Genomic DNA, 57,671 nt, shown 5'->3' with positions numbered 1-57,671 from the left:
GAACTTCTTATTTCTACGAAGCAGTTACCTATTCGCAAGCGATGATGAGCAAGACACCAAATTTGGGTCAGGCGTATTTAGGAGCTTATTTTGATAAGGAAGGAAACTGGTTAGATGGAGGTAAAAATTATACTCTAAATGTTCCTGCAAATCCACCAGCGGTTAATTTCTGGTCAATAACAGTTTACGACTCGGCGACACGATGTTTGATTGATAATCCGCAGAAAAATGCTGATTTATCTTCTCGTAAAGATTTAATAAAAAATGCTGACGGATCAGTCGATTTATATTTTGGACCAAAAGCTCCAGCAGGAAAAGAGAAAAATTGGGTTCAGACTTTGCCAGGAAAACATTGGTTTACTTATATGCGTTTTTATGGCCCAACAACAGCCTATTTTGACAAAAGCTGGAAAATGGATGATATAAAAGAAGTGAAATAGAAAGTTTATTTACTAAGATTAAAACATTCAAGATGAAAAAAATTCTGTTTATAATGTTCGTTTTTATTGCTATTTTTTCTTGTAAAAAGAAAGAGACCGTAACTGCTGAAAAAGAAGGAGGAACAAATACAGCTATTACAAAATCAGCAGATTCTGCCAAAGCTATTGCAAAAGAAGCTTGGATATATATATTTCCGTTGGCAATGAATTACCGAACAATGCATTTATATGCGTTAGATAAAACTTATCCAGATTACGCGGGAGGCTTTAATAAATTTAAACATTACGATAAAATTTTTACACCAGCAGATACAGCAGTTGTCACACCAAATAATGACACACCTTATTCTTGGGCGATTTTAAATCTTTCAGATGAACCAATTGTCTTAGAATTGCCAGAGATTACAAATAGGTATTATTCATTTCAATTTGTTGATTTATATACATTCAATTTTGCATATGTCGGAAGTCGTGCAACAGGAGACAAAACAGGAAAATATCTAATCGCAGGACCTGATTGGAAAGGTGAAAAACCGAATGGAATTGATAAAGTAATTCAGTCAGAAACAAATCTAATTACTTTATTAGGAAGAACAGAATTAAAAATGGCATCAGGAGATATTGAAAACGTAAAAAAAATACAATCTCAATATAAACTAACTCCGTGGCATGAGTTTTCAAAAACTACTGCGCCTGCTCATAAGGAATATGCCTTGCCATTTCCAGCATTTAAACAAGCTGATTTAACTTCTGCAGAATTTATAGGTTTGGGAAGTAATTTACTTCAATATACATCTCCTAATAATGCAGAAACAGATTTGAGAGTAAAATTAGCCAAAATCGGACTTGTTCCAGGAAAAGAATTTGATGCTAAAAATTATTCGCCAGAAGTTTTAAAGGCAATTAATGAAGGCGTTGCAGAAGCAGGAAAAGAATTGGAAGATGGCGCAAACAAGCTCACAAATGCAACCGACTTATTTGGAACAAGAGAGGAACTAAATGGCGACTTTACCAAAAGAGCTCTAGGTGCCGCAGCAGGATTATATGGAAACACAAAACAAGAAGCCATTTATATTGGAACAAGAACAGACAAAGAGAATGCTATTTTATCTGGAAAAAATAAATATGTTATTCGATTCCCTAAAGGACAAACGCCGCCGGCAAAATATTTCTGGAGTATTACATTGTACGAATTGCCTAGCCGTTATCTGGTTAATAATCCAATAAATAGATATTCTATTGGAGACAGAACTACAGGTTTGAAATATGAGCCAAATGGAGACTTAAATATTTACATTCAAAATGAGGTGCCTAAGGGAAAAGAATCCAATTGGCTTCCTGCTCCTAAAAATGCTTTTTATTATTTAATTCGAATTTATGGACCTGATGAGTCTATATTAAAAGGGACATGGAAAGCGCCACAACCTGAATTGGTTAAATAAATTATTCTGATGATCGAAAAAGCAACAAATAGTAGCGATAGTCTCTTTGATCCTCTGGCATCAAAATCAGAACGTTACGACAAAGGTGCGGCGATTAGAAAAACAGTGCCTCGTTCTTCTCATCAAGAATGGGTGGCCGCAGAAGACCGTGAAGATCCTATTGCTATTTTGATAAGAACAAGTATAGGACGAATTGAAGATTTATTGCCAATTCGATATCGAAGAATGATCGAATCGCCTTTTGCATTTTATAGAGGAGCAGCAGCAATTATGGCCGCAGACTTAGCAAATACGCCAAACACAGGAATGCAATTACAGGTTTGCGGAGATTGTCATTTGATGAATTTTGGAGGATTTGCAACTCCCGAACGTAAACTGGTTTTTGATATTAATGATTTTGATGAAACTTTTCAAGGTCCTTGGGAATGGGATGTTAAAAGACTTGCTGTAAGTTTTGCCATTGCAGGAAAATGGAGAAAATTTTCTAATAAAGATTGTAAAGAATTTGCTTGGCATGCAGCAGATAGTTACAAAAGACATATGCTAGAATACAGCAAATTATCGGCTCTTCAAATTTGGTACGCAGATATTGATCTGGCTGAACTTATCGAATTGGGGAAAGATGAGGAATTAAAAGATTTTCAGCAAAAACGAATAAAAAAAGCCGCCGAATCTACTGCGCATGAAAAAGAGTTTGCAAAAATGACGTACCTGGATGGAGTTCGAGCCAAAATAAAAGACGATCCGCCTTTGATTTATCATCCTTCTGGAACCGATGAAAATTATACACTAAAAGAAGCAAAGCTCATTCATAAACGCTATGTAGAATCACTGCCAGAAGACAAACAGGTTTTGTTGAGCCGTTATAGCATACATGACTTTGCCATAAAAGTGGTAGGTGTGGGAAGTGTGGGAACATTGTGTGGCATTAGTTTGTTAATGTCGGCAACTGGCGAACCTATTTTTTTACAGTTTAAAGAAGCAAGAAAAAGTGTTTTAGAGTCCAATATAAAAAACAAACCCAAATACAGTCATCAAGGCGAGCGTATTGTAATGGGGCAAAAGTTAATGCAATCGGCTTCGGATATATTCTTAGGATGGACAAACGATGACAGAGGAAGGTTCTTTTATATCCGTCAGCTTCGAGATGCTAAAATAAAGCCGGTTATCGAAATAATGAAAGCAGATAATATGGCAGATTACGCCAAAGCTTGCGGCTGGGCACTTGCAAGAGCACATGCACGGTCTGGAGATCCCTCGATGTTGTCTGGTTATATTGGAAATAGTAATGAATTTGCAAATGCAATTTCTAAATTCTCAATTTCCTATGCACACCAAAATGAGCTGGATTATAATAAACTCGTTGAAGCAGTAAAAGAAGGAAGATTGCCCATTTCGGCAGAAATATAATTTGGTAATGATGAAAATATAATAAATATGAGTATAAAATCTAGGTATAAATCTTTATAATTGATGAAGAGTTAAAAATACAACTAAGTAAGATTTTATTTATTTTTTTACGTTAATTAAATAAAATCATTTATCTTTGATACTCACTTAAATAGTTGTTTGTTAGTAATTTATGTTAATTAAACAATTGTTAATACATTCTTCGCCTTTCAACCAAGATTTTCTAGATTTTAATACATTCGAGTTCAATAGATTTAATTATTAATTTAAATTTTAAAAGATGAATATTAAAAGAACAAATCTTCGAATAATCCCAATGTTATTTTTGGGTTTTCTTTACAGTTGTTCTCCAACTGTAAAAGTTACAAGTGATTATGATCATGCAGCAAATTTCGGTGAATACAAAACTTTTGCGGTTTACGATTTAAAAGCGCAAGAAGGTCAGGTTAATCAATTAAACGTTGATCGTGTAACAAAAGCAATTCGAAATGAAATGCTTGCAAAAGGGTTTACAGAATCTGATAATCCAGACTTAAAAGTTAATGCCGTTTCCATCTTAAAAAATAAAACTTCAGTAAGTTCCAATACCAATTTTTATGGTTATGGAGGAATGTATCGCCCTTATGGATATTGGGGAGGTGGTGCAATGATGGGCGGTGCCAATACCACATTCGACACTTATAATTATGTAGACGGATCTCTTGTAATTGATATTGTGTCTGCTAAAACAACAAAACTACTTTGGCAGGGAGTTGGTAATGCCGAAATTGACACCAAACCAGATAATCCGGAAGAATTTATTAATGAAGCCATAAAAAAAATCTTAGCCAATTTTCCTCCAGGATCAGAAAAGAAATAATCTGATAACAGTACAAACAAATGTGCTTGGTCTAATTAGCCTATAAGCACATTTGTTTTCTAGACGAAAGCCCCACTTTCGGAGTATTTTTTTAGAAAGTATAATAAACAAATTAAGCTAAAAAAAATGATCGATATTTTACTTTCGCTATTCTTCTTTATAGCTACAATTGCTGGTTTTGCCACCGCTTTAATGGTTCTTTTGTCTAGAAAAAACTATTCTAAAAGTTTCTTCTTGGGGATTTTCTTGCTGAGTTTGGCAGTAGTAAGTATTTATAATTTTTATTTATCTGCGAATATATTTAAGAACTTTCCAGATTTGATTACTATTACAAAAGCGTTTATTTTTCTAACGGCTCCTTGTTCTTTTCTTTATGTTAGAAATATTTTGTCTCTTAAAAAAAGTTTCAGAAAATATGACTGGATTCATTTTATGCCATTTGTCATCTATTTTGCATTGACTATAATTGTATATATTGGAAGTTATACTAATATAAAAGCGATTGATTACCTTGCTAGTGTAATCAAAAATCCCTTTTCGATTCTGACACTGACACTTTGGTTGTTTTATGTTTTTTTTCAAACCATGTTGATTTTAAACTATGATTTGAAAAAATTTAAAGGAAATCAATTCCATAGAAGCAAAGTAATCAATTGGATTAAGGTGTATAACCTGATGATTTTATTTCTGTTCTCGGCATTATTTGTTCATCATTTTCTTCTCAGAAAAGTCGTTGCTGTAGATATATCTTGTTACGTTTTAATTTCATCTGTTCTGTTTTTTACGGTCGGGTGGCTTTATTTTAGGCCGAATATTTTTCATGATGAAGAAGAAACTTTCGATTTTGTTGTTGATAATAGCACTATTGTAAAATCAAAAGAAACAAAAAATGTAATCACGATAACAAACGAATTAACTTCTGAAAAGAGAGAAGATTATCTCTTAAAACTGGATCATGTCTTGAATTCTAAAAACCTCTTTCTGAAAAAAGATTTCGTAATTCGAGATTTATCAGACGAAACAGGAATCTCTGTTCATCATTTATCTAATTTAATCAATTCAGAATTCGGACTTCATTTTCAGGATTATATAAACCTCAAAAGAATTGAATATTTTAAAGATAAAATAAATGATCCAGAATGGAAAGATCTATCGCTGGAAGGAATGGCTTGGGGTTCTGGTTTTAAATCGCGAACAACTTGCTTTAGAGCATTTATAAAACATACTGGAAAATCTCCTTCAGAATACTTCAAAACCATTAGAATAAATCCAGATCGTACAAACGCTTATTATTTTAAGTAGAAGTTGATACTTCAAAAATGAAGTGATGGGTTGCGATTGTAATGTCTTATTCATTTTAAAAATTTCAGCATGAAAGCAAAAAATACGAATTCGAAAAAAGTATTGCAATCCGCTTTAACAATGATAGTGCTATTCGTTTCTTTTATAGGAAATGCACAATTAAAAGGCGGTCATATTTTAGGCGCAATGGGATTACAATCAGGAACTCAAGCACCTGAAAATACTCTAAGTGTATATATTCCAGCATATATTTACACGGCAAATTGCCTGCGGAATGGAGATGGAGATAAAATTGGAAATCCTGACTTAACCATGTTTATAACAGGTGTTGGAGCCAATTATGTAAGCGATTTTAAAATTCTTGGAGCCAATTACGGAGCTACTATTTTATTGGCTGGAGCTTCAAATACTATTCAAGGAAGTTATATCGATTCTAAAAGCAATTTCGCCTTTACAGATATGTATGTGCAGCCCATCCAATTAGGCTGGCACAATAAAAAAGCCGATTTTGTTTTCAGTTACCAAATGTACATTCCCACCGGGAAATATGAATTGGGAGGAAGCGAAAACAGCGGTTTAGGAATGTTTATGAATGAAATTTCGGCAGGAACAACCTTGTTTTTTAACGACAAAAAAACATTCCATTTTTCAGCTTTAGCTGCCTATGAAATCAATGGAAAGAAAAAAGACACCGATATAAAAACGGGCGATATTTTTAGTCTTGAAGGTGGTTTAGGGAAAACATTCTATTGCATGAACGCTGAAAAAACGGCTCCAAAAGGAATATTGAACGCAGGATTAATTTATTACTTACAGTATAAAGTATCGGATGATAAAATTCCGGTGGGTAGCATTATAATTGAGCCAGACAAAGATCATGTAACGGCGCTTGGTGCTGAGGTTAATTATTTTCATATCGGAAGTATGACTCAGGCTGGTTTTAGATGGGTTTCAGAATTAGGAGCAGTCAATAGATTTCAGGGAAATACTTTTTTTATCACTTTAGCGCATGTTTTCAGTTTGAAGAAAAAGTGATTGGAGAGATTTAAGGGTTTAGAATAAGGTTAATTTTTAATGTAAAACGACTCAGATTCTCTTATATGGAAAATAAAAAAACAACTCAAAAAATTATCCTATTCTCACTTTGGTTTCTGTTATCATTTCAGGTAATAAATGCGCAGAAAAAGCATATAAGCGTAAAAGATTCGCTTGATGGTGCTCTCGATTTAAGCGACTACATTATTTATGCACACGGTTTTATTGTTGTCCCAACGGTTATTACAGAACCTGCATTAGGAGGAATTGGAGGAGCAATAGTGCCTGTTTTTCTTAAAAAACACGCACCCGTTGTAGATGAAAATGGAAAAAAACGTTTTATAAACCCAGATATAACAGGGGGAATTGGAATGTATACTGGAAATAAGAGCTGGATGGTAGGTGCTTTTCGTTCGGGCACATTGATAAAACCCAAAATATTGTACCGTGTCATGGCGGGTTACGGAGATATGAATTTATCATTTTATGCTAATAATCGTCCAAACCTTCCAGATCAGGAATTCAAACTCAACTTTAAGTCTACTATTTTTTATACGCAGTGGCTTAAACAATTTAATAATCCGAAATGGAGCGCAGGACCGCAATACCTTTTTTTAAACTCAAAAATAAACCTGCCCGATGTAAATCTTCCGCCACCTTTTGTACAGCCAAAAGATATCAAAAGCACCATAAGTCAGTTGGGAGCGGCGATACAGTTTGATGGACGCGACAATATATTTACACCAGATAAAGGAATTAGGCTTCAATCAGATTTTTTCTGGTCTGATAATATATTAGGAAGCGATTATGATGCCTGGCGCGTCAATTTATCTGCAATTGGATTTTATCCCTTAACTAAAAAATTAATTGGCGGGCTGAGGATTGAAGGGGAACAGGCGTTTGGGAACCCGCCTTTTTATCTTTTACCAGGAATCAATTTACGTGGAGTTCCAGCGGCGAGATATCAGGGAAAAACCAGTATTGTAACCGAAGCCGAATTAAGATGGGATTTTTACCGACGCTGGAGTATTATGGGTTATGGAGGTCTAGCTAGTGCCTTTAACGATTGGGATCAAGCTTTTGAAAAACCAGTTGTTTATAGTTACGGCACAGGTTTTAGATATTTGTTAGCCAGAAAGTTTAAACTCCGAATGGGTGTTGATGTTGCCAAAGGACCCGAAGATTGGGCTTATTATATCGTTTTTGGAAGCAATTGGCTTAGATAAAATGTTTATAAAAAAGTCAATTCCCGATAGTACTACCGGGAATTCTAAATGGTTTTTTTATAGTTGTTTTTTGGTTATAAGTTTTATCTCTTCCAATAAGGTTTGGTAATCCTATTTTTTTTATGGCACAACACCAACAATATTAACGTTGCTAGAGCACAAAAGACAATTGCTTGTATTGATCCTTCTGGCCCAAATGCTCCACCTGTAATAAATTCAGGCCCTTGTATTTGAGCTTCTACTAAGTTATTTGTTTTTTCATTTCCAGATGTAATCGCTCCATAAATTCCAGATTGAGTAAAATTCCAAGCAAAATGTATAGCAATTGGCAACCATAAACTACGACTGTACATAAACGCAGCTCCAAATAAAAAACCTGCAGTTGTAATACAAATTCCAGAAATCAAAGTACCATGAGGATTTGCCAAATGTAGAACTCCAAATAATACTGAAGAAATAGCTAGAGAAATGTAGCTTCCTAGTTTTTCTTCCATTAATCTAAAGATAATACCGCGAACCAAAATTTCTTCGATAATGGCAACGGTAAACATAATTGCAAACGGAATCAGGATAAATGAAACAGGATTGATTTTTACAATACTATAATTTCCGTTAAGGTACATGACCAAAATAGTTAAGGATTGTAAAACAAAACCAATCGAAATACCAATAAATAGATTTTTAGAAAGCCCTTTTACCGCAAATTCTGTTATGATTCTTTTATCATATTTTTTAAAGAAAAAGATATAACTAAAGATGCATGATGCCGAAACAAAAAGTCCTTTTAATAGATTTCTGTAATCTCTATCGAGTGCAGTCAAACCGAGTAATTTTGAAGCAATTTGTTGTCCGATAATAACAACGGCCATAAAAGTAAGTAAGGCAAGAATAATTTTGGTTATTGGAGAATTGAATGTTTTTTGTTTTAAAGTAAGCGTTTCCATTGGTTTGGTTTTAATGATTTGATTAAGCAAATGTATGTGTCATCAAAATCAAAAAATAGAATGAAATTTGCCTTTTTATAATTTTTGAAATTCTTTTGGAAGAAAGCCTGTTTGGGTTTTAAAAGTTCTGATAAAGTGACTTTGATCCGAAAATCCGCATTGAAGAGCTATTTCAGTCAAATTAGCTGGGCTGGATTGTATCAGCGAAAGCGAACGATTAATTTTAATTCGGCGCATATATTCGCCTAAAGTACAGCCAAAATATTTCGGAAAATGTTTAGAAATGGTAATTGGATTTAAATGTAAAAGCTGTGCCAGATCATTTAAATTTGGATTTTCATTCCAGCAATCATTTAATAATTCATTTAAGCTTTTTACCCAAAAAGGACTTTTTTCGAATCGTTCCAAATGATTATTAGAATTAAAAAGTTGCGAAAATAACATTCGAATAGTATCATTAGAAAAAGAATCAGCAGTTTGTGTTTCCTTAAAAATCTTTAGAATCAAAAATTTGGTAAGAGCTGTATTTTGAACCGATTTTTCTATAATGGTTTCATTAATTTCAAGTTCTTTAAGAAAATGTTCTTCAATCTCGATATTAATATTTCTTGAAGGAAAAAGAGTATTTTGGTTCAGATGCAGCTCATCACTATGATAAAAAAGTAGGGAACCTGGACCAACAGTTTCGCTAAAATTCTTGCGTTTTTCTGTTGTGCCTCCATTTAAAAAAAGTGTAATATGAGCATTATTATGCGAATGCCATCCCTCATAGACCTTATTTTGGTATTCGGTTTCTACCACCGCAAGTCCTTCATGGGTATTGAAGATGTTTTTGGTATTACCTAGATATTTCTCTTTTTCCAGTTCGTACATTTCCTATTATGGCGTGGTATTTACAGAGAACCAAAATACTACTTATTTGAGAATCATAAAATACAATTTAAATTTGATTATAAAACGGCTGCTGCTTTTGCATATTTTGTAATCTTTTACACCTTAACGGAAAGATTGTGAAAAAATTAACCCCTACATAGCAATAAATTACAAAAAAATTAATTGTTTTGTAACAAATTAGAAACATTGCAGACTAATTTTGTTAAATCTTAAACATAACTTATGAATACATTTTCATTCAAATCAGTGTTTGCAGCTTCAGTATTTTTGGCTGGAACAGCAGGCTGTTTTGCGCAAGACGTTTTAGTAAATTCACTTAAACTAAACGCTAGCGACAAAAGTAAAGAGAACTTCAAATTTACAGAAGTAATTAACTTAGGAACAACATCGGTAAAAACTCAAGGTTCATCTGGAACTTGCTGGAGTTATTCAACAAACTCATTCTTAGAGTCAGAAATGATTCGTTTAGGAAAACAGCCAGTTGAGTTATCTCAAATTTATTCTGCAAGAAATGTATATGTTGACAAAGGTGTAAACTACGTTCGTATGCACGGAGCAATTACTTTAGGTGATGGTGGAGCTTTGCATGATGTAATCAATATGTATAAAAAATACGGCACTGTTCCGAGAGAAGTTTACACAGGTTTAAACTACGGAACAGACAAAAATAAATTTGCTGAAATGGCAGCGCTTATTGAAGGTGTTTTGTCAGCGGTAGTTAAAAATCCAAACGGAGAATTAACACCAAACTGGCAAAAAGCTTATGCAGCGGTTATTGATTCTTATTTAGGAAAAGTGCCAGAAAACTTCAATTACAAAGGAAAAAACTACACACCACAAACTTTTGCTAAAGAAGTCGTTGGAATTAATCCAGATGAGTATGTAGAAATGTCTTCTTTTACAAACACGCCATACTACCAAAAAACAACTATGATGGTGCCAGACAACTGGTCATTGGATCAAGTTTACAACGTAAAATTGAACGATATGACAGATGTTATCGACAATGCTTTGAAAAAAGGATACACAGTAGCATGGGCAACAGATGTTAGCGAGAAAACGTTCAGCTGGAAAAATGGTGTGGCTTATGTAGCAACTAAAAAATTCGATGATATGACTGCAGAAGAAAAAGCAGACTTATTTAACGGACCAAAAGCAGAACCAGAAATTACTCCAGAAATGCGTCAGGCAGCGTTTGATAACTACACTACAACAGACGACCACGGAATGCACATTATTGGTTTAGCAAAAGACCAAACTGGAAAAGAATATTATATCGTAAAAAATTCTTGGGGAGAAACAAACGACTACAAAGGTTTCTTGTTTGTAACTAAGAACTTCGTAAAATATAAAACTACTGCATTACTAGTAAACAAAGGAGGAATTCCTGCTGAGATTGCTAAGAAATTAGGGGTTTAATTACTCTGGGTTTTTAAGAAAATAGAAAAGCGCTGCAATGAGAATTGCGGCGCTTTTTGATTTTAAGAATATCTAAGACAACAATTTAAGGACTCTTTCTCCCTAATCAGGAACGCTTTACAGAAAAAAAGCATTTTAACGTCTTTCCAAGTTGTTTGTGGAAAATATTAAACAAAACAGCATTAATGAGATATTTTTGATAAAATTTTAAGGCAAAACCTTAATTTTATTGAATTGTTTATGAAAAAGTACGAAAAGTTTTTAAGCATATTTTTATTGATAATTTCTCTTAATTGCTTTGCTCAACGCGCAGCAAATGCGGCTTCTTCAGTAAAAGGACAAACAATATTATTGACAGATAATAAATCAGACAGTGACTTAGTTATTAAATCTTATTATGTAGAAGAAAGAATCAATAAACTGTTTGGAGGAAGAATTATAACTTATGAAGTTTCCAAGCTTGATATGGTCGATACTTATGATTTAGGACCCAATAATGTTCGAACCATAATTCCAAAATATGTAAAAAGAAAACAAAAGATTACTGCGATAGCTGAAACAAAGCCTCAAGCGGGAAATCTAACTGCTTCTTTGCAACCCGTTAAAATCGATATCAAAGCTCCTGCTAAAGAAACGCAATATGCAAGTGTAGATGTAACGGGAACTTATGAAAAAGTATTAGAGAAAGGCTATAAATCGCCAGAAATGCTTCAAAAAGTAGCCGACCGACTTTATTTTGAAGGAAACCTTAATACAGCAGCAGGTTATTATGAACAGCTGTTTATTTTGGTAAAGGATCCAGATGTTATTTATTACTACAGATATGCTCAGTCTCTAAAAGCAATCAATCAAATCGACAAGGCTGCTATTTTGATGAAAAGGTTTAAAAGCGAGACTTTGGTAGCGAAGTAAAGGTTTAATTTCTTAAATTATATTGGGAATCAAAACACCTAAATAATCTGGAATCTTAGTTACATGTAAAACTTTTCCAGATTCGATTGATAAAATATGGGATGGTTTTTCTAAATATTGAGACGTGTCATATAGATCGACATAATCAAAATAGTCGAAAAAAGAATCTAAATTATTGTATCCTTCAAAATAACGTTTTTGGATTTCATTCTCAGGAACAAAATGCCCTCCATTTTCTACACGAATAGCAACTCTTTTTTTAGCTTCTTGAATTGAATCAAGACAAAGAAAAATTAAATGTAAATCATAGCCATTGTTTTTAAATAATTCTGGCCAATGAAGAGGAGTTGAGTTAAAATTTGTTTCGTAACAAAAGCTTAATCTGTTTTCAATAGCATTTTTAATTTGGCTTTCAAGTTCTTTAAAAGCCATTCGGTGTGCCATTAAGTCTCTTATGTCTGAATCCATTAAAGAATTATAAAATCTTAAAAATTCAAGATCATAATCAAAAGGAGTAAATTTGTCAGGTGAAAGAGGTGTAGAAAAAGTTGACTTCCCAGATCCATTACATCCTGCTACAACAAGTAAAAGAGGTTTAGACATTTTTGAATTGTGGAGCTATTGGCGGTTTCTTTTGATCTTTACCTAAAGCAATATTTTTTTCATAGACAGCAACTTGTTTTTTGACAATTGGCATTGTTTTTTCCATTTGCTTTAAAGCAAATTCAATTCTTTCGGCTGTATTTGAAATGTCCACCATAATGATGCAAATTTACAAAAAATATAAATTGAAAGTAAAAAACACTATTAAAAGAAAGAAAACCTTTTTTGATTGTTAAATAAGCATAAAAAAAATACCACTTACAATTTGTAAGTGGTATTTTTTAAGCTCCCCCTCTTGGGCTCGAACCAAGGACCCTCTGATTAACAGTCAGATGCTCTAACCAACTGAGCTAAGGAGGAATCACCTTAAAGGTAAATATGTTTGCTAAAAAAAGTTGCTCCCCCTCTTGGGCTCGAACCAAGGACCCTCTGATTAACAGTCAGATGCTCTAACCAACTGAGCTAAGGAGGAAGTTGTTGCTCTTTTTAGCGAGTGCAAATATAAAACTATTTTTAGTTTCTCAAAAACATTTTCACTCTTTTTTTGACTTTTTTTTACTTGCCTACAATGGCTTTGTAAATGTCGTTACCATTAGCAAATAGTAGTAGTGAAATAAGTAATACAAAACCAACCATTTGCGCATTCTCTAGGAATTTATCGCTCGGTTTTTTACCGCTAATCATTTCGTACAATAAAAACATTACGTGTCCGCCATCAAGTGCTGGAATTGGCAATAAATTCATAACTCCAAGCATAATTGACAACAAAGCAGTGATTGACCAGAATACTTCCCAGCTCCAAGAAGTAGGGAAAATATTGAAAATTGCCGCAAAACCACCCACTTGTTTGTACGCTTTAGTTTCTGGATTAAAAATCATTTTTAATTGTTTTCCGTAACCTACTAACTGATCTTTACCTTTTTCAAGACCAACCGGAATAGATTCGAAGAAACCATATTTTTTCGTACTGATTTTATAATACCCTAATTTCTCCAATGATTTCATATCTAAACCACCAGAAACAACACCCAATTTTCCGTCGTTAGTAACTTTTAAAGTAATTGGAGTTTCTTTCAAATCACGTAAAACTACAGCAGGAATTTGTTTTCCTTTGTTAGTTTCTAAAACCGCTTTTGCTTCATCAAAATATTTAATTTTTTGTCCGTTAAGAGAAAGAATTAAATCTTTTGGTTTTAAATTTTGGTTTGGAGAATCTTCTGCAATCTGACTAATTGCAAAAGGTCTGCGTATTCCAATAAGAAGACCCTTTTCTGTTTTAGAAAGCTGATCAACGAAATCAGTCGGCATTGTAATCGTCTGTTGTTTTCCATTTCTTTCAATCAAAACATGTTTTGCCATTATAACATTCATGTTCATGTCGCTGTCATAGTTTTCTACTGTTTTTCCATCAATAGAAATAATTTTATCACCAGTTTTAAAACCAGCTTTAAGCATAGCAGGATTTTCAATAGAAACGCCATCTTTTAGGTCAGCGTTAGCAATATATGTATCTCCGTAGGCAAAAGCCATACCTATATATATGATAAAAGCTAAAATAAAGTTTACTGTAACACCACCAAGCATAATAATTAAACGCTGCCAAGCTGGTTTAGTACGAAATTCCCAAGGCTGAGGAGCTTGAGCCATTTGCTCTTTGTCCATACTTTCGTCAATCATTCCAGAAATTTTCACATATCCTCCAAGCGGAAGCCATCCGATACCGTATTCTGTTTCTCCGATTTTCTTTTTGAAAAGTGAATATTTAACATCAAAAAACAAATAAAATTTTTCGACTCTTGTTTTAAATAATTTAGCAGGGATAAAATGCCCTAATTCATGAAGAATAATAAGTAAAGATAAACTCAATAGAAATTGAGAGAGTTTGATAACTATATCCATTTTTTATTTTTAGTTCGTATTTAACGCACAAAAGTAGCGTTTTATAATTTAATTTAAGACCGCAAGATAATGTTTAAGGTTTTAAATGTTTGTTAATAATTCCTCTTACTTTTAATAAATTAAATAATGTTCATTTTATTAGTAACGTAATGGTTAATTATGTTACAAATATGAAAACAAAGATTATTTAATGGAAAATTGATTACAATTCTAAAATATTTGTTTACTGTTCGTTTTAGAAAGTTAGTTTCTAAAGGAGATAACATTGCCGTACTTTTAATTGTACTGCTTTATTGGTTTACTGCATATTTAGTTTTTAAAAATTACCAGCATTTTCAAAACTATATTTTAATTTTTTTTCTAGATGTTGTTGGCTATCATTTGCAAAGATCTGATATCGAAATCTTGAAGCTCAGAAAAAATTATAAAGTGATATTGTTCTTAGAATATTTTGTTTATTCCTTGCCTTTTTATTTGGTCTTAGTATTTAAAGGAGAGTTTTTGCTCATTGCAGGAATATTAATTTTTAATGTCTTTTTAATAAACCTTCCAAAGTCAAATTTCAAAACACTAAAATATCCATTTGATTTATTTAATGTTTATTGGCACATCAATTTTAGAAAATACAAACTAATTTACCTCTTCCTTTTTTTACCAATATTGATTTACATTGCCGCAGAATATAAAAACCATAATCTCATTTATTTTGTATTACTGATTTTGTCATTAATAGCTTGTGCGCCTTCTTTTGAAAGAGAGAGAATAGAAGAAATTAAGCAAAACCCTTATGCAGCAGAAAAGTATTTGTGGTATCAATTAAAAAATACAACTCTCAATACTTTTTACATTACAATTCCAATAGCGATAATGCTCTGTGTTTTTCAAATGTGGGAAGAATTAATTTGGATTGGATTTGTATTTATTGCACCATTAGCCAATATCATTTTGAAATATTTATTCTTTAGAAATAACTTGATTCAACAGATTTTTTTCGTGCTATTTATTGCAACAAGTATTTTCCTTTTTGGATTCCCATTGATTATAACGCCTTTTATGTACAAAAAAGCAATTAAAAACTTAAACGCCATTAAATATGCTGAAGATTCAAATTGATCAAAAAAAATACGGCGATAAAATAATATTAGACGATATTAAAATCAATATCGATAAGCCTGGAATTTATGGCGTTATTGGTAAAAACGGACATGGAAAAACGACACTTTTTAAATGCATTTTGGGTCTTGAAAGATATAATGGAAGTTGTTTTCTAAATCAGGAAAAACTAATGCTGCAGAATGCAGGTTGGATTCCTACTGAACCTCCTATTTATGACGAATTAACGGCGAATGAATTTTATGATTTTTATGCCCATTTATTAGATTTGAAAACATTTGTTTTTAATGAAATTTTTGAAGTTCCAGAAAATCAGTTAATTCGTGAATTTTCAACAGGAATGAAAAAGAAAACCTATTTGAATGCCGTTTTTCAAAAAGACTTTCTAATCTATATTTTAGACGAACCTTTCAACGGATTGGATTTAGAATCGAATTATTTATTAATGAATTACATTCGAGAGCTTTCTAAGACCAGCATCGTTTTAATTTCATCTCATATTTTAGAAATTCTTTATAAGGACTGCGATAAAATTTTTCTGCTGAAAGATAAAAAAGTAACAGAATTTGAAAAAAAAGAATTTTCAGAAATAGAGAAAAACCTTTTTAGCTAATGTTCCCAAAAATAGATTTTAATTTAAATGTTTGTTAATTAATAAACATTTAAATATCTCGTTTTAACAAGATACTGTAACTTTACTTTTTGAACATTTACCTATACTAATTGGTAGTATAAAATCATTTAAAGTTACAATTATGGCTTCACAATTATTTTCTCCCTTAACTATAAAAAACATTACATTAAAAAATAGAATCGTCATTTCTCCTATGTGTCAATATTCGGCAGAAGATGGTTTTGCAAACAATTGGCATTTGGTTCATCTAGGAAGCCGAGCAAGCGGAGGCGCCGGGCTAATTATTCAGGAAGCCACAGCAGTTTCCCCAGAAGCCAGAATTTCGCCTTCAGATCTTGGAATTTGGAAAGACGAACATATCGAAAAACTAAAAGAAATCAACCAATTTATTGTTTCTCAAAATTCAATTCCAGGAATTCAGTTGGCACACGCAGGAAGAAAAGCCAGTGTATCTTCTCCTTGGGAGGGAAATAAAAAATTAGATTTCGCTCAAGGCGGATGGCAGACCGTTGCCCCTAGTGCGATTCCGTATCACGATAATGAGCCTTTTCTTCCAGAAGCTTTGGATCAAAACGGAATTCAGAAAGTAATTTCAGATTTTAAAACAGCAACAAAAAGAGTAGTCGAAGCAGGATATCAGGTTTTAGAAATCCATGCGGCGCACGGTTATTTATTGCATCAATTTCTTTCTCCATTAACAAATGTAAGAACCGATGAATATGGTGGAAGTTTTGAAAACCGAATTCGTTTTACTTTAGAAATTATCGAAGCAGTTCAGACAGAATGGCCTTCTAATTTGCCATTATTTGTTCGGATTTCAGCAACAGATTGGGCAGAAAACGGTTGGAATCCAGAAGAATCAGTACAGCTTTCGAAGATATTAAAAGAAAAAGGAGTAGATTTAATCGACGTTTCGTCAGGCGGATTAGTTTCGCATCAAAAAATAACACTTGGTCCAGGTTACCAAGTTCCTTTCGCAGAAAAGGTTAAAAAGGAAGCAAATATTTCAACTGGTGCCGTTGGTTTAATTACGGAGGCGAAACAAACCGAAGAAATTTTAAATAACGGTCAAGCCGATTTAATTCTGTTCGCGAGAGAATCTTTAAGAAACCCAAATCTTCCGTTGGATTTTGCGAAAGAACTAAACGACGATATTCAATGGCCAAAACAATACGAAAGAGCTAAACTTTAAATATTTTTATTAGCCACAGATTACACAGATTAAAATGATTTTTTTAATGTTTTTCGCCACCAATTACACAAATTTTCACGAATTTATTTAAGTTTTTTGAGCACTATGATTTGTGTAAATTTGTGTAATTAGTGGCAAACAGAAATCCTTTTAATCCATATAATCTGTGTCAAAAAAATCACAACAACATGCAAAAAATAAAAACAGCATTATTATCATACGGAATGTCGGGAAAAGTTTTCCACGCTCCATTTCTAGATATTCACCAAGGATTTGAATTATTAGGTTCTTGGGAAAGAAGCAAAAAGTTAATTCAAGAAGATTATCCATACGTAAAAAGTTATGCTTCTATAGATGAATTATTAAACGATGATGTCGATTTGGTAATTGTAAACACGCCAGTTGGAACGCATTACGAATATGCGAAAAAAGTACTTTTGGCAGGAAAACATGCCGTTGTAGAAAAAGCATTCACGACAACAGTTGCCGAGGCGAAAGAACTAGCATCAATCGCAAAAGAAAAAGGTTTAAAATTGGCAGTTTTTCAAAATAGAAGATGGGACAGTGATTTTAAAACCATCAAGAAAATTATTGACGAAGGAACACTTGGCGATTTAATCGAAGCAGAATTTCATTTTGATAGATACAATCCGTTATTGAGTCCGAAAGCGCATAAAGAAACAGCCAATGACGGCGCAGGAGTTCTAAAAGATTTAGGACCGCATTTAATAGATCAAGCCGTTAGTTTGTTTGGCTGTCCGAAAGCGGTATTTGGCGATATTCGAGTAACAAGAGAAAATTCTGTGGTAGACGATTGGATCGATTTAACCTTGTTTTATTCTAATTTCAGAGTTAGACTAAAAGCAGGATTTTTTGTGAGAGAAGCCAATCCAGCGTATACCATTCACGGAAAAAAAGGTTCTTTCTTAAAATCTCGTGGAGATGTTCAGGAAGACGATTTAAAAGTGGGAAAAAAACCAAACCTAGAATCTTGGGGAACAGAAGATGAAAATCTGCAAGGTCTTTTACATACAGAAATTGATGGTAAAATAGTAAGAGAAAAAATTCCGACACTTCAAGGTAATTATTTCAGTTTTTTTGATGGTGTTTACGATTCGATTGCTAACAATAAAGAAGAACCCGTTACGGCGCAAGATGGCGTAAAAGTAATGCAGGTTATAGAGGCTGCAATTGCAAGTAATGCACAACAAAAGGTAATAAGCATATAATAATACATTTCATAGGAATGTTTCGTTGGTAGAAAAAAAATAATGTTAATAATATAATTTTCTACCGACGAAATGTCCGTACGGAACACAGAAATATAGATAGAAAAGGAGCGGTGTCAAAATTTGAGACCGCTCCTTTTTTTTGCTTTAAGAAATTTTGCAATAAATTATAATATTAATGAACCCGAAAAATTGTAATTTTAATAAGAAGAAATCAATTGAAAACTTCTTAATTTATAAACAATAACGTTGTATATTGTGTATAACATTAGACTTTATAGGCTTTGAAGCACGTTTTTAGTATTTTTGAAAATATCACAAAATCAAAATCAATATGCTGATAAATTTTAATCCATTAGCGCTTTTTCAGACCAAAGGTAAAATCAAGAAAGTATTTAGAGAAGCAAAAGCTTCTTATTTAAATCGAGTTCGTTTTGCCGTTGGAATGTTTTATTTCGGAATGGGTTTGAGTTTCGCAACATGGGCCATTAGAATTCCAGATATTAAAACAGCTCTGCATTTAACCGAAGGCGATTTAGGTTCTATACTTTTTGCGCTTCCGGTTGGACAATTAGCGATTATGCCATTTTCAGGAAAAATGGTAACGAAATTTGGAAGCCATCGTATTTTGATTTTTTCTTTAATCATGTACGTTTTCTGCCTTATTAATTTAGGTTTAGCAACAACAGCATTACAATTATCTCTCGGCTTATTTTTGTTCGGTTTATTCGGAAATCTAGCCAATATTGCCGTAAATACACAAGGAGTTTATACCGAAGTTTTGTTTAAAAAAACAATCATGTCTGCATTTCACGGAATGTGGAGTTTTGCAGGATTTACTGGAGCATTAGTAGGTTTAGGAATGCTGACTTTAAATTTGAATCCGCTGCATCATTTTATAATTGTTGGAATAATTGTTTTACTGATGGTGGCATTTAACTTCAAGTTTTTAGTTAGAGCAAAAGAAAAAGCAAAACCAAAAGAAGAAAGAAAAAAACTATTTGTAAAACCAGACACGGCTTTACTTTGGCTTGGCGTTATCGGATTTTGCAGTATGGCAAGCGAGGGTGTTATGTTTGATTGGAGTGGTGTTTATTTTAAAGATATTGTACAAGCGCCAGGACCTTTAGTAGTTTTAGGCTATACTTCTTTTATGATTATGATGGCAGGCGGAAGATTTTTAGGAGACGGATTAATCAATAAATTTGGGCGTGAACGTGTTATGCAGATCAGCGGTGTTATGATCTCAGCAGGACTTTTTACAGCTGTTTTTCTTCCTTATATTATTCCGTGTACGATAGCATTTATGTTTGTAGGTTTGGGTGTCGCAACCATTGTTCCTACCGTTTACAGCATAGCGGGGAAAAACCCAACAGTTCCCGCAGGCGAAGCCTTGACGATTGTTTCCAGCGTAAGTTTCTTAGGTTTCTTAATGGGGCCTCCAGTAATTGGACATATTGCACAAAGTTTCGGACTACAGTTTTCTTTTGCCTTTATCGGAATTTTTGGTGTACTGATAGCTTTTATGGTTTCTAAAATTAGAACAACTTAATTTACGGGCTATATTAATTAATATTTTACTAAATCAAAATAAATTTGTAAGAATTAACTGTTATTTAAATATTTTATTTATATTTGAATTATAAGCACATTGCTTAAACATTAAAGTTTCTTTTCCAAAAACCAATTTTATCTTTTGAATAAAGGATTGCGATCCTAAAAATTATTTTCAAAATGAATTGGAACTTTTAATGGTAAAAAAGTACTTCACAGTTTTTATTCTAATGTCTTTTACTTTTGCGTTTGCGCAGCAGGAAATAACGGTTACAGGAATTGTTATTGATACCCGAACACAAAATCCGCTTGAAAATGTGGTGGTGACCGTACAAAACACAGCTGTAATGCAGCTAACATCAAAAGCGGGACAATTTGAACTTCATATATTCCCCAAAAAAGAGCAATTACTTTTGCTCAGAAGTCAGGGATACAAAGATTTTCTTTTAAAATTCCAATCTAATTCCGGACAGAATATAAATCTCGGAATATTACAATTAGAAGATACATACTCAGATGAGGTTCCGGCAGCATTAATCACTTTATCTGACAGTGATTTCTCCGATGATAATAGTTCGTCTGAAATGACTTCTGGACTTTTGCAATCGTCAAAAGATGCCTTTATGCAAGCTTCTGCATTCAATTGGGGGCAGGCTAGATTTCGAGTTCGAGGTTTAGACAGCGAAAACGGAACGATGATGTTAAACGGAATGATCATGAATAAAATCTATGATGGAAGACCACAATGGAGCAATTGGGGTGGCTTAAATAATGTACTTCGCAATCAGGAATTTTCAGTTGGTACAGCCGCTTCCAATTATACTTTTGGCGGAATATTAGGGACACAACAAATAACCACAAGAGCTTCATTATATAGAAAAGGAACATCGCTTACCTTTTCCGGAAGCAACACAACTTATACAGCAAGAGGAATTGCAACTTATGCATCTGGAATGAATAGGTCTGGATGGGCTTATGTATTTTCGGCTGGAAAAAGATGGGCTGATGAAGGTTATTTTGAAGGAACAAATTTCAATGCAGACTCTTTTTTTCTCAGTGTTGAGAAGAAACTAAACAATAGAAATTCTCTCAATTTTACGGGATTTTATACACCAAATTCACGCGGAAAAAATTCACCAAATACAAATGAAGTAGTGAATTTAATGGGTGAAAAATACAACTCCTATTGGGGATTTCAGAATGGAGAAAAAAGAAATGCAAGAATAAAAAATGTAGAAGAACCCTTATTGATTGTTAATCATTATTTTAAAATTGATGCTAAAACAAATCTGAATTCGAGTGTAATGTATCAGTTTGGAAAAGTGGGAAATAGTACTATTGATTATCAAAATGCAGACAGTCCAGATCCTGTTTATTATAAAAAAATGCCAAGTTATTTTAGTTCGTTATATGAAAAAGACAAAGGAGAATTTTCAGGAGAGTTTACTCCTGATTATGAAAATGCGGAAAAAAATAGAATTTCATTTTTAGCAAACCCACAGATTGATTGGAATGAATTGTATTTTGCAAATCAGAAACTGGGTCAAAATGGTTTTGAACCTGCAAAAAGCCATTATGTTCTATATGAAGACAGAACCGATGATCGAACTTTTGCAATAAATTCAAACCTGAATACGGAAATTACTCCAAATATTTCTTTTGACGGAGGGTTTACTTTTAGGAAATTAAAGTCACATAATTTTCAGTATTTATTAGATCTTTTAGGTGGAGCCTATTTTGAAGACATTGATGCGTTCTACAAAGGAAGTCTTTCACAGTCCGATTTGCAGCATCCAAATAGAGAAGTCAGAAAAGGGGATACTTACGGGTATAATTATAATTTACTGGCTAGTACTTTGGACGTTTTTACGCAATTTAAATTCATTTACAATAAAACAGAATTCTATCTGGCACAATCTTATTCGATGTCAGATTATCAGCGGGAAGGACTGTACCAAAACGGATTATATTCAACGACTTCTTTAGGAAAAAGTGACAAAGTCAATTTTGAGAATTTTGGTTTCAAAGGCGGATTTACCTATAAAATTTCAGGAAAACAATTGCTGTTTTTTAATGCTTCACATTTGACAAGAGCTCCATCTCTTCGAAATATTTTTTCAAATTCGAGATTAAATAATTCGATAGTTGACGGAATTGAAAGTGAAAATATCAGCACAGCCGAAGCCAATTATGTGTATCGTTCTCCAAAACTTAAACTGCGTTTTACGGCTTATTACACTTTAATTAAAAACACTTCAAAAAGTTCCTTTTTCTATGCCGAAGGAATTTTTGACAACGGAGCTGGCTACGATGCTACAGATGCGTTTGTGAGTCAAACTTTAACGCATTTGGATAAGAAAAATACAGGAGCAGAATTTAGTTTTGAATATCAACTTTCAGCAACATTCAAAGCGACTTTGTGTGCAGCATACGGAAATTATGTTTACAGCAGTAATCCGAATGTATCAATTACAAATGATGCAAATTTAGCAAAAGATGGAATGCAGACTACTTTTGACTTTGGCAGAGCATTGCTTAAAAATTACAAACAACCGGGAACTCCACAGCAAGCTTATTCGTTAGGATTGGAATATAGAGATCCGAAGTTTTGGTGGATTGCAGCAAATGTAAATTATGTAGCAGAAAGCTATATTGATGTTTCTCCAATTTCAAGAACTCCTCAATTTTATATTAATCCAGCAAATAATTTTCCTTTCTCTGAGGCGACTTTTGAGAGGGGAAATGAATTACTAAAACAAGAAAAATTCGATCCCATATCATTATTAAATATAAGCGGAGGAAAGTCTTGGCGTATTCATAAAAAGTATATAGGTGTTTTTGCCAGTGTTAACAATGTTTTCGATACAATGTATAAAACGGGAGGTTTTGAACAAGCCAGAAATGCCAATTTCAGAGCGCTAAATCAAGATGTTTCTAGCGGAACGCCTTCATTCGGACCAAAATATTATTACGGTTATGGAAGAACTTATTTTCTAAACCTTACAATTGGATTATAAATCAAAATTTATTGTCATGAAAAACATATTTTTAAACACATTGTTTGCAATATTATTATTCATAATTACTAGTTGCAGTACCGAGGTAGAAACTCCAAAATTGGCTTGTACGCAACCAGATTTCAAAGTAAATAGGACTGTAGAAAAAGTGTATGAGCTTTCGAGTAACACAGCGAAACAATATTTGTATGATGATGTAATCGAAGGATATGTCGTATCGAGCGATGAAGAAGGAAATTTTTTCAAAGCTATTTCATTGCAGACCAAAAGAACCGACAAAAATCCTGCAATTGGATTTAGTGTTCCCATTGATGCATCAAATACTTATATTGATTATCGCGTTGGAAATAAAGTCTATGTAAAACTTAAAAATCAATTTACAGATTTGTATTATGGAGGATTAAGAATTGGAAGCTTGTATGTTAGTAATGCTGGAGATCCAACAATTGGCAGAATTTCGCAAAATGAATATAAAAATGTACTAAATGCTTCTTGTAGTATAATTGATGAGAATCTGTTGGTTGAATCAATTTCTGTAGAAGAAGCACTCAATGATAATAAATTAAACACTTTAATAGAATTAAACGATGTTGAGTTTACAGAAGCAGCTTTAGGACATCATTATTTTGAAGAATCAAATAATGTTGGCGGATCTACAAATTGGAATTTACGAGATAAAACGGGAAATCAAATCATTTTTAGAACCAGCAGTTATGCAAAATTTGCAGATCATTTTGTGCCAGAAGGAAGCGGAAAAGTGAGAGGAATTCTAACAAAGTTCGGAACAGACTATCAATTGATGGTTCGCTCTGAAAGCGACATTGTAATGAATGGAAAAAGAAATACTCCATTTTTTTCAGAAGATTTTCAATCGGTTAAAAACAATGTCAATTTTGTTTTACCTGGATGGAGTAATATAGTTGAGAAAGCAGCGAAGTTATGGAAAAGCATGGTTTATGCAGGAAATGGCTATGCAGAATTTAATACTACAAGTACAACAGCGGCAGAAAATGTCGCTTGGCTGGTTTCTCCCAAAATTAATCTGACAGGTTATAAAAATGCAGTTCTTTCTTTTAGAAGTGCGCAACATGATTTAAAAGTCGATTCACCTTTAAATACTTTAGAAGTCTATGTTTCAAATAATTTTGACGGTTCAAGTGTAACCAAAGCAAAATGGATCAAACTTGAAGCAAAAGTTTCAAATCTTTCAACGCCTAGCCGCGAATTTATAAATTCAGGAGGAATTGATCTTTCTGCCTATTCCGGAAATATTAACATTGCTTTTAAGTACATTGGATCTGGAAAAGACAAAACTCTAAACGGTGCTTTTATGGTCGATGATATTAAGATATTTGGAGAAAAGTAAGTTTCAATTTTTAAAACGTGAATTAATCTGTTGATTTTTATGATTTTATTGAAAAGTTTGTAGTTTTTGTAGTCCAAATTCCTAAAATCTAATTGAATTTTGTATTTTGGTCATCCCAAATCAATACAAATATCACATGAAAACCTACTTAATTGCCATCTTAATGATGGTTTTTCCATGCGTAATACACAGTCAGGACGCTCCAGTACGACTGAAACAAATCAACATTGTAAAGACTAATTACCAAAATTCTAAAGACGGTGAAATTGTAAACAAAACATTTGTTTTTAAAGATGGTAAACTTCAGACAGTAACAACTTCAGATGTTGTACAGCATTTCTTTTACAATAAAAACGGCTTGCTGGATATGACCGTAAAAGATAAAGTGGGAAGCGATTGGAAAGAAGTTGTAAATTATACATACAATGCGGATAACAATATTATCAAATTTGTAAAAAAATATCAGGAAGGGCCAAATTATATTACAAAAACAGTTTCTTTTTTTTATGAAGGTGCACGAATAAAAGTAACTACTAAAAAAAGCACCAATCACCAGAATTTGGTTGATGATATTGAATATCTTGTGGAAAACGGTCTTATTGTAAGACGTACTTCACGCGATAGAAATAAAGCAATTATTGGAAAATTAGAATATGTTTATGTAAATGATAATGTATCTAAACATAAAGGATTGGTTGGAGACAAAATCTCGAAAACGTATACCTATGATGATAAAAAATCGGTTGACCAATTGATTGTACAAAGTCTGTTCGGAGATAATTATAAGGTTATTGTACCAATGATTTCATACCATGAAGAAGAATTTGATTTTGAATCTATTTCTTATAATAACGAAATGAATTTCAGTCCTTCGTCTACAGCTTTAGTTGCTGTTAGCAGAAAATACAAATACAACAAATTAAATTTTCCAATTTCTTGCTCTCAGATAGAAGAAAACGGAATTGTAAAAACAGAGAAAACATTTATTTACGAATAATTTTTTTTTAAAAAGACCATTTGGAGGTGGAATTTTGCTGAGGTAAATCTTGGCAGAATTCCATTTTTTTTATGTCGAACTTTTAGATATAAATTTAAAAACCAAATTGTGTAATTGATTGTAGCTGACAAATGATTAAATTTGCACCTTATTCAAGAATATGTTAGAAAAAGAAGTTATAAATTTTGAGAGAACGGTAATTGTTGGAATCGTTACTCAAAGTCAAAGTGAAGAAAAACTAAATGAATATTTAGACGAATTGGAGTTTTTGACTTTTACCGCTGGCGGTGAGGTGATAAAACGCTTTTCGCAGAAAATGGAACGCCCTAACCCGAAGACTTTTGTAGGTACAGGAAAAATTGATGAAATCAATCTTTTTGTAGTAGAAAACAAAATTTCTACTGTCATTTTTGATGATGAATTAACGCCTTCACAACAAAAAAATATTTCAAGAATTATAGATTGTAAAATTCTAGATCGAACCAATTTAATTCTGGATATTTTCGCGCAGAGAGCCGAAACGTCTTATGCAAGAACGCAGGTAGAATTGGCACAATGCCAGTATTTACTACCGCGACTTTCTGGTTTGTGGACACACCTTGAGCGTCAAAAAGGGGGTATTGGTATGCGTGGACCTGGGGAGACGGAGATTGAAACCGATAGACGTATTGTACGTGACAGAATTTCGTTATTGAAAGAGAAAATCAAAACGATTGATAAACAAATGGGTGTTCAGAGGAGTAATCGCGGCGCAATGGTTCGTGTAGCTTTGGTTGGATATACCAATGTTGGAAAATCGACTTTGATGAATGCGATAGGGAAAAGTGATGTTTTTGTTGAGAATAAATTATTTGCAACTTTAGATACAACAGTTAGAAAAGTGGTTATCAAAAACCTGCCATTTTTGCTTTCAGATACAGTTGGTTTTATTAGAAAATTACCAACACAATTGGTAGATTCTTTTAAAAGTACTTTGGATGAAGTTCGCGAAGCAGATTTGCTTTTGCACGTTGTAGATATTTCTCATCCCGATTTCGAAGACCATATTGAATCGGTTAACAAGATTTTGCAGGAAATTAAAAGCAATGATAAACCAACGATTATGGTTTTCAATAAAATCGATACCTATAAACATCTTACGATTGACGAAGACGATTTGATTACGGAAAGAACCCGTAAACATTATACTCTTAACGAATGGAAACAAACCTGGATGAGTAATGTTGGAGAAGATAAGGCATTGTTTATTTCGGCGAGACAAAAAGAGAATTTTGAAGAATTCAGAGAAAGAGTTTATGAAGCAGTTCGACAAATTCATATAACACGCTTTCCTTACAATAAATTCTTGTATCCTGATTATAAAGATGCAATCGAAAAAGAAGAAGAGCAGGAATAAATTAATTTAGCGCAAAGAACGCCAAAATTATATAAACAAAAAGTTCGCAAAGCTAAGATCATTATAGCTTTGCGAACTTTATCTTTATAGAAAACTAACGAATAAAAATCTTAGCGTTCTTTGCGTTAAAATTAATCAGGTTTCCAGCTTCAAATTAAAATCCAAAATTAACTCCTAAACCAAATACTTGTCTGGTTTGAAGTCCTCTGAAAGCATTATCATCATATATAGCTTGAAAAGCAAAATTTGCAGATAAGAATTTATTAATTTTCATAATGATATTCAAAGAATAATTGATATCAACATTTTGCGGATCTTCTAAATAATTTGAATAAAGGTTTAAAGTATTTTCTGCGGTTACGTTGGTCATAATCGCTAATTTATAATAAACAGATGCATAAAAACCCAGTTCATATCGCATGGTTTTACCTTCGTCAACTCCAAAATAATCCCCATCTACATATGGCAAACCTGTAAATCTATCAATTCCGCTTGTATAAGCATTGTCTACAAAAGTGAATTTTGAAGTTAGAGGAGCAAAGTTTATTTTCAAATTTTCGTCCTTAGACCAATAAATACCAGGTCCAGTTGTAAGATATCCAGGAGACATAAACTTAGTTTGTTCTGTTCTGATTTCTTTTCCATTGGCATCTTGACCATAAATATACCCCGTTGTAAATTGGGTTCTAAAATTTAGAAAGAAAGAATAATACCAATCGCCAAAAGCTCGTTTACCCAAAATAGAGTTGAATTCTAATCTATCGTCGGTTTTTTTGCTAAAATCGGTATTTTTAGTTTGCAGTAAACCGTAAGAGGCAAGGACTTTATTATCCCAAGTTACGTCGTCTTTTTTATAATTAAAATCATAATTGATTCCGAGTGTTCCTGAGAAACTGTCTTCTCCACCAGCAATCCAGTTGTTAAAACTCGACTGATTTAATAAAAGTGATACAATTCCTTTTGCCTTCCAGCCTTCTTTTTCAATAGTGTCATTGAGTTTTTTTACGGCTTTTTCAGTATTTTGAGCTAATTCTTTTTCAGTGTTTTGGGCTTGAACAAAAGTAAGATTTGCTAAAACGAAGAGTAATAAAAAGATCTTTCTCATGGTATCTAGTTTAAGTGTGTAATCAAATATACTAAAAACCAATTGAAAGATAAAGGTTGACTGCCTGTTATTGCAGGTTATTTCTTAGATTCCTTATATAAAGGTACTGCAGAACAAGCCTCACCATACATAATACTTCTGGCAAAGGGTTGCAAATACGTAGTAGCTAATATATAAGCACGCATTGGAACGGGTTTTCTAGAACAGCCTTTTACAATTACTGGTTTACTTTGATAAACGGAGTAATCTATTTTGCTTAAAATTTCTTCATACAAACTTCCGTCCAAATCTTCTATTGTTCCGTTCACTACTTTTTTGGCAAAAGGAGCTAAATGAACACTTACTAAAATTAATGCCCATGCCGGAATAATAGCGTCTGTACTGCAATGTACAGCGACATATTGGTCTTGATATTGCGACCAGTCATGATTTTTAAGATGTTCTCTAAAGTCTTTTTCTTTTAATAAAAAGCCTTCTAAAAGCCATTGCGAAATGTCAATCTGCACACGCATTCCTTTTGGATAATAATCTTCTAAATCAAAAACTTCCAAAGCACTATTGGCAACTTTGTTGATGATTTCTTCCATTATTTAAGTCTTAAAGTCAAAGGTCGAAAGTCATAAAGTCTTTTTACTTTGGACTTTATGACTTTCAACTTTATGACTATTTTTTAAAGCATTCCTAATTCTAATTTTGCTTCTTCGCTCATTAAATCTTTGCTCCAAGGCGGATCAAAAGTAATTTCTACTTCAACATCTTTAATGTGTTCGATTGTTTTTACCTTTTCTTCCACTTCTCTAGGTAAGCTTTCTGCAACTGGGCAGTTTGGAGATGTTAGAGTCATTAAGATTTTTACTTCGTAATCTGTGTTTACCATTACGTCATAAATTAATCCTAATTCATAAATATCTACAGGAATTTCAGGGTCGTAAATTCCTTTTAAGATTCTTACGATTGATTCTCCTAATTCGTTTGTGTCTATTTCTTGTTCCATTGTTTTTGTTTTTTCCACCATATAAGTAATTTAAGAAAATTTAAGTTTTGACTTGTACTACCTAAAATGTGTTTAATAATTGTTTTTTTAATCTTCTAGCCAGCGATATAATTCGTTGACATATGTTTTTTGACCTTCATGATAAATATTTGTTACATTAAAATTTATCATTAGCCCTATTGGGGACTCTAGAAGTTTCATATAAGACATTAGTTTGGCGACGTGTATTGGAATAATTTGATCAACTGCTTTTAATTCAAGAACTAAACAGTTTTCAATAAAAAGATCACATCTGAGATCTGATTCTAATTCTAACCCTTTGTATTCAACAGGAATCTTCAATTCTGATTGAAAATTAATTCCTCTTAATGAAAGTTCTTTAATCATGCATTGATGATAAATGCTTTCTAAAAGTCCTGCCCCAACTTTTCTATGAACTTCAATCGCCGCACCATTGACTTGATATATTAAATCAGTCAAATATTTCTTTGTAATCATTACTTTTTTCAGCAATAATAACAAATAAAAAAGAAAGATAAAACTTACTTTTTTTGTTTTTTCTCCATATAAGTAATCTAAGAAAATTTAAGTTTTGTTTTAAATGAACTTATATCACTTATATGGTTTAAAATTTCTTAATTTTTGTTTTTAGCATCAAAAGCCAAAGCGTACATCTTGATGTTTTTTATCATCGAAACCAAACCGTTGGCGCGTGTTGCAGATAAATGTTCTTTTAAACCAATTTCGTCTATAAAATCAGTATCAGCTTCCAAAATGTCTGTTGCTTTTTGATTGGAGAAAGCGCGAATTAAAATTGCGATTATTCCTTTAGTCAAAATGGCGTCGCTGTCTGCGGTAAAAACGATTTTATCATCGTTTTGCTCGCCTTGCAACCAAACTTTTGACTGGCAGCCTTTGATTAAATTTTCGTCTGTTTTGTATTCTTCTTTAATTAACGGAAGACTTTTTCCTAATTCAATGATGTATTCATAACGTTGCATCCAGTCATCGAACATTGAAAATTCGTCTATTATTTCGTTTTGTATCTCTTTTATTGTCATAATTATTCTTTAGCAAAATCAACTAATAAATTTACTAGTTTTTCAATTTCTTTTGGCGGAAAACCATTATCAAAACCTGGTGTTTCGTATGTCTTTCCATCTTTAGTTATTTTTAAATTTCCTATCGCGGCGCCATCATAAGTTCGTTTGTCTGTTGGTGCTTTTAATGAAGAAAGATTTTCTAAATTCACTTTTGAGTATGCAGCCACAATCTCGTTCCATTTTGCATCATCAATATTGATTTTAACAGGTTCTGCATTACGCTGCGCAGTAACCAAAATGGATTTGTTTTGCGCTACTATGGTCTTATAATAACCTCTAGAATGTGCTGAATATTCAATTTGAGTTGAAGTCATATCTGTTTTTTTCTGACTGCAGCATCCAGTTGCAATAAAAACGGTTAAAAGCAATAAAGACAATATTCTCATAAGATGTTTTTTTAGCTTAACATTGTTTGTGCTTTCTTAACGGCATCGACCATTTGATCAATTTCTTCTTTTGTATTGTAAAAAGAAAAAGAAGCACGAATTGTTCCCGGAATACAGAAGAAATTCATAATGGGTTGTGCACAATGATGTCCTGTTCTAACCGCAATTCCTAACTTATCTATAATAGAACCAACATCATACGGATGGATTCCATCAATATTAAACGAAATTACAGAAGCTTTATTTTTTCCTGTTCCGTAGATTCTTAAACCTTCAATTTCAGATAAACGTTTTGTAGCGTACTCTAAAAGTTCGTGTTCGTATTCTTGAATATTTTCAAAACCAATATTGTTTAAATAATCAATTGCAGTTCCTAAAACAATTCCGCCGGCAATATTTGGTGTTCCAGCTTCAAATTTATGAGGAAGATCCGCGTAAGTAGTTTTCTCGAAAGTAACTTCTTTGATCATTTCTCCTCCACCTTGGTAAGGAGGAAGTTTGTTTAACCATTCTTCTTTTCCATACAAAATTCCAGTTCCAGTTGGACCGCACATTTTATGTCCAGAAAAAGCATAAAAATCGCAATCTAATTCCTGAACATCTGGTTTTAAATGCGGAACTGCCTGCGCACCATCAATTAAAACTGCAGCGCCAACAGCGTGAGCTTTATCAATAATGTATTTTATCGGATTAATAATTCCGAGTGCGTTTGAAATATGATTAACCGTAACAACTTTTGTTTTTTCTGAAAGCAAAGCATCAAATTCTTCGATGATTAGTTCTCCATTTTCATTAATTGGAATCACTTTTAAAGTTGCTCCAGTTTTTTCGCATAACATTTGCCAAGGCACAATATTACTGTGATGTTCTAATGAAGAAACAATTACTTCGTCACCAGATTTTAAAATTGAAGCAAAACCATTTGTAACCAAGTTGATTCCGAAAGTTGTTCCCGAAGTAAAAAGAACTTCGTGAGCATGTTTTGCATTAATGTGTTCCTTTACTTTTCCACGAGAAATTTCGTAAGCATCAGTAGCTAACTGGCTTAATGTATGAACGCCACGATGAATGTTGGCATTAATTTCCTGATAATATTTAACTTCAGCATCAATTACAACTTGTGGCTTTTGCGAAGTAGCTCCGTTGTCGAAATATACTAATGGCTTTCCGTTTACAGTTTGTGAAAGTATCGGGAAATCAGCTCTTATTTTTTGAATATCTAGCATGTCTTATTTAGAAAAAATCTATTTACAAAAGTACTAAAACTAAATTTGTTTATACAGCAATTCTATAATTTCCTTTTATGATGCCATTGATTAAAGGCTTAAATGATGATTTTGTAAAAATCGGTTTGCTTTACTGAATTATCCGAATCAGATTTATAAATTGACTTCTAAAATCGTGAACATAAATTATTTATATTGCAGTAAAAATATCTAAATCATCATGAAAAAATTTCTCAAAGTACTTTTGCTTCTAGTGGTTCTTGCTTTTTTATATTTCGGATTTACAACTTATCCGAAATTGGATTTAATTTCTGGCTTTTCTGCCAAGAGCGTTGCATCTGGCCATTTTATTGACAATCGTCCATTAGATTTAATTGAAAAAACAGACAATGATATCGATATGATTGATTTGGCGAAAAATTCAATTGATGAAGCTGGGAAATTTGCGACTTCAAATGTTTATGGTTTAAAGGAAAGAAAAGCAATTTATCGTGAAGGTTTAGGTGCAGTTTTGATTAATGATGATTTTGATGTTTCAAAACCTTATCTGCTTCCAAAAAGAACAAAACTAGAAAACAATCTTCCGTTTCCATATGGGAATAATGAGCCAAAAGATACTTCGTTTTCGAATGTGGATTATTCAAAATTAAAAAAAGCGGTTGAAAATGCTTTTGACAATTCGGGTGGAAAAGCAAAAAGAACTCGTGCCGTTGTAGTTTTGTATAAAGACAAACTGATAGCTGAAAAATATGATACAGGTTTTAATAAAAACAGTAAAATTTTAGGCTGGTCAATGACAAAAAGTATCACAAGTTCTGCTTTTGGAGTTTTGGCAAAACAAGGAAAGATTGATATTTATAAACCAGCACCAATAAAAGAATGGCAAAATGACGATCGTAAAATTATTACGATCAATGATTTGCTTCACATGAATTCTGGTTTAGAATGGGAAGAAAATTACAGCACAATCTGCGACGCTACAAAAATGCTTTTTCAGGCAGAAGATATGGGAAAAGTACAACTGGATAAACCAGCTCAGTTTAAACCCAACACACATTGGAATTATTCGTCTGGAACTACAAACTTATTATCTCTAATTTTAAGAAGACAATTTAAAACGCAGCAGGAATATCTTGATTTTTGGTACAGCGCCGTAATCGACAAAATCGGAATGAACTCGATGATCGTCGAACAAGATATGTCAGGAACTTTCGTAGGTTCTTCCTACGGGTGGGCAACGCCGCGTGACTGGTCAAAATTTGGACTATTATATCTGCACAAAGGAAACTGGAACGGCGAGCAGATTCTGGACGAAAGCTGGGTAAAATATACAGCAACACCAACAAATACTTCTGAAGGTAAATACGGAGCGCAATTTTGGCTAAACGCCGGAGGGAAATTCCCGGATGTTCCTCGTGATATGTTTTATTGCAGCGGTTATCAAGGTCAAATGGTTGCGATTATTCCGTCTCTGGATATGGTTATTGTGAGAATGGGAGTTAGAGAAGGTGATAAAAGTTTTGACTTTAATGGGTTTTTGAAAGAGATAATTGAAAGTGTCAAGAAATAATAAATGGCGATTTTAAAAAGAATAGAAAATGATGAGCTTTATTTATATATGAATGGAGTTCTAATTTACAAACGTTGGTTAAATACTGGGAATTCTAAAATATTTGACATAATGGCTTATGACAAGTATACGTTAATGAGTTATACAGATTTACAGTATGAAAATTCAAATGAATTATTATCTGTCAAAGCAAAGATTAAATTAAAAGATACTGTTGAGGGAGGAAGGCGAACTGGAATTATAAGTGGTTATAGACCTAATCATGTTTTTGAGTATGGAATTGATGGGAAAATAAATCAAACTTTTATGGGAGATATTATTTTTGAAAATCAATTGACTATTGAACCGGGAGAAGAAAAAATAGTTACTGTCAGATTTTTACTTAATCAGCCAATTGAAAAATATCTTAATAAAGGACAGGTCTGGTGGATTCATGAAGGACCAAATTTGATTGGAAATGCAGAAATTTTATAAGTCTTACAGATAATTAACCGCAAAGACGCCAAGTAAAAAGCGCAAAGTTCGCAAAGTTTTTAATAAACCTTTGCGAACTTTGCGTAACCTTTGTGTCTTTGCGGTAAAACCTCGACTACAAATCAAATCCTAAATTCACACCAAGTTTCATGGCAATGATTTTAGTAATTCTTTGTTTTAATTCTGGTATTTTGATGCTTTCGATAACGGCATTTGAAAATGCGTACATCAATAAAGCTTTTGCTTCTTTTTTCGGGATTCCGCGTGATTGCATGTAGAACATTGCTGTTTCATCCAATTGTCCAACTGTACAACCGTGAGAACATTTTACGTCATCAGCAAAAATCTCCAATTGCGGTTTTGCGTTGATAGTTGCTTTATCACTCAATAAAATATTGTTGCTTTTTTGGAAAGCATTTGTTTTTTGAGCTTCTTTTTCTACTAAAACTTTTCCGTTGAAAACTCCAGTAGAACGATCAGAGAAAATTCCTTTATAATCTTGGAAACTTTCGCAGTTTGGCTGCGCGTGGTTTACCAAAGTATAATGATCTACGTGTTGTTTGTCATTTAAAATCGAAATTCCGTTTAACGTACTTGTCAATCTTTCACCAAAGTGATAAAAGTTTAAGTTGTTACGAGTTAAATTTCCACCAAACGAAAAAGTGTGCACGTAAGCGTGACTTTCTTGTTGTTGAGAAACGTAAGTATTGTCAACTAAATTCGCTTCGCTATTATCGTTTTGAATTTTATAATAATCAACAATCGCACGTTTTTGAGCAAAAATCTCTGTAACAGAGTTTGTTAAAACAGGATTTTCATTCAAACTTTGGTGACGCTCGATAATTTGAACATGTGAATTTTCACCCACAATAACCAAATTTCTTGGCTGAACCATTAAAGCAGCTTCATTTCCAGTTGAGAAATACATAATCTCAATTGGTTTATCTGCCACTTTTTTCTTCGGAATATTGATAAAAGCACCTTCAATAGCAAATGCAGTATTCAATGAAGTTAAACTATCATCTTTACTCGCAATTTGATTGAAATACGTATCAATAACCATTTTATATTTTGGTTTGGTCAATGCCGATGACATCAAACAAACATCGATTCCGTCATGAGTCGTAGAAGACAAATGCGAACTGAAAACACCATCAATAAATACTAATTTATAAGTATCGATTTCATGTAAAAAGTATTTTTTTACTTGATTGAATTCGATTGCATTTTCCTGTTTTGGAAAAACCGTAAAGTCATTTTTTAAGATGGCATTTAGCGATGTATATTTCCAAGCTTCTTCTTTTTTGGTTGGGAAACCTTTATTTTCGAAGTTTTTTAAAGCATTTGTGCGTATGTCATGTAAATCTGAATGTACATCGACACGCTCTTCAAAAGCCATAAAAGACGATACTAATTTTTCTTTTAAATCCATTGTTCTTTTGTTTCCTTCGGTGTTTCAGGTTTCAAGTTTCATGTTGCCTATTGAAACTTATTCCCCTTGAAATCTTTTTTATTTAGGTAAGTGATAAAGTTTTTTATTTTACCGCTTAAATTTTCATAATCTTTTTTTAAAGCTTCGAATTTTTCTTCTGAAATATATTCAAAATCAAAAACGCGATACAATTGAGATCTTGTTTCTCCGGCAGAACCTTTTGCGATAGATAAAAATTGTCGAAATTCTAAATTTCCATCTCTTTCAAATCCTTCAGCAATGTTATCCATTACTGAACCCGAAGAATCTTTTATTTGATTTTTAAACCTGAGATCGGATCTTAACTCTGTTTGAACGGCAATGAGATGAATTTCTTTTGCTAATCGTCGAGCCTCTTTCCAGATTTCTAAATCTTCAAATCGAGTAATTGTTGCCATAATTTCTGTTTTAAATAATTTAAGTTTAAACTTACAAAACGTAATTCAACTTGAAACTAAAAAAAACATGAAACATGAAACAAAAATTTAATTTTCTGCCTTAATCCAGTCGTATCCTTTTTCTTCTAATTCGTATGCTAGCTCTTTTCCGCCAGATTTTACGATTCTTCCGTTATAAAGAACGTGAACGAAATCAGGAACGATATAATCTAATAAACGTTGGTAGTGTGTGATAACAATAATTGCGTTTTTGTCGCTTTTTAATTTGTTAACTCCATTAGCAACAATTCTTAAAGCGTCGATATCAAGACCAGAATCAGTTTCATCAAGAATAGCTAATTTTGGCTCTAACATTGCCATTTGAAAAATTTCGTTTCTTTTTTTCTCTCCTCCAGAAAAACCTTCATTTAAAGAACGAGATAAAAATTTACGGTCAATTTCTAATAATTCAGATTTCTCACGAATTACTTTCAACATTTCGTTTGCCGGCATTTCTTCTTGTCCGTTTGCTTTGCGAGTTTCGTTGATTGCAGTTTTCATAAAGTTAGTTACACTAACTCCAGGAATTTCTACAGGATATTGAAACGAAAGAAAAACACCTTTATGCGCTCTTTCTTCTGGTGCCAAATCAGCAAGATCTTCTCCGTCAAGAACAACTTCTCCGTCTGTAACTTCATAGTTTTCGTTTCCTGCGATAACTGCAGAAAGTGTACTTTTTCCAGAACCGTTTGGTCCCATGATAGCATGTACTTCGCCAGCTTTAACTTCTATATTAATTCCTTTCAGGATTTCTTTATCACCAATTGAGGCGTGAAGGTTTTTTATTGATAACATTGTTTTTTTTATTTTATATAAATGTCAATTCTATTTTTGTTTGTTGGTTTAGGATGTTGGCATTAAAATGCGTGTGTCCTAAATATTCCATACCTAAATAATCGGCAGTTTTTTGAAACGGAATGTAAAAACTATCTTCAATAACATTGTCATGTGAATTTGTGATCACTCCGATTTTCTTTCCTCTTAGTTTTCTTCCAGTTTCTTTTTCAATTCGGATTAAATCTGAAATCCTATCGAAAAAGACCTTCATAATTCCGCTCATATTATACCAATAAATGGGCGTTGCAAAAATTAAAGTATCATATTTTTCGATAATTCCTCTTATCAGAGGCAAAAAATCATCGTCTATATTTTTGCTTTCGTAATCGTAATAGGAAATATTATAATCGCTTAGATTTATTACTTCTATTTCGTGTTCTTTAGAAATCTCGTCCACAATTTTTGTTGTGTTTCCATTTTTTCTTGATGAACCTAAAATGATTACTTTTTTATTTTCCATTAATACTTATTCGTAATGTCCTTTCAATGAAAGAATATTTAGTATTTCTATATTGTTTTCTTCTGTTATTCTGTAAATAATTCGATGTTCTTTATCAATTCTTCTTGACCATCTTCCAGATAATTCATATTTTAATTGTTCTGGTTTTCCAAGTCCTTCGTAAGGATGAAGTAAAATGTCTTCAATTAAAATTGTGATCTTTTTCATTATTGATTTGTTTCCGGACTTCTTCCAAAAAAGAATGTCTTTTTGTGCCTTTTCAGAATAAATTATTTCCACAAATCCTCAACTTTTATTTTAACTCCTTTTCCTTCTTCAATACTTTTTTCAGCATTAAGAATCTCTTTTACAAATTCTGGATTATATGGTTTCTCCGTTTCTTCAATAATTTCAAAACCAAGAGATTTTGCCAGTGATTTTAAAACTGGAAAATCTTTTTTCTTTACATTTTTTAAGATGATATCCATAATTGTTTGCTTTTTCTTATCCGACAGAACCTTCTAAAGAAATCTCTAATAGTTTTTGAGCTTCAACCGCAAATTCCATTGGCAATTTGTTCAAGACATCTTTACTGAAACCGTTTACAATTAAGGCAATCGCTTTTTCAGTTGGAATACCTCTTTGGTTGCAATAAAAAACCTGATCTTCTCCAATTTTACTTGTTGTTGCTTCGTGCTCAATTTTTGCTGATGGATTTTTACTTTCGATATAAGGGAAAGTATGCGCACCACAATTGTTACCCATTAGCAATGAATCACATTGCGAAAAGTTACGTGCATTCTCCGCTCTTGGCGAAATCTGCACTAAACCACGGTAACTGTTTTGCGATTTTCCAGCCGAAATACCTTTAGAAATAATAGTCGATTTAGTGTTTTTACCTAAATGGATCATTTTAGTCCCTGTGTCAGCTTGTTGGTAATTATTGGTTACAGCGATTGAATAAAATTCTCCTACTGAATTATCACCTTTTAATACACAAGAAGGATATTTCCAAGTAACAGCAGAACCTGTTTCAACTTGTGTCCAAGAAATTTTAGCGTTTGTTTCGCATAAACCTCTTTTCGTTACAAAGTTGTAAACTCCACCTTTACCTTCTTTATTTCCAGGAAACCAGTTTTGAACGGTAGAATATTTAATTTCTGCATCATCCAAAGCGATTAATTCAACCACAGCAGCGTGCAATTGATTTTCATCACGGCTTGGAGCAGTACATCCTTCAAGGTAAGAAACGTAACTTCCTGCATCAGCAATAACTAGAGTTCTTTCGAATTGTCCTGTTCCTGCTTGATTGATTCTGAAGTAAGTTGAAAGTTCCATCGGGCATTTTACGCCTTTTGGAATATAACAGAAACTTCCATCAGAGAAAACTGCTGAGTTTAATGCTGCGTAGAAGTTATCTTTTTGAGGTACAACTGTTCCTAAATATTTTTTTACTAATTCTGGATGTTCTTTAATAGCTTCAGAAATTGGACAGAAAATAATTCCTTTTTCGCCCAATGTTTTCTTAAAAGTAGTGGCAACAGAAACAGAGTCAACTACAATATCCATAGCGACATTGTTCATTTTTTTCTGTTCGTCTACTGAGATTCCTAACTTTTTGTACATCTCTAATAATTCTGGATCTACATCGTCTAAGGTTTTGTTAGGATCTACTTGTTTTGGAGCTGAATAATATGAAATAGCCTGAAAATCTGGTTTTTCATAATGTACATTTGCCCATTCTGGTTCGATCATTTCTTTCCATGCGCGGAAAGCTTCGATACGCCATTCAGTCATCCATTCAGGTTCTTCTTTTTTAAGAGAAATTGCTCTTACGATATCTTCGTTTAAGCCAATAGGGAAAGTCTCAGATTCTATATTAGTATAAAATCCGTACTCATATTCTTTAGTTTCCAGTTCGATTTTTAAATCGTCTTCGGTGTATTTGCTCATTGTTTTTTTATTGTCTAATAGTTTTAAAGTCCAAAGTTTGAAGTCAATTTAGTCTTTATGACTTTACGACTTTCGGCTTTTGACTAAAGAGAGAATGATTCTCCACATCCGCAAGTTCTACTTGCATTCGGATTATTGAAAACAAATCCTTTTCCGTTTAATCCTCCAGAAAATTCTAAAATTGTTCCGGCTAAATAAAGGAATGATTTTTTTTCAACTGCAATTTGTATATCGTTATCTACGAATATTTTATCGTCTTCTCCTTTGGTCTTGTCAAATTTTAAATCATATGACAAACCAGAGCATCCACCACTTTTTACTCCTACTCTTACGTAGTCATTTGCGGCGTCAAAACCATCATCAGTCATCAGGTCGATGATTTTCTTTTTGGCAGTATCTGAAACTTTTATCATTGTTCTTAGATGTTTAATTTAATGTGCATTTTTCTTCTGTAATGAAATTAGTACAGATTTAAAACGCTAATTTTCAATGTTAAATAGAAATTGTCTGCAAAGATACGACTTAAAAACCTTTTTCCATAACGGTTCACATTATTATAACAAATGTTAAAATAGATAATAGTTATTTTGATAAAATTTGGCTCCAAAAAGAGCCTATAAATGCTGAAAATGTTGCTTTTTTTTCGATTTTTTGCAATTTCATGTTTTAAATGTTAAAAACGAGTATTTCTACTGATGTAACTCTGTGATTATTTGGTATTTTTGCGAAAAATTGTGACTAATTATGAAAAAACAAAATACAATAAAGTGGTTTAAACCATTATTTGCTTTAATTTTTGTTTTAGGAATAGGCGCTACAGTATTGGTTTTTAGCAGCGAGCCTGAAAATGAGGAAAGTGAGATAAAAGAAGAAGTTGTTGCCAAATCAAATCCTGTTGTAAAGCGAGAGTTAAGCGAACAAATGAATATTCTGGATTCTTTAAATACTTTAAAGGAAGCATACGATGTAGCTATTCTTGAGAAAAATACGATGTCTAGAGAATTAGAACTGGAACGAAAGAATGTTGAAAATTTAATGCAGCTGATTAAAGTTTCTCAGAATCCGACCGCGGCTCAAATTAAAATATACAGAAATCAGCTTTTAGATTTAAAGAACTCTTTAGACATTAGAGTGCAGGAAATTAAAAAACTGAAATTTCAAAATAAAAACCTTTTAACAGAAATTGAAAGTCAAAATGTTGTGATGTACCAGCAGAAAGCAGAAAATGATACTTTAGTTTCAAAACAAAAAAGGCTGGAGTCGACTTTAAAAGATGCTTCGAAACTTTCTTTAAGTAATTTTAAAGTAATTGCACTTCGTGAAAAAAGCTCTGGAAAAGAACTGGAAACTACAAAATCGAAGAGTACAGATAAACTTAAAATCAGTTTTACAATTAATGGAAATGCGGTTGCAAAAACTGGAAAACGAGTATATTATGTTCAGGTATTAGATCAAAAAAACAGCGTTTTAGGAGATGATAAACTAATCGAATTCGGAAATAATAAAGCTTTAGTTTATAGTTTTATAGTGGCAGCAGATTTTCAAGGCAAGTCTGTCAATGTTTACGGAATCTTAAATGCAAATGAAGATCATTTTAAGAAAGGCACTTATTTTGTAAATTACTTCGACAAGCAAGAAATAATGGGAAGCACTTCAATCACATTAGAATAATACAAAAGTTTTTTAAGTAGAAATTTTAGTAAAAGGAGTCGGGATTTCCTAGCTTTGTTCTTTTACAAAACTACTCTCATGAAACTTTATCCTATAGAATCTGGAAATTTCAAATTAGATGGAGGCGCTATGTTTGGCGTTGTTCCTAAAACGATTTGGAATAAAACAAATCCAGCAGATGCTAATAACTTAATTGATATTGCAGCACGTTGTTTATTAATTGAAGACGGAAAACGTTTAATTTTAATTGACACCGGAATGGGGGATAAACAATCTGAAAAGTTCTTTGGATATTATTCGCTTTGGGGTTCTCATTCTATAGATAAATCGCTAGCAAAATATGGTTTTAGCCGTGATGATATTACGGATGTTTTTATGACGCATCTTCATTTTGATCATTGCGGAGGAAGTGTTCAGTGGAATTCGGATAAAACAGGTTACGAGCCTGCTTTTAAAAATGCCAAATTTTGGACAAATGAAAATCATTGGAAATGGGCAACTCAACCCAACGCACGTGAAAAAGCGTCTTTTTTGTCTGAAAATATTTTGCCAATGCAGGAAAGCGGACAATTAAATTTTATTGAAAGAACCGAAACTGATTTTGGTTTCTCAAAAGAATTGAATTTTGACATTTACTACGTTGACGGCCACACCGAAAAACAAATGATTCCGTACATAAAATACCAAGATAAAACCATTGTTTTTTGTGCCGATTTATTGGCTACAGCCGGGCATATTCCGCTGCCGTATGTTATGGGTTACGATACACGACCTTTGCTGACAATGCCAGAAAAATCAAAATTTTTGAATGCAGCAGCAGATCAGAATCATTATTTATTTTTAGAACATGATGCGCACAATCAAATTATAACTGTTGAACATACAGAAAAAGGTGTTCGTTTAAAAGATGTTTTTACTTCCGAAGATATTTTTTAAACAGAAAAAATTAAGCATAAAAAAATCCCATTTCAAATATTGAAAATGGGATTTTTTAGTTGAACTAAATTGTATGGTTTATTCTAGGATTATTTTTTTCGCAGAAGCGGCATCACCATTTATTAAGTATACATAATAAACACCTTTTGGCAAGCCAGACAAGTTTATTGTGTTACTGCTTTCGCCATTGCTGAAAGTGAACGATTTTACTAATTGTCCTAACGAATTGTAAACGGTTGCTTTTTCTACGCTCACATTTTCAATATATAATTCGCCTTTTGTTGGGTTTGGATGTACAACAGCTTGATTAAAAGTAGAATCTTCCGTTCCTAAAAAAGTACAGGTTGATGAATAGTTTGTTAAAGCATCTTTTCTTTGTGACCAATTTATATTTGAGTAATTCTCATCGTCTACTTGAATACATTTTAAATTTGGGTTGCTTTTAAATGATATACGATTATAAACTAGTAGCGTGTTTTTCCCGTTTTTAATATTTAAGTTATAAAGATTATTTGATTCACAATTTAGAGCTGTCAATGCTGTATGTTTAGAAAAATCTAAATTGACTAATTGATTTTGAGAGCAATTTAAATTAGTTAAACTGCTAAAATCTTCAATTCCTTTTAAATTTGCAATTGAGCTGGCAGAGACATCTAATGTGGTTATTGCGGAAATACTTGATGTAAGCACTTTTCCATCGGGCTGCCCTGCATCTATATTAAGAGCAATTAATTTTTTTTCAAAATTGGCATCAGGAATATCGGTATATTTTCCGTCGCATGTTGATGAATAAATGGCACTACCATTTTTTTTCTTCATCCAGTTTTTATTCCAGTATACAGGATCATCTACTATAATGCAAGACAAATTTGGATTTGATGTAAAACCTCCATTATCGGTGCCATTCCAATAAATAGCGGTATTATTACCATTTTTAATATTTAAATATGTTAACGCATTGCCGAAACAAGAAATATAATTTAAGCCAGTTTGTTTTGAAAGATCAAGACTGGTTATTTTATTGCTGTTACATCTTAAAGAAGTTATTTTTGTTTGTGCAGATAAATCAAGAGTAGTTAGATTGTTAGAACTACAATCAAGCTTAGTTAAAGCCGTGTTTTTAGATAAATCTAAGGTGGTTAAGTTGTTGTAAGAACAATTTAGAGAAGCCAACTCTGTAAAATCTTCAATTCCTGTTAAATCTTTAATTTCAAAAGTTGGAGTTTTTATCTCAGGTTCTAAATCCAAAGAAGTTAGTGTCTTTATCCAATAAGTTAGAACCAGCCCATTTATATCACCTACTTCAACGCCACGATCTCTTAATCTCATCTCAAAATCTCGATCAGGTATGTAGGTATATTCTTCGGTTCCTGCAACATATACCATAACTTCATCTATGGCAGCCAAAAATTCGTAGTTCTGATAACCTGACAAAGAAACACTTAAATCGTAAATTAGATCTTGGTCTGGTTTAAAAGAGCCTTCAAGTGTTCTCCATTCAGTATCAACATCCTTAATATTAAAATATTTTGACTCTCCATTATTAGCTATTCTTAATGTAACTCTTGGAAATCGAGAACTTTCGTAACCAGCACTTATAAATTTATATTTAAGTTTAATAGTATATGTTACTCCTGCCTTCATCGGAATTTGAGTAGTTATTTTCGGTAGAGTAGAAAAAGTAGAAAGCTGTACACTATTGAATCCTCTAAAATAACTTGTTGTGTTTTGTTTGACATTATTTTCAACAATCCAGTTTGTTGGTGTTGTACTGTTTGTCCATTTTTCAAATCCTCCGTTTTGAACTAGGTTGACTTGTGCATAAAAAGTGAAATGTGCTAATAATAAAATTAAAAGTAGTTTTGTTTTCATAGGCTTAATTTGAATTTTGGCAGTTTATTGATTTTTACTTTATTAAAAACTTTTAAAATCCCATTTTCAATAGTTTGAAAACAGGATTATTATTTTGACTCATTATTCTACAATTATTTTTTTCGCTGAAGCGGCATCTCCATTTATTAAATACACATAATACACGCCTCTTGGCAAACCAGATAGATTTACGGTGTTATTAGTTTCGGTATTGTTGAAAATGAAGGATTTTACTAATTGTCCTAACGAATTGTAAACGTTTGCTTTTTCTAAAACAATGTTATTAATATGAACCTCGCCTTTTGTTGGATTTGGATAAACAACTGCCTTGTCGAAAACAGAATCTTCTATTCCAAGTGCTTGACAATTTTCAGAATATGTTGTTTTACTTTCTTTAATTTTAGACCAATTGGCGTTAGAATAAGCTGCATTGTCAACATTAATGCAACTTAAAGTTGTAAGTCCTAAAAAGGTTGTTGCAACATTAGCATTGAACTGTTTTGCTGTTTCGGAAGCAAGAATGAAGTTGCTATTGTTTCCGTTTTTAATATTTAGATTCGTAAGCGGATTTGTTATTACATAAACAACATTAAGTTTAGTATTTCTAGACAAATCTAATGTTGTAATTTGATTAGAAGATGCATTTAATATCTCCAGATTAGCATTTTTACTAAGATCTAAAGTCGCTAAATTATTAGTACTGCTGTTTAAAGATTTTAATGCTGGAAAATTCTCAATACCTTTTAAATTTGTAATGTTACTGTTTGAAAGATCCAAATCAATAATAGTATTTATATTTTGATTTGCCACTTTACTATCTAGCACATCATCAATTCCTAAGTCAATTAATTTTTGCTCAAAATTATGATCTGGAATCATTGTGTAAGTATTTGCAATACCGCAATTTGTGCTAAATGTTGCAATGGCATCTTTTTTACCAGCCCAATTTGTATTCGAATACAGAATATCGTCAACTTGTATACAGTTTAAATATGGATTTGTTGCAAAATTTATTTCTTTACTATCCAGCAGATTATTTTTCCCGTTTTTTAAATTAAGTTCTGTTAATCTATTTTCATGGCATCTAAAGATTATTAATGCTGATTGATTCGTTAAATCTAGAGTAGTTAATAGATTCCCAGTGCATTGTAAATTAGTTAAAGCTTTGTTGTTAGAAACATCTAGACTAGTAAGCATATTATAATAACAATGCAATTCTTTTAAAGCTTTGTTGTTAGAAACATCAAGAGTTCTAAGCCTACTATCCCAGCAACTCAAATAAGTTAAAGCTAAATTATTAGAGATATCAATAGTTGTTAATCCTCTATTATGATGATTGTCGATATAGTCGCATTTTAATGTTTGTAAAGCTAAATTTTTAGAAATATCTATATTGGTTAAACGATTCGAACCACAGTCTAAATAGGTTAGTGAAAGGTTTTTTGACAAATCAATGGTTGTCAAATTATTGTCACTACAATCTAAATAGTTTAAATCTTCAAAATCTTGAATTCCGGTTAAATCTTCAATACTTTTAAGATACATGTCTAATCTTTTAATGGATTTTATATTTGCAGTTTCAACTTTTCCATCATGAAGTCCATTATAGGTTTTATCATATCCAGATCTAATTAGAAAATTCTCGAAATTTTGATCTGGAATAAGCGTGTATTGTGTACAAGCTGTTACACTGTATACAACATAATTATCTTTTGCGTTAAACCAGTTTGTATTTGAATACAAAAGATCATCTACCTGAATGCAGCTTAGTTTTGTATTCAGTTTAAAATTATAAGAAGATAATTTAATGTTATTAGCATTTTGAATATTCAGGTTAGCCAAATTGTTGCTGCTGCAGTTTAATGTGGTTAAATTTGGGTTTTTTGAAAAATCCAGTTTTTTAATTTGATTTGAATTACAATCTACAGTAACCAGCATTTTGTTTTTAGATACATCCAAATATTCTAAGTTATTCGAAGAACAATCTAAATTCTTTAAAGACGGATTTGAAGATAAATCCAATTTTGATAATAAATTGAATCCGCAATTTAAATTGATAAGATTAGGATTTCCAGAAACATCTAAAACCAGTAAAGGATTATGAGAAGAATTCAGTTCCTTAAGTTCTAAATTATCTGAAATGTTTAAGGTTGCTAAATTATTATTTTGACAATTTAAAATTTCTAAATTTTCAAAAGCCTCAATTCCTGTCAAACTACTTATTGAGCTGTAAGAAACATTTAATGAAATTACTTCTTTAATGCTAGAAGTTAGCACTTTTCCATTCTTACCATCTTTGTCAATTCCTAAATCGATTAGTTTATTTTCAAAATTTGAATCTGGAATTAAAGTATAATTAGAGAAACAATCTACGTTGTAATTAACCGAAGCATCTTTAGAATCCATCCAATTGCTGTTAGAATAATTGGCATCATCAACTGTAATGCAAGTCAAATTAGAATTGTTTTTAAAATTTGGTTTAATCAACTGCTTGTTATTTCCATTTTTTAAATTCAAAGTAGCCAAATTATTATCTTGACAATTAAGGCTTTTTAAATCAATATTTGGAGAAATGTCAAGAGAAGTTATTAGATTAGAATGACAATCTAAATTGGATAGGAATGCATTTTCTGAAATGTTTAAAACTGCAAGTTTATTAGAATTACAATTTAAATTTTTTAACGCTTTATTTTTTGAAACATTCAAATTTATTAATTGATTAGAGCTGCAGTCTAGATTAATTAAGGCAATATTTTTTGAAATGTTTAAACTTTTTAGCTGATTAGAATTACACTTTAAATCTTGTAGCGAAGTAAAATCTTGTATTCCAGATAAATCCGTGATATTACTTGATGATACATCTAAAGAAATAATTGTTGAAATTTTTGAAGTAAGTATTTTTCCATCTGGCGCTTCAGAATCTATACCCAAAGCAATTAATTTATTTTCGAAATTAATGTCAGGAATTGTTGTGTATAGTGTACAAGGCGTGTCGCTAAAAACAATATGCGAGTCTTTATTCTGAGACCATTTTGAAGTTGCATAAGCAGCATCATCGACTAAAATACAATTTAAATTAGGATTGTAATGAGACGTAATACTCACTATGCTTTTATTTGTACCATTTTTTAAATTAACATTTAACAGGTTTTTATTGCCTCCAAAATAAATTCGATCTAAAGAAACGTTATTTGAAAAATTTAAACCTGTCAGCAAATTGGAACCACAGTTTAACCAAGTCAAGTTTATGTTTTGAGAAAGATCTAATTGTGTTAATTTGTTTTGGTCACAAAAAAACCATCCAACATTTTTATTGTTAGAAATATCAATATCTGTTAATTGATTTTGAGAAACATCAAGTTCGTATGCCAGTAAATTTTTAGAAATATTAATATTGGTTAACTTATTTTTTTTACAATATATTCTTTCTAATAGAGAATTATTAGAAAGATCAAGAGATGTGAGTTCATTTTCGGAGCAATAAAGATCTACTAAAGCGCCATTTTTAGAGATATCGATTGTTGTTAATTTATTTCCATCAATGAACAATCCAGTTAAGGCTAAGTTTTGTGTAAGATTAATATCGCTTAAAAGGTTTCCATAACAGCGCATTTGCTTTAAAGCAAGGTTTTTGGAGAAATCTAAATTCGTTAAATAATTTTGAGAAGCATTAAAACTAGTAAGCTTTAGATTTTGAGAAATGTCAATTGTGCCAGCTATTAGATTAGAATAGGCTTCTAGTTTTTCTAAATTGATATTCTTAGTAATATCTAATGATTTTAATTTATTATTGCTACAGTCTAAAACTTTTAAAGATTTAAAATCCTGAATTCCTGTTAAATTTGTAATTGAACTTCCAGAAAGATCTAAAGATTTAATGTACACGATGTTCTGAGTTTGTATTTTTCCGTTTTTTCCATCAGTATCATATCCTAGAAAAATAAGTCTGTTTTCAAAATAAGGATCAGGAATAAGAGTATATTCTGGTGTACAAACCGTTTGATTAAAGCTTGTGTTAACATCTTTGTTTGTCCAGTTTGATGTCGAATATTCTGAATTATCAACTAATACGCATGACAACTTGGGATTCGATTTAATATTGACAGAAACCAAAGAAGTATTTTTTCCGTTTTGGAGATTTAAACTAGAAAGGTCGTTTTTTGAACAATCAAGAGAGTTCAGTTTTAAATTTTTAGTAATGTTTAAAGACTTGAGTAAATTTGAAGAACAATTCAATGATTCCAAATTAGGATAAATGGAAGAATCGAAATAAGGAATATCATTACCAGTAAAGTTTAAATTTTTTAGCGAAGCGAAATCTTCAAGCCCAGTTAAATCGTTGATACCGCTAAAGGATAAATCTAAACTAGTAACCGAATAAATGTCTGTGGTTATAACTTTTCCATTTTTTCCATCTTTATCGATGCCTAAGGATATTAATTTTTTTTCAAAATTTTCATCTCGAATGCTGGTATAAATGTAGCAAGCAACACTATTGAATTTAGTAAGAGCATCTGTTTTTTTTCTCCAATTTGAAGTCAACGCAACATCATCAACCAAAATACACTCTAAAGAATAATTGTAAGTTGTATTTAGTTCAAATGAGGTGGCTCTTTTTCCTGTTTTTAAATTAAGGCTGATTAATTTATTATCAGAACAGTCTAATCTATTTAAATTTGTGTTTTTAGAAAGATCAAGAATTTTTATTGCGTTTCCATAACAATTAAGGTATTGTAAGGAAGTAAAATCTTGAATTCCAGTTAAATCTGATATACTGCTTGTTGAAACACTTAGAGAGGTAACCTTAGCAACATCAGCAGTTAGAACTTGACCGTCTGCAGTACCCGAATCAATGCCGAGAGCTATTAATTTTTTTTCAAAATTAGCATCAGGAATTAAGGTATATTGAGCATGAAGAAAGAAATTTGATAATAAGAATAACAAGAGTAGTTTTGTTTTCATAGGCTATAATTTCAAAATTATGGGCAGTACAATAATACAGTATTTATTCTATAAATTGTATGAAAAATCCCGTTTTCTAAAAGTTGAAAACGGGATTTTTTATTTTAAATAATTATGATTATTCAACAATTATTTTTTTCGCAGAAGCGGCATCTCCGCTAATTAAATACACAAAATAAACTCCTCTCGGCAAACCAGATAAATTTATAGTATTACTAGTTTCGCCGTTATTTAAAACAAATGTTTTAACCAGTTGTCCTAAAGAATTGTAAACAGTTGCTTTTTCTAAAGAAACATTGTTAATGTTAACTTCACCTTTTGTCGGGTTCGGGTATAGTGTTGCTTTACTGAAAACAGAATCTTCAAGTCCTAATGTACAGGTTGCCGAATATGTCGCTGCTGTATCTTTAAAGAACACACCGCTTGAAGCAGCAAAAGATGGATTGTCAACTGTGATACAAGTTAAAGATGTATTTTTGTTTAGCAATGCACCTGTAAAATTGCTGTTGTTGCCATTTTTAAGGTTTAACGTTTTCAATGAATTCTCCGCAACATTCACATAAACCAATTTGGTGTTTTTAGATAAATCCAAAGCAGTCAGTTTGTTTTTGTTGGCATACAAAGTTGTAAGAGCAGTATTTGCAGATACGTCCAATGTTGTCAAATCATTTCCATGCGTGTACAATTCAATTAATTTTGAATTTTTAGATACATTCAAAGAAGTTAAAAGATTGAATTGGCAGTTTAAATATTCAAGAGATGTAAAATCTTGAATTCCTGTTAAATCTTTAATATCGCTCAATTGAACATTTAAGTCTTTAACAGTTGAAATAGTTGAGGTTAAAACTTTTCCGTTTTTACCATCAATATCAATTTTTAAGGCGATTAATTCATCTTCAAAATTGCTGTCCGGAATAAGCGTAAATGCGTTGCAATCTTCTGTAAAATAAGAAGTTTTGTCTAGTTTTCCGTTCCAGTTGTCATTAGAATATTTCGCATTATCAACCTGAATACAGCTTAAAGAAGCATTTTTTGTAAAATTCACACTAAACCAATCCATATTGGTATTGAAACCATTTTTTACATTCAAAGAATTTAAATTATTATTTGAAACATTTAATGCCGTCAATGCCTTGTTTTTGCTAACATCAAGAGTTGTTAAAGCATTGTAAGAAACATTTAATTCTGTTAATGAAAGATTGTTTGCAGGAGTTAAAGAAGTTAATTGGTTTGTACTACAATTTAAAACTTTCAAAGAAACAAAATCCTGAATTCCAGTAAGATCTTTAATAGAACTTGATGAAACGTCTAACGTCGTAACGACAGCAATGCTTGAAGTTAGTACTTTTCCATTTTTACCATCTTTATCAATTTGCAATGCAATCAATTTATCTTCAAATGCAGCATCAGGAATTAATGTGTATGATCTACAATCTAAATTGTAATTTGCTGTTGCATCTTTAATAGCTGACCAATTAGCGTTAGAAAATTCTACATTGTCAACTTGAATACATGAAAGATTCTTATTGTTTAAGAAATTACAAGCATCAATTACGGCTGCGGTTTTATTTGTTCCGCTTGTTGGAGGCAATATAAAGTTTTCATTATTTCCGTTTTGAAGATTTAATGTAGTTATAGGATTGAATCGTATTAAAACAAGCTCTAGAATAGGATTATGAGATAAGTCTAAAGATTTTAATAAGTTATTACTAACGTTTATTCTTTTTAAAAGAGTGTTATTGCTCACATCCAAAGTTGTCAACTGGGCATTGTCGAAATATAAATTTTCTAATTTTTTGTTTGTTGAAACATCAATTTGTGAAATTGAAGTAAAAGTACAATTTAATTGTAAAAGATTTGGTTGATGTGATACATCTAGGGCTGTCAAATTATTATCACCACAATATAGAGACTCTAGCTTTGTATTTGCAGATATGTTAAGACTGCTTAGTAAATTTCTATCCGCAGTTAAATGAACAAGAGCCTTGTTTTGTGATAAATCTATTGTTGAAATTTGATTTTTAGAAAACATTAAGTTGTATAAATTAACGTTTTTAGTAACATTTAAACTAGTTAATTTATTTTCGTGCAATGCTAGTTTAATTAGTAATTTATTATTACTAACGTCGATATTGCTAATGCTGTTATAATTAGCATCCAAATATGTTAACGATGTAAAATCTTGAATTCCTGTAAGATCTTTAATATTACTTGATTGAACATCTAATGAAGTTACATTAGCGATACTTGCAGTGGCGACTTTACCATTTTTACCATCTTTGTCAATTTGTAAAGCAATTAATTTATCTTCAAAATTTGAATCTGGAATCAAAGTATAAACAGTACAATCAATATTGTAAGAAGCACCAGAGTCTTTAATTGAAGTAGCCCAATTTGTATTAGAATATGTTACATCATCTACTAAAATACATTTTAAGCTTAAATTAGAAAAAAAGAATAAGTTAGCTTTGTCAAGCAATTTATTGTTTCCATTTTTTAGATTCAAACTTTCCAATTTGTTGATGGAACAGTCAAACATTTTCAGCAACGTATTTTGAGAAACATCTAAACTTTTTATTTTGTTTTGGGAACAAGATAAAGATATTAACGCTGTGTTTTTAGAAACATTTAAGGCTTCTAACTCATTTCTTTCACAAACAAATTCAGTTAATGCTAAATTGTTAGAAATATCCAAAGTTGGCAGTTTATTTCTTTGACACCATAAAGTTGTCAATTTACTGTTTTTAGATACATTTAAACTAGTTAAGACGTTATCGGTAATATATATTTTAGATAATTCAGTATTCGCAGAAAAATCTAAAGCAGTAAATAGGTTATTATTACCAGCAAAATAATCTAGAGCTATATTTTTTGAAGTATTTATAGACTTCAATTGGTTTTTGCTAACCGTTAATGTTTTTAGATTTACGTTTGTTGAAAGATCAAGTGTTGTTAAAGCATTTTCAGAACAATTTAAAATTGTAAGCGCAGTAAAATCCTGAATTCCTGTAAGCTCTGTAATATTGGCTTTAGTAACATTTAAAGTAGTTAAGTAAGAAATGCTAGAAGTCAATACTTTCCCATTTTTCCCATCTTTATCAATTCCTAAATCAATTAATTTTTGTTCAAAATTTGAATCTGGAATTAAGGTATAAGCTAAAGTAGCGCAATCTAAAGTATATTCGCCACCATCTATAAGAGTTGACCAATTTGTTTTAGAATAAGAAACGTTATCTACTAAAATACATGATAAGCTTGAATTGTTTTTAAAACTTGATTCTCGAGGACTGCCATTAATTCCTGTCCAATAAGTAAAAGATTTAAGTAAATTGGTATTTTGTCCATTTCGTAAATTCAATGTCTTTAAATTAGAATTGTCGTGACATTTTAAACCAATTAAAAGTTTATTCTTGCTCAAGTCAAGTTCGCTTAGCTTAGTATTATAAATTTCCAAAGCTTTTAAATTAATATTCGATTTTAAATCTATGTTTGCAATAGGATTAGAAGAAAAATTTAAATATTCTAGTTTCGTATTTGCACTTACGTCTAATGCTGTTAGCAAATTACTATCGCATGTAAGATTTACTAATTCTTTGTTTTCAGAGAGATTTAGGGTTGTAAATTTGTTGTCTCGAGCCCATAAAGAAATCAAAGACTTATTATTACTTAAGTCTATAGAAGGCATCCTACAGTCTATAATATTTAATCGACGAAGTAATTTTAAATTGCTTAGATCAACAGAAGTTATCTGACAATAATTAAAACTCAATTCCGTTATTAAAGGCGTAAAACTTAAATCTATAGAAGTAAGTTTATTAGTGTCAAAGCTTAAATTGGTTAATTTGGTATTTTTAGAAATATCAAGGGTTGTTAGACTGTTAGAGTCTACAGATAAACTTGTTAAACTGGTATTTTTAGAAATATTAAGGTTTGTTAGCTTATTCCCGTTTACAGATAAATTTGTTAAATTGGTATTGTTTGATACATCTATATTTGTCAATAGATTTTGACTAGCATCCAGGCGCTGTAGGCTTGTAAAGTCTTGTATTCCAGAAATATCTGCGATGTTTTTTCTGTATAGATATAGATTGGTTACAGTATAGACTTTAGAAGTTAAAACTTTTCCATCAGGAGCGCCAGAGTCTACACCTAATGCTATAAGTTCATTTTCAAAGTTTATATCTGGTATAAGTGTGTATTTTGGTCCAATATCTGCAACATCTACAATAGAAACGTTATCGACCAAAATTTGAGTTCCAGTTGTTCCTTTCACCCAAATACTAATTTCAGCATTTTGAGTAGTTGTGGCAATATAATCAAATTCGATTTTTTGCCAAGCAGAATTTACTGAAGTTGTTTCTTCCTTTTTTGTTATTGGTGTTTTAAAAACATCAGCTTTTGTTAAGCTTAACTCTACAGAAGTAATCGTTCCAGAAAAAAGTTTATGATACATCGTAACACGATACGTTTTTCCTGATTGAGTAGCAAAAGGACTGCTATTGATATAGTGAAAAGTCCCGCTTGTAATCTCCATTTTTGTACTTGAAGAGCCCTTTTGTGCATCAGAATCTTGATATAAGAGGCCATTTGAGAAACGGAACCAATCAGTTGGTTGAGAAAATGCGGTCCAAGTTTCAAAATCTCCGTTAGAGACTAAGTTTGTTTGCGCATAAATAGAAAAATTTGCTAATAATAGCAACAAGAGTAGTTTTGTTTTCATAGAAATGGTTTAGAATTAGGTCGCGCAAGTTTAATACTAATATTCGGAGATTCCTTACGTGATTCCGTAAGCGTATAAAAAATATTTTGTGGAAGAAAAATAATACGGAACCAGTCTATTGTTTTTTTAATCAGATTAGTTCTAAAAAATTGATTTCTAAAGAATTGTGTGGTCTTTGAGACGTGATAATTTTGGTCAAAATTTCATAACACATTGTTAACAGTTAGTTTTTTGTAACAAAAAATCATAATTTAGACCCATCTTTTAACTTTACTTATATTTATAGATAGATGAGTCATATAAAACCTCTTAAATTATCTGCTTTTGCATTACTTGTTTTAGCAGGCTGCAGCGCAAGTTTGCAAGCGCAAAATTCAGTGCCAAAACAGCCAATTGTTGCTCCGTTAGCAGTTGTAAAAAAAGCACCAGTTAGTGAAAATGAATTAAAAAGATGGAGTCACCTAGATTTGGTAAAAGATTCTATTCCGGGAATGAGTGTTGATAGAGCTTGGGCTGAATTACTTCAAGGAAAAAAAGGACAGAAAGTAATTGTAGGTATCGTAGACTCTGGTGTAGATATCGAGCACGAAGATCTTAAAGGAATGATCTGGACAAATACTAAAGAAATTCCAGGAAACGGAATCGACGATGATAAAAACGGATTTATCGATGACGTTCACGGATGGAATTTTCTTGGAGATGCAGTACACGAAAATCTTGAAATGACACGTGTTGTTAAAAAAGGTGATGACGGTTCTGCTCAATACAAAGAAGCTTTAGCGCAATATACTGAAAAGTATGAGGAAGCTTTACAAGATAAGAAGCAGGTAGATCGTTTATTAGATATTCATAATACTGTTAAAAAAGCTCTTAATAAAACAGATTATAAATTAGAAGATTTAAGTTCTATTAATTCTACTGATCCAAAAGTTTTAGAAAGCAAAAGAATTATGACTCAGATTTTTACAAATGCTGGTCCAACTTTCAATCCTGAAGCTGATTTTGGAGAATACAAAGATCAAGTTTACGATCAGTTAAATTACAATCTAAACAAAGATTTTGACGGAAGAAAAATCGTAGGTGATAATCCAGAAGATATTAAAAACACGAAATACGGAAATAACGTTGTTTTTGGTCCAGATAAAGAAAAAGCACTTCATGGAACTCACGTTGCCGGAATTATTGCTCAAATTAGAGGAAATAATTTAGGTGGAGACGGAGTTGCTTCTCCAAATGTTGAGATTTTAACAGTTAGAGCGGTGCCAGATGGAGACGAATATGATAAAGATATTGCATTGGCAATTCGTTATGCAGTAGATAATGGCGCAAAAGTAATTAACGGAAGTTTCGGAAAAAGCTTTTCTCCGCACAAACAATGGGTTTACGATGCTATTAAATATGCCGCTAAAAAAGACGTTTTAATCGTTCACGCAGCAGGAAATGACGGATACAATATTGATGAAACAAAAAACATTAATTATCCAAATGACTCAGAAGACAACGTAAAAGAATTTGCAGACAATGTAATTACCATTGGAGCAATTAATAAAGAATATGGCGAAACGGTTGTGGCACCATTTTCAAACTTTGGAAAAATCAACGTAGACGTTTTTGCACCAGGTGAAGAAATTTACGCAACAGTTCCAAACAACCAATACAAATATTTGCAAGGAACTTCAATGGCGTCTCCAAATGCGGCTGGTGTAGCAGCATTGATTCGTTCATACTATCCGAAATTAAAAGCAGCTCAAGTTAAAAAGATTTTAATGGATTCTGGAGTAGCGCTTCCTTCAAAGGTTGTTCTTGGAAAAAGTGAAAATCCGCAAGAAAAACCAGTTGCTGTTTCTTCAGCAGAATCATCAAAAACAGCAAAAATGGTAAATGCTTATAACGCTTTATTAATGGCTGAAAAGATGTCTAAAAAATAAAGAATAATACACTATTAACCTAATGGAAGAGTCAACGCTCTTCCATTTTCTATTACATATCTACAATGCGAAAAATTATTTTACTTTCTTTCCTAAGTTTGGGTTTTAGTTCCGCTTTTGCACAAAGTGCCCCATATTGGCAACAACATGCCGATTATAAAATGGAGGTTGCAATGGATGTAAAAAACTATCAATACAAAGGGAAACAAGAATTAGTTTATACCAATAATTCTCCGGATACTTTAAAAAAGGTATTCTATCATTTATTTCCAAATGCTTTCCAGCCAGGAAGCGAAATGGATGCTCGTTTGCACTTTATCAAAGATCCAGATGGTAGAATGGTAAACAAAGTAAAAGGTGCTGATGGAAAAGAAGTAAAACAAAGTCGTATTGAAACTTTAAAACCAAATGAAATTGGGTTCTTAAAAATTACAAATTTCAAACAAGATGGTGCTGCTGCTCAAACAAGAGTTTCGGGAACTATTTTGGAAGTGACTTTGGCGAAACCAATTTTACCAAATTCTAAATCTACTTTCACATTAGATTTCGACGGACAAGTGCCGGTTCAAGTTCGTCGTTCTGGAAGAAACAATAGTGAAGGAATTGAACTTTCAATGTCGCAATGGTATCCAAAATTAGCCGAATTTGATTTCGAAGGATGGCACGCAGATCCATATATTGCAAGAGAGTTTCACGGAGTTTGGGGTAATTTTGATGTAAAAATTACAATCGACAAAGAATACACGATTGGAGGTTCGGGATATTTACAAGACAAAAATGCAATCGGACACGGTTATGAAGATGAAGGCGTAACTGTTGCATATCCTAAAAAAGCAAAAACATTAACATGGCATTTTATTGCACCAAATGTTCACGATTTTACTTGGGCAGCAGACAAAGATTATGCACATGATATTGTAAAAGGACCAAACGATGTCGATTTGCATTTCTTCTACAAAAACACGCCAAAAGTAGCCGAAAACTGGAAACAGTTAGAGCCGCTAATGGTAAAAGTTATGGAGTATTACAACCAAAGAGTTGGAGCATATCCGTACAAACAATACTCATTTATTCAAGGCGGAGACGGTGGAATGGAGTATGCAATGTGTACTTTAATGTTAGGAAACGGAACTCTTGAAGGAATTCTTGGAACTGCAACTCACGAATTAGGACACTCTTGGTTTCAGCATATTTTGGCTTCAAACGAATCAAAACATCCTTGGATGGATGAAGGTTTTACAACGTACATCGAAGACAGTGCTTTGAATGAATTAAAAGGCGACAAAAAAGAAGTGAATCCGTTTAAAGGAAATTATGCGGCGTATTACAGTTTGGTAAATTCTGGTAAAGAGCAGCCGCAAAGCACGCACGGAGATCGCTATGACGAAAACCGTCCGTACAGTATTTCGTCTTACATTAAAGGAAGTCTTTTCCTTTCTCAATTAGAATATGTAATCGGGAAAGAAAATGTAGATGCAACTTTAAAAAGATATTTCAACGATTTCAAATTCAAGCATCCAACTCCAAATGATATCAAAAGATCTGCAGAAAGAGTTTCTGGCGCCGAGTTAGATTGGTATTTAACAGATTGGACACAAACATTAAATACGATCGATTACGGAATCAAAGATGTTGCGGATAATGCAGGAAAAACAACTGTAACTTTAGAAAGAATCGGAAGAATGCCGATGCCAATTGATTTAAAAGTAGATTATACAGACGGAACTTCTGAAACGTTTTATATTCCGTTAAGAATGATGAATTTCATTAAACCGAATCCAAATCCAAATACAAAAAGAACAGTTTTAGAAGATTGGGCTTGGGCACAACAAAACTATAGTTTTACAATTGACAAAAACAAAACAGCAATCAAAAAAATCACTATCGATCCAAGCGGATTAATGGCTGATGTAAAACAAGCAAATAATGTTTTTGAAGTGAAGTAATCTTTAAAAATAACAATTTAAAAAAGTCCCGTTTAAGAAATTGACGGGACTTTTTATTTTAATGATCAGGAGCACGACAAAATGCATTTTAATAAACATGGTTTCCCGCTCTCGGCTATATCTCGCTGTTGCCCGACGTCGGGCCAGCAAGGATACCGCCTCCATCGGGGCTAGATACAAACAATTGGCTTCTTTTAAAGATTTAGATTTAGGTTTTTGTTCAAAACATTCTATTCTTGTCATTTCGACTGAAAGGAGAAATCACACTCGTGAATCCGCAAAGAGAATCGTCAATCTTTGTCGAGTTTCTAGTGCGATTTCTCCTTTCAGTCGAAATGACAAACTAATAAAACTTTAATTGCCTCCAGTTTTAGCTGGAGGAATAATATTTGAATTGAAAAGGGCTTTAGCCAAACCGTGACAGTTTTAGCTAAAGCCCTTTTTGTTGAATTCATTTTTACATCCAGCTAAAGCTGGACGCTATTCAATTTTATTGATCTAACTCAAATGCTCAATCATATCTTTAGTCATAGATTCCAAATCAAATTTATGATTCCATCCCCAATCTTCTCTTGCAGAACTGTCATCAATACTTGCTGGCCAGCTGTCCGCAATTTTCTGACGGAAATCTGGATTATAAGTAATCTCGAATTCAGGAATATGTTTTTTAATTTCTGCAGCAATTTCAGTCGGAGTAAAACTCATCGCAGCTAAATTATAAGAAGAATGAATTTTGATTTCTTCAACAGGCGCTTTCA

General features: G+C 32.2%; 48 protein-coding genes and 2 tRNA genes (2 of these 50 only partly in view). 24 read left to right on the top strand and 26 right to left on the bottom strand.

What is annotated here, in order from left to right; translation table 11 throughout:
- The 7 genes from LL966_RS11775 to LL966_RS11745 all read left to right on the top strand — a co-directional run.
- Positions 1 to 440, top strand: the 3' portion of a protein-coding gene (locus tag LL966_RS11775) for a DUF1254 domain-containing protein (RefSeq protein WP_229353379.1). 1,039 nt of this gene lie to the left of the window's left edge; 440 of the gene's 1,479 nt are visible here — the last part of the coding sequence; its start codon lies off the left edge, out of view; the stop codon is at positions 438 to 440.
- A gap of 32 nt (positions 441 to 472) precedes the next feature.
- Positions 473 to 1,882, top strand: coding sequence for a DUF1254 domain-containing protein (locus LL966_RS11770; protein ID WP_229353377.1), 1,410 nt, complete (start codon positions 473 to 475; stop codon positions 1,880 to 1,882).
- 9 nt (positions 1,883 to 1,891) lie between these two features.
- A complete protein-coding gene (locus tag LL966_RS11765) occupies positions 1,892 to 3,292 on the top strand; it encodes a DUF2252 domain-containing protein (protein WP_229353375.1) in 1,401 nt (466 codons plus the stop codon).
- 280 nt (positions 3,293 to 3,572) lie between these two features.
- Positions 3,573 to 4,151 (top strand): DUF4136 domain-containing protein, encoded by a 579-nt coding sequence (locus LL966_RS11760; protein WP_229353374.1) that lies wholly within the window; start codon positions 3,573 to 3,575, stop codon positions 4,149 to 4,151.
- Between the two features lie 126 nt (positions 4,152 to 4,277).
- Positions 4,278 to 5,453, top strand: a complete 1,176-nt coding sequence (locus LL966_RS11755; protein WP_229353372.1) for a helix-turn-helix domain-containing protein — start codon at positions 4,278 to 4,280, stop codon at positions 5,451 to 5,453.
- A 69-nt stretch (positions 5,454 to 5,522) separates the two neighbouring features.
- Positions 5,523 to 6,488, top strand: a complete 966-nt coding sequence (locus LL966_RS11750; RefSeq protein ID WP_229353370.1) for a SphA family protein — start codon at positions 5,523 to 5,525, stop codon at positions 6,486 to 6,488.
- A 65-nt stretch (positions 6,489 to 6,553) separates the two neighbouring features.
- Positions 6,554 to 7,714: a BamA/TamA family outer membrane protein gene (locus LL966_RS11745; protein ID WP_229353369.1), complete on the top strand. Its 1,161-nt coding sequence runs from the start codon at positions 6,554 to 6,556 to the stop codon at positions 7,712 to 7,714.
- 83 nt (positions 7,715 to 7,797) lie between these two features.
- Here LL966_RS11745 and LL966_RS11740 read toward each other — a convergent pair whose 3' ends face one another.
- Both LL966_RS11740 and LL966_RS11735 read right to left on the bottom strand, forming a co-directional pair.
- Entirely contained in the window at positions 7,798 to 8,658 is an 861-nt protein-coding gene (locus LL966_RS11740) for a CPBP family intramembrane glutamic endopeptidase (protein ID WP_229353368.1), read from the bottom strand.
- A 75-nt stretch (positions 8,659 to 8,733) separates the two neighbouring features.
- Positions 8,734 to 9,531: an AraC family transcriptional regulator gene (locus LL966_RS11735; protein WP_229353367.1), complete on the bottom strand. Its 798-nt coding sequence runs from the start codon at positions 9,529 to 9,531 to the stop codon at positions 8,734 to 8,736.
- A gap of 243 nt (positions 9,532 to 9,774) precedes the next feature.
- Between LL966_RS11735 and LL966_RS11730 the strand changes: the two genes are divergently transcribed.
- Positions 9,775 to 10,971 carry a C1 family peptidase gene (locus LL966_RS11730; protein ID WP_229353366.1) on the top strand — a complete coding sequence of 399 codons (1,197 nt, stop codon included), beginning with the start codon at positions 9,775 to 9,777 and terminating at the stop codon, positions 10,969 to 10,971.
- Between the two features lie 240 nt (positions 10,972 to 11,211).
- On the top strand, positions 11,212 to 11,883 hold the full coding sequence (locus LL966_RS11725; protein ID WP_229353365.1) for a hypothetical protein: 672 nt from the start codon (positions 11,212 to 11,214) through the stop codon (positions 11,881 to 11,883).
- Between the two features lie 12 nt (positions 11,884 to 11,895).
- Here the strand turns inward: LL966_RS11725 and LL966_RS11720 are convergent, their stop codons facing one another.
- From LL966_RS11720 to rseP, 5 genes are all read right to left on the bottom strand, one after another.
- Positions 11,896 to 12,486: a zeta toxin family protein gene (locus tag LL966_RS11720; protein WP_229353364.1), complete on the bottom strand. Its 591-nt coding sequence runs from the start codon at positions 12,484 to 12,486 to the stop codon at positions 11,896 to 11,898.
- On the bottom strand, positions 12,479 to 12,643 hold the full coding sequence (locus tag LL966_RS11715; RefSeq protein ID WP_229353362.1) for a hypothetical protein: 165 nt from the start codon (positions 12,641 to 12,643) through the stop codon (positions 12,479 to 12,481). The genes LL966_RS11720 and LL966_RS11715 overlap by 8 nt, the downstream gene beginning before the upstream one ends.
- A gap of 129 nt (positions 12,644 to 12,772) precedes the next feature.
- Positions 12,773 to 12,846 (bottom strand) — tRNA-Asn (locus tag LL966_RS11710).
- Between the two features lie 38 nt (positions 12,847 to 12,884).
- Positions 12,885 to 12,958: transfer RNA gene (locus tag LL966_RS11705), tRNA-Asn, on the bottom strand.
- A gap of 83 nt (positions 12,959 to 13,041) precedes the next feature.
- The gene (gene rseP, locus LL966_RS11700; RefSeq protein WP_229353360.1) at positions 13,042 to 14,385 is read right to left on the bottom strand and encodes an RIP metalloprotease RseP; all 1,344 of its coding nucleotides are present in this window, start codon (positions 14,383 to 14,385) and stop codon (positions 13,042 to 13,044) included.
- 198 nt (positions 14,386 to 14,583) lie between these two features.
- Here rseP and LL966_RS11695 point away from each other — a divergent pair, with 198 nt between their 5' ends.
- From LL966_RS11695 to hflX, 9 genes are all read left to right on the top strand, one after another.
- Positions 14,584 to 15,498, top strand: a complete 915-nt coding sequence (locus tag LL966_RS11695) for a hypothetical protein (RefSeq protein ID WP_229353358.1) — start codon at positions 14,584 to 14,586, stop codon at positions 15,496 to 15,498.
- Entirely contained in the window at positions 15,479 to 16,111 is a 633-nt protein-coding gene (locus LL966_RS11690) for an ATP-binding cassette domain-containing protein (protein ID WP_229353356.1), read from the top strand. The genes LL966_RS11695 and LL966_RS11690 overlap by 20 nt, the downstream gene beginning before the upstream one ends.
- 142 nt (positions 16,112 to 16,253) lie before the next feature.
- The gene (namA, locus tag LL966_RS11685) at positions 16,254 to 17,324 is read left to right on the top strand and encodes an NADPH dehydrogenase NamA (RefSeq protein ID WP_229353354.1); all 1,071 of its coding nucleotides are present in this window, start codon (positions 16,254 to 16,256) and stop codon (positions 17,322 to 17,324) included.
- Between the two features lie 188 nt (positions 17,325 to 17,512).
- Positions 17,513 to 18,553 (top strand): Gfo/Idh/MocA family oxidoreductase, encoded by a 1,041-nt coding sequence (locus LL966_RS11680; protein WP_229353353.1) that lies wholly within the window; start codon positions 17,513 to 17,515, stop codon positions 18,551 to 18,553.
- 334 nt (positions 18,554 to 18,887) lie between these two features.
- Entirely contained in the window at positions 18,888 to 20,105 is a 1,218-nt protein-coding gene (locus LL966_RS11675; RefSeq protein ID WP_229353352.1) for an MFS transporter, read from the top strand.
- A gap of 232 nt (positions 20,106 to 20,337) precedes the next feature.
- Entirely contained in the window at positions 20,338 to 23,124 is a 2,787-nt protein-coding gene (locus tag LL966_RS11670) for a carboxypeptidase-like regulatory domain-containing protein (RefSeq protein ID WP_415781051.1), read from the top strand.
- A 16-nt stretch (positions 23,125 to 23,140) separates the two neighbouring features.
- The gene (locus tag LL966_RS11665) at positions 23,141 to 24,490 is read left to right on the top strand and encodes a DUF5689 domain-containing protein (RefSeq protein WP_229353351.1); all 1,350 of its coding nucleotides are present in this window, start codon (positions 23,141 to 23,143) and stop codon (positions 24,488 to 24,490) included.
- 136 nt (positions 24,491 to 24,626) lie between these two features.
- Positions 24,627 to 25,487 carry a hypothetical protein gene (locus LL966_RS11660; RefSeq protein ID WP_229353350.1) on the top strand — a complete coding sequence of 287 codons (861 nt, stop codon included), beginning with the start codon at positions 24,627 to 24,629 and terminating at the stop codon, positions 25,485 to 25,487.
- A gap of 160 nt (positions 25,488 to 25,647) precedes the next feature.
- The gene (hflX, locus tag LL966_RS11655; RefSeq protein WP_229353348.1) at positions 25,648 to 26,883 is read left to right on the top strand and encodes a GTPase HflX; all 1,236 of its coding nucleotides are present in this window, start codon (positions 25,648 to 25,650) and stop codon (positions 26,881 to 26,883) included.
- Positions 26,884 to 27,037: 154 nt separating this feature from the next.
- On the opposite strand, the gene LL966_RS11650 is transcribed toward hflX, so the two are convergent.
- The 7 genes from LL966_RS11650 to LL966_RS11620 all read right to left on the bottom strand — a co-directional run bounded on the left by LL966_RS11650 (position 27,038) and on the right by LL966_RS11620 (position 31,697).
- Entirely contained in the window at positions 27,038 to 27,988 is a 951-nt protein-coding gene (locus tag LL966_RS11650; protein WP_229353346.1) for a DUF3078 domain-containing protein, read from the bottom strand.
- A gap of 77 nt (positions 27,989 to 28,065) precedes the next feature.
- Complete coding sequence (locus LL966_RS11645; protein WP_229353345.1) at positions 28,066 to 28,575, bottom strand: DUF2480 family protein; 510 nt, start codon at positions 28,573 to 28,575, stop codon at positions 28,066 to 28,068.
- Between the two features lie 83 nt (positions 28,576 to 28,658).
- Positions 28,659 to 28,982 (bottom strand): SUF system Fe-S cluster assembly protein, encoded by a 324-nt coding sequence (locus tag LL966_RS11640; protein ID WP_025570977.1) that lies wholly within the window; start codon positions 28,980 to 28,982, stop codon positions 28,659 to 28,661.
- A gap of 87 nt (positions 28,983 to 29,069) precedes the next feature.
- Positions 29,070 to 29,480: a GxxExxY protein gene (locus LL966_RS11635; protein ID WP_229353343.1), complete on the bottom strand. Its 411-nt coding sequence runs from the start codon at positions 29,478 to 29,480 to the stop codon at positions 29,070 to 29,072.
- 137 nt (positions 29,481 to 29,617) lie between these two features.
- Entirely contained in the window at positions 29,618 to 30,043 is a 426-nt protein-coding gene (locus LL966_RS11630; protein ID WP_229353341.1) for a SufE family protein, read from the bottom strand.
- A 2-nt stretch (positions 30,044 to 30,045) separates the two neighbouring features.
- A complete protein-coding gene (locus tag LL966_RS11625) occupies positions 30,046 to 30,471 on the bottom strand; it encodes a hypothetical protein (protein ID WP_229353340.1) in 426 nt (141 codons plus the stop codon).
- Between the two features lie 11 nt (positions 30,472 to 30,482).
- A complete protein-coding gene (locus tag LL966_RS11620) occupies positions 30,483 to 31,697 on the bottom strand; it encodes an aminotransferase class V-fold PLP-dependent enzyme (protein ID WP_229353339.1) in 1,215 nt (404 codons plus the stop codon).
- A 220-nt stretch (positions 31,698 to 31,917) separates the two neighbouring features.
- On the opposite strand from LL966_RS11620, the gene LL966_RS11615 reads away from it, so the two are divergent.
- Together LL966_RS11615 and LL966_RS11610 are read left to right on the top strand one after the other, a co-directional pair.
- Complete coding sequence (locus LL966_RS11615; RefSeq protein ID WP_229353337.1) at positions 31,918 to 33,267, top strand: serine hydrolase domain-containing protein; 1,350 nt, start codon at positions 31,918 to 31,920, stop codon at positions 33,265 to 33,267.
- A 3-nt stretch (positions 33,268 to 33,270) separates the two neighbouring features.
- Positions 33,271 to 33,741, top strand: coding sequence for a hypothetical protein (locus tag LL966_RS11610; RefSeq protein ID WP_229353336.1), 471 nt, complete (start codon positions 33,271 to 33,273; stop codon positions 33,739 to 33,741).
- Positions 33,742 to 33,856: 115 nt separating this feature from the next.
- Here LL966_RS11610 and sufD read toward each other — a convergent pair whose 3' ends face one another.
- From sufD to LL966_RS11570, 8 genes are all read right to left on the bottom strand, one after another.
- Positions 33,857 to 35,173: a Fe-S cluster assembly protein SufD gene (gene sufD / locus LL966_RS11605; RefSeq protein WP_229353335.1), complete on the bottom strand. Its 1,317-nt coding sequence runs from the start codon at positions 35,171 to 35,173 to the stop codon at positions 33,857 to 33,859.
- 47 nt (positions 35,174 to 35,220) lie between these two features.
- On the bottom strand, positions 35,221 to 35,610 hold the full coding sequence (locus tag LL966_RS11600; protein ID WP_229353334.1) for a four helix bundle protein: 390 nt from the start codon (positions 35,608 to 35,610) through the stop codon (positions 35,221 to 35,223).
- Between the two features lie 87 nt (positions 35,611 to 35,697).
- Positions 35,698 to 36,444 (bottom strand): Fe-S cluster assembly ATPase SufC, encoded by a 747-nt coding sequence (gene sufC / locus LL966_RS11595; RefSeq protein WP_229353333.1) that lies wholly within the window; start codon positions 36,442 to 36,444, stop codon positions 35,698 to 35,700.
- Positions 36,445 to 36,457: 13 nt separating this feature from the next.
- Complete coding sequence (locus tag LL966_RS11590; RefSeq protein ID WP_229353331.1) at positions 36,458 to 36,946, bottom strand: flavodoxin family protein; 489 nt, start codon at positions 36,944 to 36,946, stop codon at positions 36,458 to 36,460.
- Between the two features lie 6 nt (positions 36,947 to 36,952).
- Positions 36,953 to 37,225 (bottom strand): Txe/YoeB family addiction module toxin, encoded by a 273-nt coding sequence (locus tag LL966_RS11585; RefSeq protein WP_229353329.1) that lies wholly within the window; start codon positions 37,223 to 37,225, stop codon positions 36,953 to 36,955.
- Positions 37,216 to 37,413: a DUF2683 family protein gene (locus LL966_RS11580; protein WP_026727152.1), complete on the bottom strand. Its 198-nt coding sequence runs from the start codon at positions 37,411 to 37,413 to the stop codon at positions 37,216 to 37,218. The genes LL966_RS11585 and LL966_RS11580 overlap by 10 nt, the downstream gene beginning before the upstream one ends.
- 16 nt (positions 37,414 to 37,429) lie before the next feature.
- Positions 37,430 to 38,878, bottom strand: coding sequence for a Fe-S cluster assembly protein SufB (sufB, locus tag LL966_RS11575; RefSeq protein WP_229353328.1), 1,449 nt, complete (start codon positions 38,876 to 38,878; stop codon positions 37,430 to 37,432).
- A gap of 83 nt (positions 38,879 to 38,961) precedes the next feature.
- On the bottom strand, positions 38,962 to 39,291 hold the full coding sequence (locus LL966_RS11570) for a HesB/IscA family protein (protein WP_229353326.1): 330 nt from the start codon (positions 39,289 to 39,291) through the stop codon (positions 38,962 to 38,964).
- 331 nt (positions 39,292 to 39,622) lie between these two features.
- Between LL966_RS11570 and LL966_RS11565 the strand changes: the two genes are divergently transcribed.
- Together LL966_RS11565 and LL966_RS11560 are read left to right on the top strand one after the other, a co-directional pair.
- Positions 39,623 to 40,549 carry a hypothetical protein gene (locus LL966_RS11565; protein ID WP_229353324.1) on the top strand — a complete coding sequence of 309 codons (927 nt, stop codon included), beginning with the start codon at positions 39,623 to 39,625 and terminating at the stop codon, positions 40,547 to 40,549.
- 78 nt (positions 40,550 to 40,627) lie between these two features.
- Positions 40,628 to 41,485: an MBL fold metallo-hydrolase gene (locus LL966_RS11560; RefSeq protein WP_229353323.1), complete on the top strand. Its 858-nt coding sequence runs from the start codon at positions 40,628 to 40,630 to the stop codon at positions 41,483 to 41,485.
- Between the two features lie 78 nt (positions 41,486 to 41,563).
- Here the strand turns inward: LL966_RS11560 and LL966_RS11555 are convergent, their stop codons facing one another.
- The 3 genes from LL966_RS11555 to LL966_RS11545 all read right to left on the bottom strand — a co-directional run bounded on the left by LL966_RS11555 (position 41,564) and on the right by LL966_RS11545 (position 53,039).
- The gene (locus tag LL966_RS11555) at positions 41,564 to 43,357 is read right to left on the bottom strand and encodes a T9SS type A sorting domain-containing protein (RefSeq protein ID WP_229353322.1); all 1,794 of its coding nucleotides are present in this window, start codon (positions 43,355 to 43,357) and stop codon (positions 41,564 to 41,566) included.
- 102 nt (positions 43,358 to 43,459) lie between these two features.
- Positions 43,460 to 48,319 (bottom strand): T9SS type A sorting domain-containing protein, encoded by a 4,860-nt coding sequence (locus LL966_RS11550; protein ID WP_229353321.1) that lies wholly within the window; start codon positions 48,317 to 48,319, stop codon positions 43,460 to 43,462.
- 118 nt (positions 48,320 to 48,437) lie between these two features.
- Positions 48,438 to 53,039 (bottom strand): T9SS type A sorting domain-containing protein, encoded by a 4,602-nt coding sequence (locus LL966_RS11545; protein WP_229353320.1) that lies wholly within the window; start codon positions 53,037 to 53,039, stop codon positions 48,438 to 48,440.
- Positions 53,040 to 53,329: 290 nt separating this feature from the next.
- Here LL966_RS11545 and LL966_RS11540 point away from each other — a divergent pair, with 290 nt between their 5' ends.
- On the top strand, positions 53,330 to 54,967 hold the full coding sequence (locus tag LL966_RS11540) for a S8 family peptidase (protein WP_229353319.1): 1,638 nt from the start codon (positions 53,330 to 53,332) through the stop codon (positions 54,965 to 54,967).
- Positions 54,968 to 55,032: 65 nt separating this feature from the next.
- A complete protein-coding gene (locus tag LL966_RS11535) occupies positions 55,033 to 56,913 on the top strand; it encodes a M1 family metallopeptidase (RefSeq protein ID WP_229353318.1) in 1,881 nt (626 codons plus the stop codon).
- A 498-nt stretch (positions 56,914 to 57,411) separates the two neighbouring features.
- Here LL966_RS11535 and LL966_RS11530 read toward each other — a convergent pair whose 3' ends face one another.
- Positions 57,412 to 57,671, bottom strand: the 3' end of a protein-coding gene (locus LL966_RS11530; protein WP_229353317.1) for an L-threonine 3-dehydrogenase. Its footprint extends 679 nt past the window's final position; 260 of the gene's 939 nt are visible here — the last part of the coding sequence; the start codon falls outside the window, past its right edge; its stop codon occupies positions 57,412 to 57,414.

Origin of the sequence: Flavobacterium chungbukense, from assembly GCF_020805785.1 — a bacterium.
Lineage (GTDB): Bacteria > Bacteroidota > Bacteroidia > Flavobacteriales > Flavobacteriaceae > Flavobacterium > Flavobacterium chungbukense.
Note: the sequence above shows the minus strand (reverse complement) of the source record. Positions and strands in the feature narration are given on the sequence as shown.

What these genes read in the sequence shown, in the direction of transcription:
- LL966_RS11600 (WP_229353334.1), bottom strand. Translation starts at nt 35,610, where the DNA reads ATGGCAACAATTACTCGATTTGAAGATTTAGAAATCTGGAAAGAGGCT.
- LL966_RS11560 (WP_229353323.1), top strand. Translation starts at nt 40,628, where the DNA reads ATGAAACTTTATCCTATAGAATCTGGAAATTTCAAATTAGATGGAGGC.
- LL966_RS11620 (WP_229353339.1), bottom strand. Translation starts at nt 31,697, where the DNA reads ATGCTAGATATTCAAAAAATAAGAGCTGATTTCCCGATACTTTCACAA.
- LL966_RS11580 (WP_026727152.1), bottom strand. Translation starts at nt 37,413, where the DNA reads ATGGATATCATCTTAAAAAATGTAAAGAAAAAAGATTTTCCAGTTTTA.
- LL966_RS11750 (WP_229353370.1), top strand. Translation starts at nt 5,523, where the DNA reads ATGAAAGCAAAAAATACGAATTCGAAAAAAGTATTGCAATCCGCTTTA.
- LL966_RS11745 (WP_229353369.1), top strand. Translation starts at nt 6,554, where the DNA reads ATGGAAAATAAAAAAACAACTCAAAAAATTATCCTATTCTCACTTTGG.
- rseP (WP_229353360.1), bottom strand. Translation starts at nt 14,385, where the DNA reads ATGGATATAGTTATCAAACTCTCTCAATTTCTATTGAGTTTATCTTTA.
- LL966_RS11610 (WP_229353336.1), top strand. Translation starts at nt 33,271, where the DNA reads ATGGCGATTTTAAAAAGAATAGAAAATGATGAGCTTTATTTATATATG.
- LL966_RS11735 (WP_229353367.1), bottom strand. Translation starts at nt 9,531, where the DNA reads ATGTACGAACTGGAAAAAGAGAAATATCTAGGTAATACCAAAAACATC.
- LL966_RS11550 (WP_229353321.1), bottom strand. Translation starts at nt 48,319, where the DNA reads ATGAAAACAAAACTACTCTTGTTATTCTTATTATCAAATTTCTTTCTT.
- LL966_RS11615 (WP_229353337.1), top strand. Translation starts at nt 31,918, where the DNA reads ATGAAAAAATTTCTCAAAGTACTTTTGCTTCTAGTGGTTCTTGCTTTT.
- LL966_RS11720 (WP_229353364.1), bottom strand. Translation starts at nt 12,486, where the DNA reads ATGTCTAAACCTCTTTTACTTGTTGTAGCAGGATGTAATGGATCTGGG.
- LL966_RS11690 (WP_229353356.1), top strand. Translation starts at nt 15,479, where the DNA reads ATGCTGAAGATTCAAATTGATCAAAAAAAATACGGCGATAAAATAATA.
- namA (WP_229353354.1), top strand. Translation starts at nt 16,254, where the DNA reads ATGGCTTCACAATTATTTTCTCCCTTAACTATAAAAAACATTACATTA.
- LL966_RS11540 (WP_229353319.1), top strand. Translation starts at nt 53,330, where the DNA reads ATGAGTCATATAAAACCTCTTAAATTATCTGCTTTTGCATTACTTGTT.
- LL966_RS11765 (WP_229353375.1), top strand. Translation starts at nt 1,892, where the DNA reads ATGATCGAAAAAGCAACAAATAGTAGCGATAGTCTCTTTGATCCTCTG.
- LL966_RS11760 (WP_229353374.1), top strand. Translation starts at nt 3,573, where the DNA reads ATGAATATTAAAAGAACAAATCTTCGAATAATCCCAATGTTATTTTTG.
- LL966_RS11740 (WP_229353368.1), bottom strand. Translation starts at nt 8,658, where the DNA reads ATGGAAACGCTTACTTTAAAACAAAAAACATTCAATTCTCCAATAACC.
- LL966_RS11545 (WP_229353320.1), bottom strand. Translation starts at nt 53,039, where the DNA reads ATGAAAACAAAACTACTCTTGTTGCTATTATTAGCAAATTTTTCTATT.
- LL966_RS11630 (WP_229353341.1), bottom strand. Translation starts at nt 30,043, where the DNA reads ATGACAATAAAAGAGATACAAAACGAAATAATAGACGAATTTTCAATG.
- LL966_RS11670 (WP_415781051.1), top strand. Translation starts at nt 20,338, where the DNA reads ATGTCTTTTACTTTTGCGTTTGCGCAGCAGGAAATAACGGTTACAGGA.
- LL966_RS11650 (WP_229353346.1), bottom strand. Translation starts at nt 27,988, where the DNA reads ATGAGAAAGATCTTTTTATTACTCTTCGTTTTAGCAAATCTTACTTTT.
- LL966_RS11570 (WP_229353326.1), bottom strand. Translation starts at nt 39,291, where the DNA reads ATGATAAAAGTTTCAGATACTGCCAAAAAGAAAATCATCGACCTGATG.
- hflX (WP_229353348.1), top strand. Translation starts at nt 25,648, where the DNA reads ATGTTAGAAAAAGAAGTTATAAATTTTGAGAGAACGGTAATTGTTGGA.
- LL966_RS11565 (WP_229353324.1), top strand. Translation starts at nt 39,623, where the DNA reads ATGAAAAAACAAAATACAATAAAGTGGTTTAAACCATTATTTGCTTTA.
- LL966_RS11665 (WP_229353351.1), top strand. Translation starts at nt 23,141, where the DNA reads ATGAAAAACATATTTTTAAACACATTGTTTGCAATATTATTATTCATA.
- LL966_RS11715 (WP_229353362.1), bottom strand. Translation starts at nt 12,643, where the DNA reads ATGGTGGACATTTCAAATACAGCCGAAAGAATTGAATTTGCTTTAAAG.
- LL966_RS11755 (WP_229353372.1), top strand. Translation starts at nt 4,278, where the DNA reads ATGATCGATATTTTACTTTCGCTATTCTTCTTTATAGCTACAATTGCT.
- LL966_RS11645 (WP_229353345.1), bottom strand. Translation starts at nt 28,575, where the DNA reads ATGGAAGAAATCATCAACAAAGTTGCCAATAGTGCTTTGGAAGTTTTT.
- LL966_RS11725 (WP_229353365.1), top strand. Translation starts at nt 11,212, where the DNA reads ATGAAAAAGTACGAAAAGTTTTTAAGCATATTTTTATTGATAATTTCT.
- sufB (WP_229353328.1), bottom strand. Translation starts at nt 38,878, where the DNA reads ATGAGCAAATACACCGAAGACGATTTAAAAATCGAACTGGAAACTAAA.
- sufC (WP_229353333.1), bottom strand. Translation starts at nt 36,444, where the DNA reads ATGTTATCAATAAAAAACCTTCACGCCTCAATTGGTGATAAAGAAATC.
- LL966_RS11535 (WP_229353318.1), top strand. Translation starts at nt 55,033, where the DNA reads ATGCGAAAAATTATTTTACTTTCTTTCCTAAGTTTGGGTTTTAGTTCC.
- sufD (WP_229353335.1), bottom strand. Translation starts at nt 35,173, where the DNA reads ATGGATTTAAAAGAAAAATTAGTATCGTCTTTTATGGCTTTTGAAGAG.
- LL966_RS11555 (WP_229353322.1), bottom strand. Translation starts at nt 43,357, where the DNA reads ATGAAAACAAAACTACTTTTAATTTTATTATTAGCACATTTCACTTTT.
- LL966_RS11625 (WP_229353340.1), bottom strand. Translation starts at nt 30,471, where the DNA reads ATGAGAATATTGTCTTTATTGCTTTTAACCGTTTTTATTGCAACTGGA.
- LL966_RS11635 (WP_229353343.1), bottom strand. Translation starts at nt 29,480, where the DNA reads ATGATTACAAAGAAATATTTGACTGATTTAATATATCAAGTCAATGGT.
- LL966_RS11730 (WP_229353366.1), top strand. Translation starts at nt 9,775, where the DNA reads ATGAATACATTTTCATTCAAATCAGTGTTTGCAGCTTCAGTATTTTTG.
- LL966_RS11680 (WP_229353353.1), top strand. Translation starts at nt 17,513, where the DNA reads ATGCAAAAAATAAAAACAGCATTATTATCATACGGAATGTCGGGAAAA.
- LL966_RS11675 (WP_229353352.1), top strand. Translation starts at nt 18,888, where the DNA reads ATGCTGATAAATTTTAATCCATTAGCGCTTTTTCAGACCAAAGGTAAA.
- LL966_RS11640 (WP_025570977.1), bottom strand. Translation starts at nt 28,982, where the DNA reads ATGGAACAAGAAATAGACACAAACGAATTAGGAGAATCAATCGTAAGA.
- LL966_RS11660 (WP_229353350.1), top strand. Translation starts at nt 24,627, where the DNA reads ATGAAAACCTACTTAATTGCCATCTTAATGATGGTTTTTCCATGCGTA.
- LL966_RS11770 (WP_229353377.1), top strand. Translation starts at nt 473, where the DNA reads ATGAAAAAAATTCTGTTTATAATGTTCGTTTTTATTGCTATTTTTTCT.
- LL966_RS11590 (WP_229353331.1), bottom strand. Translation starts at nt 36,946, where the DNA reads ATGGAAAATAAAAAAGTAATCATTTTAGGTTCATCAAGAAAAAATGGA.